This window comes from Amycolatopsis sp. NPDC003865, from assembly GCF_053605345.1.
The window spans coordinates 1-56,010 of the sequence record NZ_JBSGJA010000027.1 but is presented as its reverse complement, the minus strand read 5'-3'; the positions used below and the strand labels follow the sequence as shown (position 1 = coordinate 56,010).

General features: G+C 72.1%; 51 protein-coding genes (1 of these 51 only partly in view). 23 read left to right on the top strand and 28 right to left on the bottom strand.

Going from position 1 to position 56,010, the window contains the following annotated elements:
• Positions 1–995, bottom strand: the 5' portion of a protein-coding gene (locus ACWEVP_RS42585) for a benzoate-CoA ligase family protein (RefSeq protein ID WP_452068272.1). Its footprint begins 508 nt before the window's first position; only the first 995 of its 1,503 coding nucleotides appear in the window; its start codon is at positions 993–995; its stop codon lies beyond the left edge, outside the window.
• On the bottom strand, positions 988–1,740 hold the full coding sequence (locus ACWEVP_RS42580; protein ID WP_452068271.1) for a creatininase family protein: 753 nt from the start codon (positions 1,738–1,740) through the stop codon (positions 988–990). Before ACWEVP_RS42580 ends, ACWEVP_RS42585 begins: the two co-directional genes overlap by 8 nt.
• 48 nt (positions 1,741–1,788) lie before the next feature.
• Here ACWEVP_RS42580 and ACWEVP_RS42575 point away from each other — a divergent pair, with 48 nt between their 5' ends.
• The 5 genes from ACWEVP_RS42575 to ACWEVP_RS42555 all read left to right on the top strand — a co-directional run bounded on the left by ACWEVP_RS42575 (position 1,789) and on the right by ACWEVP_RS42555 (position 6,625).
• Positions 1,789–2,604 (top strand): PaaX family transcriptional regulator, encoded by an 816-nt coding sequence (locus ACWEVP_RS42575; protein WP_452068270.1) that lies wholly within the window; start codon positions 1,789–1,791, stop codon positions 2,602–2,604.
• The gene (locus tag ACWEVP_RS42570; RefSeq protein WP_452068269.1) at positions 2,601–3,395 is read left to right on the top strand and encodes a tryptophan 2,3-dioxygenase; all 795 of its coding nucleotides are present in this window, start codon (positions 2,601–2,603) and stop codon (positions 3,393–3,395) included. Before ACWEVP_RS42575 ends, ACWEVP_RS42570 begins: the two co-directional genes overlap by 4 nt.
• Positions 3,392–4,585 (top strand): kynureninase, encoded by a 1,194-nt coding sequence (locus tag ACWEVP_RS42565; protein WP_452068268.1) that lies wholly within the window; start codon positions 3,392–3,394, stop codon positions 4,583–4,585. Before ACWEVP_RS42570 ends, ACWEVP_RS42565 begins: the two co-directional genes overlap by 4 nt.
• Before the next feature lie 166 nt (positions 4,586–4,751).
• Positions 4,752–5,825: a Glu/Leu/Phe/Val dehydrogenase dimerization domain-containing protein gene (locus ACWEVP_RS42560; RefSeq protein ID WP_452068267.1), complete on the top strand. Its 1,074-nt coding sequence runs from the start codon at positions 4,752–4,754 to the stop codon at positions 5,823–5,825.
• Complete coding sequence (locus ACWEVP_RS42555) at positions 5,822–6,625, top strand: serine hydrolase (protein WP_452068266.1); 804 nt, start codon at positions 5,822–5,824, stop codon at positions 6,623–6,625. The genes ACWEVP_RS42560 and ACWEVP_RS42555 overlap by 4 nt, the downstream gene beginning before the upstream one ends.
• Here the strand turns inward: ACWEVP_RS42555 and ACWEVP_RS42550 are convergent.
• Positions 6,610–7,554, bottom strand: a complete 945-nt coding sequence (locus ACWEVP_RS42550; RefSeq protein ID WP_452068265.1) for a LysR substrate-binding domain-containing protein — start codon at positions 7,552–7,554, stop codon at positions 6,610–6,612. The two genes, ACWEVP_RS42555 and ACWEVP_RS42550, sit on opposite strands and share 16 nt — an antisense overlap.
• Positions 7,555–7,638: 84 nt before the next feature.
• Between ACWEVP_RS42550 and ACWEVP_RS42545 the strand changes: the two genes are divergently transcribed.
• The gene (locus ACWEVP_RS42545; protein ID WP_452068264.1) at positions 7,639–8,550 is read left to right on the top strand and encodes an MBL fold metallo-hydrolase; all 912 of its coding nucleotides are present in this window, start codon (positions 7,639–7,641) and stop codon (positions 8,548–8,550) included.
• A gap of 47 nt (positions 8,551–8,597) precedes the next feature.
• On the opposite strand, the gene ACWEVP_RS42540 is transcribed toward ACWEVP_RS42545, so the two are convergent.
• Together ACWEVP_RS42540 and ACWEVP_RS42535 are read right to left on the bottom strand one after the other, a co-directional pair.
• Positions 8,598–8,783 carry a DUF5302 domain-containing protein gene (locus tag ACWEVP_RS42540; RefSeq protein WP_086858770.1) on the bottom strand — a complete coding sequence of 62 codons (186 nt, stop codon included), beginning with the start codon at positions 8,781–8,783 and terminating at the stop codon, positions 8,598–8,600.
• Between the two features lie 71 nt (positions 8,784–8,854).
• The gene (locus tag ACWEVP_RS42535) at positions 8,855–9,811 is read right to left on the bottom strand and encodes a winged helix-turn-helix transcriptional regulator (protein ID WP_452068342.1); all 957 of its coding nucleotides are present in this window, start codon (positions 9,809–9,811) and stop codon (positions 8,855–8,857) included.
• A 138-nt stretch (positions 9,812–9,949) separates the two neighbouring features.
• Here ACWEVP_RS42535 and ACWEVP_RS42530 point away from each other — a divergent pair, with 138 nt between their 5' ends.
• Genes ACWEVP_RS42530 through ACWEVP_RS42510 form a run of 5 tightly spaced genes read left to right on the top strand, consistent with a single transcriptional unit; the run spans position 9,950 to position 15,806 of the window.
• On the top strand, positions 9,950–11,425 hold the full coding sequence (locus tag ACWEVP_RS42530; protein WP_452068263.1) for a carotenoid oxygenase family protein: 1,476 nt from the start codon (positions 9,950–9,952) through the stop codon (positions 11,423–11,425).
• On the top strand, positions 11,422–13,113 hold the full coding sequence (locus ACWEVP_RS42525; RefSeq protein ID WP_452068262.1) for a class I adenylate-forming enzyme family protein: 1,692 nt from the start codon (positions 11,422–11,424) through the stop codon (positions 13,111–13,113). Before ACWEVP_RS42530 ends, ACWEVP_RS42525 begins: the two co-directional genes overlap by 4 nt.
• 4 nt (positions 13,114–13,117) lie before the next feature.
• Positions 13,118–14,305, top strand: coding sequence for an acetyl-CoA acetyltransferase (locus tag ACWEVP_RS42520; RefSeq protein ID WP_452068261.1), 1,188 nt, complete (start codon positions 13,118–13,120; stop codon positions 14,303–14,305).
• Positions 14,302–15,285 (top strand): LLM class F420-dependent oxidoreductase, encoded by a 984-nt coding sequence (locus tag ACWEVP_RS42515; protein WP_452068260.1) that lies wholly within the window; start codon positions 14,302–14,304, stop codon positions 15,283–15,285. The genes ACWEVP_RS42520 and ACWEVP_RS42515 overlap by 4 nt, the downstream gene beginning before the upstream one ends.
• 2 nt (positions 15,286–15,287) lie before the next feature.
• Complete coding sequence (locus tag ACWEVP_RS42510) at positions 15,288–15,806, top strand: pyridoxamine 5'-phosphate oxidase family protein (RefSeq protein WP_452068259.1); 519 nt, start codon at positions 15,288–15,290, stop codon at positions 15,804–15,806.
• On the opposite strand, the gene ACWEVP_RS42505 is transcribed toward ACWEVP_RS42510, so the two are convergent.
• A complete protein-coding gene (locus tag ACWEVP_RS42505) occupies positions 15,796–16,635 on the bottom strand; it encodes an SGNH/GDSL hydrolase family protein (protein WP_452068341.1) in 840 nt (279 codons plus the stop codon). The two genes, ACWEVP_RS42510 and ACWEVP_RS42505, sit on opposite strands and share 11 nt — an antisense overlap.
• Positions 16,636–16,737: 102 nt before the next feature.
• On the opposite strand from ACWEVP_RS42505, the gene ACWEVP_RS42500 reads away from it, so the two are divergent.
• The gene (locus ACWEVP_RS42500; protein ID WP_452068258.1) at positions 16,738–17,979 is read left to right on the top strand and encodes a PucR family transcriptional regulator; all 1,242 of its coding nucleotides are present in this window, start codon (positions 16,738–16,740) and stop codon (positions 17,977–17,979) included.
• A gap of 82 nt (positions 17,980–18,061) precedes the next feature.
• On the opposite strand, the gene ACWEVP_RS42495 is transcribed toward ACWEVP_RS42500, so the two are convergent.
• Positions 18,062–18,448, bottom strand: coding sequence for a hypothetical protein (locus ACWEVP_RS42495; protein WP_452068257.1), 387 nt, complete (start codon positions 18,446–18,448; stop codon positions 18,062–18,064).
• An 81-nt stretch (positions 18,449–18,529) separates the two neighbouring features.
• Positions 18,530–19,396 (bottom strand): alpha/beta fold hydrolase, encoded by an 867-nt coding sequence (locus ACWEVP_RS42490; protein ID WP_452068256.1) that lies wholly within the window; start codon positions 19,394–19,396, stop codon positions 18,530–18,532.
• A 67-nt stretch (positions 19,397–19,463) separates the two neighbouring features.
• Here ACWEVP_RS42490 and ACWEVP_RS42485 point away from each other — a divergent pair, with 67 nt between their 5' ends.
• Entirely contained in the window at positions 19,464–20,198 is a 735-nt protein-coding gene (locus tag ACWEVP_RS42485; protein WP_452068255.1) for a TetR/AcrR family transcriptional regulator, read from the top strand.
• A 97-nt stretch (positions 20,199–20,295) separates the two neighbouring features.
• Here ACWEVP_RS42485 and ACWEVP_RS42480 read toward each other — a convergent pair whose 3' ends face one another.
• The 10 genes from ACWEVP_RS42480 to ACWEVP_RS42435 all read right to left on the bottom strand — a co-directional run bounded on the left by ACWEVP_RS42480 (position 20,296) and on the right by ACWEVP_RS42435 (position 30,822).
• Positions 20,296–20,940, bottom strand: coding sequence for a TetR/AcrR family transcriptional regulator (locus ACWEVP_RS42480; protein WP_452068254.1), 645 nt, complete (start codon positions 20,938–20,940; stop codon positions 20,296–20,298).
• Positions 20,941–21,020: 80 nt separating this feature from the next.
• Positions 21,021–22,712 (bottom strand): flavin monoamine oxidase family protein, encoded by a 1,692-nt coding sequence (locus tag ACWEVP_RS42475; RefSeq protein ID WP_452068253.1) that lies wholly within the window; start codon positions 22,710–22,712, stop codon positions 21,021–21,023.
• Positions 22,709–23,449: a carbon-nitrogen hydrolase family protein gene (locus ACWEVP_RS42470; RefSeq protein ID WP_452068252.1), complete on the bottom strand. Its 741-nt coding sequence runs from the start codon at positions 23,447–23,449 to the stop codon at positions 22,709–22,711. Before ACWEVP_RS42470 ends, ACWEVP_RS42475 begins: the two co-directional genes overlap by 4 nt.
• A complete protein-coding gene (locus ACWEVP_RS42465; protein WP_452068251.1) occupies positions 23,446–24,837 on the bottom strand; it encodes an amino acid permease in 1,392 nt (463 codons plus the stop codon). The genes ACWEVP_RS42470 and ACWEVP_RS42465 overlap by 4 nt, the downstream gene beginning before the upstream one ends.
• 117 nt (positions 24,838–24,954) lie before the next feature.
• Positions 24,955–26,238, bottom strand: coding sequence for a sensor histidine kinase (locus ACWEVP_RS42460; protein WP_452068250.1), 1,284 nt, complete (start codon positions 26,236–26,238; stop codon positions 24,955–24,957).
• 3 nt (positions 26,239–26,241) lie between these two features.
• Positions 26,242–26,952 (bottom strand): response regulator transcription factor, encoded by a 711-nt coding sequence (locus ACWEVP_RS42455; protein WP_452068249.1) that lies wholly within the window; start codon positions 26,950–26,952, stop codon positions 26,242–26,244.
• Positions 26,953–26,998: 46 nt separating this feature from the next.
• Positions 26,999–27,661: an IclR family transcriptional regulator gene (locus ACWEVP_RS42450; protein ID WP_452068248.1), complete on the bottom strand. Its 663-nt coding sequence runs from the start codon at positions 27,659–27,661 to the stop codon at positions 26,999–27,001.
• A 55-nt stretch (positions 27,662–27,716) separates the two neighbouring features.
• The gene (locus ACWEVP_RS42445; protein ID WP_452068247.1) at positions 27,717–28,529 is read right to left on the bottom strand and encodes a sugar phosphate isomerase/epimerase family protein; all 813 of its coding nucleotides are present in this window, start codon (positions 28,527–28,529) and stop codon (positions 27,717–27,719) included.
• The gene (locus ACWEVP_RS42440) at positions 28,529–29,662 is read right to left on the bottom strand and encodes a DUF993 family protein (protein WP_452068246.1); all 1,134 of its coding nucleotides are present in this window, start codon (positions 29,660–29,662) and stop codon (positions 28,529–28,531) included. Before ACWEVP_RS42440 ends, ACWEVP_RS42445 begins: the two co-directional genes overlap by 1 nt.
• 119 nt (positions 29,663–29,781) lie before the next feature.
• Positions 29,782–30,822, bottom strand: a complete 1,041-nt coding sequence (locus ACWEVP_RS42435) for a LacI family DNA-binding transcriptional regulator (protein WP_452068245.1) — start codon at positions 30,820–30,822, stop codon at positions 29,782–29,784.
• 212 nt (positions 30,823–31,034) lie between these two features.
• Between ACWEVP_RS42435 and ACWEVP_RS42430 the strand changes: the two genes are divergently transcribed.
• The 6 genes from ACWEVP_RS42430 (at position 31,035) to ACWEVP_RS42405 (ending at position 37,330) form a co-directional block, all read left to right on the top strand.
• Positions 31,035–31,439, top strand: coding sequence for a nitroreductase family deazaflavin-dependent oxidoreductase (locus ACWEVP_RS42430; protein WP_452068244.1), 405 nt, complete (start codon positions 31,035–31,037; stop codon positions 31,437–31,439).
• Between the two features lie 63 nt (positions 31,440–31,502).
• Positions 31,503–32,264, top strand: a complete 762-nt coding sequence (locus tag ACWEVP_RS42425; protein ID WP_452068243.1) for a lysophospholipid acyltransferase family protein — start codon at positions 31,503–31,505, stop codon at positions 32,262–32,264.
• A gap of 48 nt (positions 32,265–32,312) precedes the next feature.
• Positions 32,313–33,704: a dihydrolipoyl dehydrogenase gene (gene lpdA / locus ACWEVP_RS42420; protein ID WP_452068242.1), complete on the top strand. Its 1,392-nt coding sequence runs from the start codon at positions 32,313–32,315 to the stop codon at positions 33,702–33,704.
• A gap of 106 nt (positions 33,705–33,810) precedes the next feature.
• Positions 33,811–34,383: a nucleotidyltransferase family protein gene (locus ACWEVP_RS42415; RefSeq protein ID WP_452068241.1), complete on the top strand. Its 573-nt coding sequence runs from the start codon at positions 33,811–33,813 to the stop codon at positions 34,381–34,383.
• Between the two features lie 22 nt (positions 34,384–34,405).
• On the top strand, positions 34,406–35,293 hold the full coding sequence (locus ACWEVP_RS42410) for an NADP-dependent oxidoreductase (protein WP_452068240.1): 888 nt from the start codon (positions 34,406–34,408) through the stop codon (positions 35,291–35,293).
• A 129-nt stretch (positions 35,294–35,422) separates the two neighbouring features.
• Positions 35,423–37,330 carry a S8 family serine peptidase gene (locus ACWEVP_RS42405; RefSeq protein ID WP_452068239.1) on the top strand — a complete coding sequence of 636 codons (1,908 nt, stop codon included), beginning with the start codon at positions 35,423–35,425 and terminating at the stop codon, positions 37,328–37,330.
• Between the two features lie 43 nt (positions 37,331–37,373).
• Here ACWEVP_RS42405 and ACWEVP_RS42400 read toward each other — a convergent pair whose 3' ends face one another.
• Positions 37,374–38,003 (bottom strand): class I SAM-dependent methyltransferase, encoded by a 630-nt coding sequence (locus tag ACWEVP_RS42400; RefSeq protein WP_452068238.1) that lies wholly within the window; start codon positions 38,001–38,003, stop codon positions 37,374–37,376.
• A gap of 21 nt (positions 38,004–38,024) precedes the next feature.
• Between ACWEVP_RS42400 and ACWEVP_RS42395 the strand changes: the two genes are divergently transcribed.
• Together ACWEVP_RS42395 and ACWEVP_RS42390 are read left to right on the top strand one after the other, a co-directional pair.
• Positions 38,025–38,759, top strand: coding sequence for an SDR family oxidoreductase (locus ACWEVP_RS42395; protein ID WP_452068237.1), 735 nt, complete (start codon positions 38,025–38,027; stop codon positions 38,757–38,759).
• Between the two features lie 228 nt (positions 38,760–38,987).
• Positions 38,988–42,137: an arabinosyltransferase domain-containing protein gene (locus ACWEVP_RS42390; RefSeq protein WP_452068236.1), complete on the top strand. Its 3,150-nt coding sequence runs from the start codon at positions 38,988–38,990 to the stop codon at positions 42,135–42,137.
• 80 nt (positions 42,138–42,217) lie between these two features.
• On the opposite strand, the gene ACWEVP_RS42385 is transcribed toward ACWEVP_RS42390, so the two are convergent.
• On the bottom strand, positions 42,218–43,669 hold the full coding sequence (locus tag ACWEVP_RS42385) for a peptide ABC transporter substrate-binding protein (protein WP_452068235.1): 1,452 nt from the start codon (positions 43,667–43,669) through the stop codon (positions 42,218–42,220).
• A 94-nt stretch (positions 43,670–43,763) separates the two neighbouring features.
• Between ACWEVP_RS42385 and ACWEVP_RS42380 the strand changes: the two genes are divergently transcribed.
• Entirely contained in the window at positions 43,764–45,098 is a 1,335-nt protein-coding gene (locus tag ACWEVP_RS42380) for an LVIVD repeat-containing protein (RefSeq protein ID WP_452068234.1), read from the top strand.
• Here ACWEVP_RS42380 and ACWEVP_RS42375 read toward each other — a convergent pair.
• Complete coding sequence (locus ACWEVP_RS42375) at positions 45,088–45,915, bottom strand: helix-turn-helix domain-containing protein (RefSeq protein ID WP_452068233.1); 828 nt, start codon at positions 45,913–45,915, stop codon at positions 45,088–45,090. The two genes, ACWEVP_RS42380 and ACWEVP_RS42375, sit on opposite strands and share 11 nt — an antisense overlap.
• 132 nt (positions 45,916–46,047) lie before the next feature.
• Between ACWEVP_RS42375 and ACWEVP_RS42370 the strand changes: the two genes are divergently transcribed.
• Positions 46,048–46,503 carry a VOC family protein gene (locus ACWEVP_RS42370; RefSeq protein ID WP_452068232.1) on the top strand — a complete coding sequence of 152 codons (456 nt, stop codon included), beginning with the start codon at positions 46,048–46,050 and terminating at the stop codon, positions 46,501–46,503.
• Positions 46,504–46,557: 54 nt separating this feature from the next.
• Here the strand turns inward: ACWEVP_RS42370 and ACWEVP_RS42365 are convergent, their stop codons facing one another.
• The 7 genes from ACWEVP_RS42365 to ACWEVP_RS42335 all read right to left on the bottom strand — a co-directional run bounded on the left by ACWEVP_RS42365 (position 46,558) and on the right by ACWEVP_RS42335 (position 55,801).
• Entirely contained in the window at positions 46,558–48,135 is a 1,578-nt protein-coding gene (locus tag ACWEVP_RS42365; protein WP_452068231.1) for a glycoside hydrolase family 13 protein, read from the bottom strand.
• Positions 48,136–48,170: 35 nt separating this feature from the next.
• The gene (locus ACWEVP_RS42360; RefSeq protein WP_452068230.1) at positions 48,171–49,040 is read right to left on the bottom strand and encodes a carbohydrate ABC transporter permease; all 870 of its coding nucleotides are present in this window, start codon (positions 49,038–49,040) and stop codon (positions 48,171–48,173) included.
• Positions 49,037–50,011, bottom strand: coding sequence for a carbohydrate ABC transporter permease (locus tag ACWEVP_RS42355; RefSeq protein ID WP_452068229.1), 975 nt, complete (start codon positions 50,009–50,011; stop codon positions 49,037–49,039). Before ACWEVP_RS42355 ends, ACWEVP_RS42360 begins: the two co-directional genes overlap by 4 nt.
• Positions 49,989–51,353 carry an ABC transporter substrate-binding protein gene (locus tag ACWEVP_RS42350; protein ID WP_452068228.1) on the bottom strand — a complete coding sequence of 455 codons (1,365 nt, stop codon included), beginning with the start codon at positions 51,351–51,353 and terminating at the stop codon, positions 49,989–49,991. Before ACWEVP_RS42350 ends, ACWEVP_RS42355 begins: the two co-directional genes overlap by 23 nt.
• Before the next feature lie 178 nt (positions 51,354–51,531).
• Positions 51,532–52,539 carry a LacI family DNA-binding transcriptional regulator gene (locus tag ACWEVP_RS42345; RefSeq protein WP_086856081.1) on the bottom strand — a complete coding sequence of 336 codons (1,008 nt, stop codon included), beginning with the start codon at positions 52,537–52,539 and terminating at the stop codon, positions 51,532–51,534.
• Between the two features lie 1,142 nt (positions 52,540–53,681).
• Complete coding sequence (locus ACWEVP_RS42340; RefSeq protein ID WP_452068227.1) at positions 53,682–55,130, bottom strand: sensor histidine kinase; 1,449 nt, start codon at positions 55,128–55,130, stop codon at positions 53,682–53,684.
• Positions 55,127–55,801 carry a winged helix-turn-helix domain-containing protein gene (locus tag ACWEVP_RS42335; RefSeq protein ID WP_452068226.1) on the bottom strand — a complete coding sequence of 225 codons (675 nt, stop codon included), beginning with the start codon at positions 55,799–55,801 and terminating at the stop codon, positions 55,127–55,129. Before ACWEVP_RS42335 ends, ACWEVP_RS42340 begins: the two co-directional genes overlap by 4 nt.
• Between the last annotated feature and the right edge of the window lie 209 nt (positions 55,802–56,010).

Here is a 56,010-nt window from a genome sequence, read left to right as displayed (position 1 = left end):
GTGCCGAGTGTCCCGATCCGCGCCGCGCCCGGCCGGTTCGACAGGTAGATGTGGTAGGCCTCGGACGACCCGATCCCGTCGACGACCGGCACGCCGAACGCCGCGTCCCACCTCCGGTGCAGCTCCGAAGGCAGCGCCTCGCCCGCGGACGTCGTCATCCGCAGGCAGCTGAGGTCCTGCGACGCCGCGTCCGGGTGCGCGACCATCGCGCTCATCATCGTCGGCACGTTCACCAGCACGGTCGGCCGGTAGCGAGCGATCAGTTCGAACATCAGGTCCGCCGTGCTGCGTTCGGGGAACGCGATCCCGGCCGCGCCGACGCCGAACGGGAAGAGCGCCACCAGGTCGCGCGCGTAGCCGAAGAACAGCTTCGGCACGGCGAGCACGCGATCGTCCTCGCGCAGCCCCAGCACCTGCACGGCGTACCGCTCGAAGCTCTCTTTCGCGCTCCGCAACGGATGCACGCACGCCTTGGGTGCGCCGGTGCTGCCGGTGGTGAACTTCCAGATCCCGATGTCGTCCACAGTGGTCGGTGCGGCTGCCAGCGCGGGCGAAGCGGTGTCCAGCAGGGTCCGGAAGGGACGTTCGCCCGGGAGCAACTCGCTTTCCGGGACGCCGAGCACCAGCAGGTTCCGCGCGCCCGCGGAGCGCAGCGCGGGCAGCGTGACGGCGTCCGCGACCACCGCGACGGCCTCGGTGTAGCCGAGGTAGTACGCGTAGTCCTTGGGCTGCAGGAACGGGTAGACCTCGGCAGTGACCGCGCCGATCTTCTGCGCGCCGTACCAGGTCGCGACGAACTCCTCGCCGTCGCTGAGCGCCAGCAGCACGCGCTGTCCCCGCCGGACGCCGGCGTCGCGCAGCACGTTTCCCGCGCGGTTCGCAAGCTCGGCCAGGTCGCCGTAGGAAACCGCTCGATCCCCCACGAACAGGGCGATGCGGCCGGAAGCCGCGTGCCGGTCGAGGAAGTACGTGGCGAGGTTGAACGGCTCACTCACGGGCCAGCTCCCGGATCGCTTCCACCAGCAGGTCGGTCAACGTCGAAAACGTCTCTTCCCCTTCGGCCGCGGTCGCCTCGGCGGGCGCCCCGCAGTACGCCTCGGTCATCCCCATCTCGATGAAGCCACCCTCGGAAGGGGCCGCCGCGAGGCTCACCGGCACGTGCGGCAGCGTCCGCATCAGCGGCTGGTCGACCAGCTCGGGCCGGTCGGCGAGCGCGAGCGACGTCTCGTAGCGGCCCGCGTGGCACTCGCCGGACTTGAACTCCTCGGTCAGCCGCTGCGCGTGCCGCCGCCGGACCAGGTCGAGCAGCGCCACGCGGCCGTCGTAGGCGAAGTTGAGCGTCTCCACCGCCCGCCGCAGCGTGACCAGGTGTGCGGGCTCGAAGTGGTTGTTGACCAGCAGGATCCGCCGGAGCCGCTGGCCGATCAGCGCGGACCCGATGTCGACGAGCAGCGAGTGCAGCGTCTCCTCGCCGATGTGGACGCCGCCGGCGAACCCGGCCGCGAACCGCGTCACGCCGTAGGGCACCTCGGGCAGGACCAGCACGTGGACGTCGTCGTCGGCGGCCAAGCGAGAAGCCGCGCGCTCGCACATCCCGCGCGAGATCAGCGGGTCGGTGCCCAGCGGCGCGTGCGGGCCGTGCGGCTCGATCGCACCCAGCGGAAGCAGCAGCACCGGCGTGCGGTCGCCGTCGGCCAGCGAAGCGACCTGCCGCGAGCTGAGGTCCGCGAAGTACGTCACGCAAATCAAGCTACACCGCAGCGGCCTGAGGTGTATAGAGTTGCGTTCATGCCCGGAGACGCCTTCGAAGCCAGCCCGCAGGAGCTGGTCGTGACGTTGCTGGGTAGCTACGTGCACCCGCGCGAGACCCGGCGGGTGTGGTCGGGCGGCCTGGTCGCGGTGCTCGCCGAGCTGGGCTTCTCCGACGGCGCGGCCCGCATCGCGCTGACCCGCCTGGTGCGCCGCGGCCTGCTCCAGCGCCACCGCGAGGGCCGCACCGTGCACTACTCGCTGACCCGCCGCACCGTCGCCCTGCTCGCCGACGGCGACCACCGGATCTTCTCCCTCGGCCGCCGCGAACGCGCCGCCGGCGAGTGGACGGTGCTCTGGCAGAGCATCCCGGAGAGCCGCCGCCAGGCCAGGGAACGCCTGGTCCGGCGGCTGCGCTTCCTCGGGTTCGGGCCCTACCAGGACGGCACGTGGATCGCCCCGCACGACCGCGAGGCCGAGGTCGTCGCCCTGCTCGGCGAGCTGGACGTCACCGAGCACGCCGGCCTGCTGCTCGGCCGCCCGTCGGCCGCGCTCGACGTCCGCCGCTTCGCCGGCCGGGCCTGGGACCTCGACGACCTCGCCGCGCGCTACACGGCCTTCGTCGAGCAGTTCGGCGGGTACGCGGGGAAGGAGACCGCGGACGCCGAGGCGTTCGAGGTGCACGCGCGGCTGGTGCACACCTTCCGCGCGTTCCCGTCGCTCGACCCGGAACTGCCCGACGGCCTGGTGCCCGCACCGGATCGCCGGGCGGCCGCGGTCGAGCTGTTCCACCATCTGTACACCGCGCTGGCTCCGGCCGCTCAGCGCCATTTCGACGAGGTGACCCAGGGATGACCGACATCGACGCCCAGACCCAAGAAGCCTTGAGCTACACCTCGTACCTCGCGCTGGACGAGGTGCTGAACGCGCAGCGGACGCGTTCGGACGAGCACGACGAACTGCTGTTCATCGTGATCCACCAGGTGTACGAGCTGTGGTTCAAGCAGATCCTGCACGAAGCCGCGTTCCTGCAGCAGAACCTGGAAAAGGGCAACACCGCGCACTCGATCCGGATCCTGCGGCGGATCCTGACGATCCTCAAGGTCGCCGTCGCGCAGATCGACGTGCTGGAAACCATGACCCCCAGCCAGTTCACGAGTTTCCGCGCCCGTTTGGACGCTTCGTCCGGCTTCCAGTCGGCCCAGTTCCGCGAGCTGGAAGCCGTGCTGGGCCGCCGCGACGAGCGCGTGTTCGCGCACTACCCCGAAGGCGGCGAGCAGCGGAAACGCATTGCCGAAGCGATGGCCCGGCCGTCCTTGTTCGACTCTTTTCTCGCGTACCTCAAGGCTTCTGGCTATTCCGTGGAGTGTGACCGAGACGTCACTCGACCGGTGGAGCCGTCTTCCGCCCTGCAGGCGATATTGCTGGACGTGTACAGCGACGACGGCGGACCGTCGGTCGTCGCGGAATGTCTGGTGGATCTCGACGAAGGGATGCAGGAGTGGCGCTACCGGCACGTGAAGATGGTCGAACGCACCATCGGCGACAAGACCGGGACGGGAGGATCATCCGGCGCGACCTACCTGCGTACCACGCTCTTCCAGCCGATGTTCCCGGATCTCTGGGCCGTACGGAGCCGACTGTGACCACTTTGGACGACCTGCGCGCTGACGACAACGCGCTCGCCACGCACTACTCCCGCTTCGGCGTCGCCGAACGCCTGCTGCTGTCCGGGCACTCGCACCAGGCGTGGCCGGACGTCGCGGAGGAGGGGCTGCGGGAGTCCTTCGCGGACGCCGCCCGCGACGTCGACGAGAAGTGGGAGCGCGCGTTCGCGAAGGCCGACGAGCTGCGCGCGGGCTTCCGGGTGCTGCTCGGCGACCCGCACGGCGAGTACGCGCTGGGCGCGAGCACGCACGACCTCGTGCTGCGGTTCCTCTCGGCGATGGAGCTGCCCCGAAGACCGCGGCTGGTCACCACCGACGGCGAGTTCCACACGCTGCGCCGCCAGCTGGCCCGCCTCGAGGAGGAGGGCGTCGAGGTCGTGCGGGTGCCGCTCGACCCGGTGACCACGCTCGCCGAGCGCGTCGCGGCCGAGGTGAACGACGACACCGCCGCCGTGCTGGTGTCGGCGGTGCTCTTCGAGACGTCGAGGCTGGTCCCCGGGCTGGCGCACCTTGCCGACTCGTGCCGCAGCCGGTCGATCGAGCTGGTCGTCGACGCCTACCACGCGCTCGGCGTCGTCCCGTTCCCGCTGCACGACCTCGGGCTCACCAACGCCTGGGTGCTCGGCGGCGGCTACAAGTACCTGCAGCTCGGCGAGGGCAACTGCTTCCTGCGGCTGCCGGCGCACGCCCAGGAGCTGCGGCCGGTGATCACCGGCTGGTACGCCGAGTTCGGCGCGCTCGCCGACGAGCGGGAGCCGGGCAAGGTCGCCTACGCCACCGGTGGCGACCGCTTCGCCGGCGCGACCTACGACCCGGCCAGCCACTACCGCGGCGTCCGGATCCAGCGGTTCTTCGCCGAGCAGGGCCTGACGCCGGAGTTCCTGCGCGAGGTCTCCCAGCACCAGGTGGGCCTGCTCGCGTCGGTGTTCGACTCGCTGAACCTGCCCGCCGACGTCGTCACGCGTGACCGTTCGGTGGAGCTGGACCGCCTCGGCGGGTTCCTGTCGCTGCGCTGCGCCGACGCGGCCGGGCTGCAGGCGGCGCTGGCCGCCGAAGGCGTCCGCACCGACAGCCGGGGGCCGTACCTGCGCTTCGGTCCCGCGCCGTACCTGTCGGACACGCAGCTCGAGACGGCGATGAACACCCTGGGCAAGGTCGCCCGGAGCTGATTACCCGTCCGTATCCCGAGACCTCCACTGGTCTCGCGATCACCGGGGATCTAGGTTGGTGCCGGGCACCCGGCGGGCGGACGACCTCCGCGCGCGGGGCTCCCGCTCACCCCGTGAAGCGCGTCCCGGCCACGAACCGGGCGCGGATGACAAAGGAGTCACCACCGTGACCGAAGGAGTGTTCGCCCGGGGCACCGGGCACGAACAGGTCGTGTACTGCCACGACCAGGCCAGTGGCCTGAAGGCCATCATCGGCATCTACTCCACCGCGCTCGGACCCGCCCTGGGCGGGACGCGCTTCCACCCCTACGCCACCGAATCCGACGCGCTCGACGACGTGCTCGCGCTGTCCAAGGGCATGGCGTACAAGAACGCGCTGGCCGGGCTCGACCTCGGCGGCGGCAAGGCCGTCATCATCGGCGACCCGAGGACGCTCAAGTCCGAAGCGCTGCTGCGCGCGTACGGGCGTTTCGTGCAGTCCCTGGGCGGCCGCTACATCACGGCGTGCGACGTCGGCACCTACGTGCAGGACATGGACGTCGTGGCCCGCGAATCCCGGTACGTGACCGGTCGTTCGCCCGAGGACGGCGGAGCGGGCGACTCGTCCGTGCTGACCGCGTTCGGCGTCTTCCAGGGCATGCGTGCCTCGGCCGAGCACCTCTGGGGCAGCCCGGACCTGGCGGGCAAGCGCGTCGGCGTGGCCGGCGTCGGCAAGGTCGGGCACATCCTCGTCGGGCACCTCGTGGAGGCCGGCGCGCAGGTCACGATCACCGACGTCTACGCCCCGGCCGTCGCGCGCACGCTCGAGATCTACCCGAACGTCCAGGTCGCGTCCGATGTGGACACCCTGCTGCGCGCCGAGCTGGACGTCTTCGCGCCGTGCGCGCTGGGCGGCGTCCTGAACGACGAGACGGTGCCGGTGCTCGGCGCCCGCGTCGTGTGCGGAGCGGCGAACAACCAGCTCGCGCACGCGGGTATCGACAAGCAGCTCGCCGACCGCGGGATCCTGTACGCGCCGGACTACCTGGTCAACGCCGGCGGCGTGATCCAGGTCGACGACGAGCGCCACGGCTTCGACTTCGAGCGCGCCAAGCGCAAGACGACGGCGATCTACGACACGACCAAGGCGGTGTTCGCCCTGGCGGACACCGACGGAGTGCCCCCGGCGACGGCGGCCGACCGGCTGGCGGAGCGCCGGATGGCGGAGGTCGGGCGGCTGCGGTCCATCATGACCGGGTGAGCTCGGCTGACATCCTGGCCGCGGCGGGCGTGCGGGGGTACCTGCACGCCCGCCGTCTCGGTACGGCCGACTGCGTGGGTGTCGACCCCGACGCCCCGGTGGTGCTGGCGTCGGTGGTGAAGGTGCCGCTGGCGTACGAATTCGCCCGCCAGGTCGCGGCCGGGCTGCTGGACCCGACGGACCGGGTGCGCGCGTCGGCGGCGGACCGGCTGGGCGGCAGCGGTTCCGCGGGCTTCGCGGACGACGTCTCCTACAGCCTGCGGGACGCGGCGCTGCTGGCGCTGTCGGTGTCCGACAACACGGCCGCGGACCTGCTGTTCGACCGGGTGGGCGTGGCGAACGTGCGGTCGCTGCTGGCGGAACTGGGCCTGTCGCGGACCTCCGTCATCGGCCCGCCGCGCGAGCTGCTGCGGACGATCATGGCGGACACGTCCGCCGGGGTTCCGCTGCGGGCGCTGGATCCGCTTCGGACGTCGGCCACCACGCCTCGCGAGATGACCGAGCTGCTGTCGGCGATGTGGCGTGACCCGGGCCCGGGCGCCCAGGTGCTGGGGTGGATGTCGGCGCAGGTGAGCTGGCACCGGCTGACGGCGGGGTTCCCGCCGGAGGTGGCGGTGGCGGCCAAGACCGGGACGATGCCGGGGATCCGCAACGAAATCGGCGTCGCGACGTACCCGGACGGCGCGGCCTACGCGGTCGCGGTGTTCACGGTGGGCGGGGCGGAGACGCTGCGCCGGCCGGACATCGACCGCGCCATCGGGGACGCGGCCCGCGCGGCGGTGGATCAGCTGCGCTCGTAGAACACGTCCCACGGCCGGGCGGTGGGCGGCTCCGGGACGATCCGCGAGACGCCGTCGCCTTCGAGCACGCCGGCCGCGATTTCCGCCAGCTTCGCGGCCTGCGGGTGCGGGCTCGACGGGGGCCAGGCGAAGGCCATCCGCGACCGCAGCACCTCGCCGGTCAGCGGCCGCCACACCACGCGCGGCTCCTTGCGCGGGCCGGGTTCGAACGCCACGCCGTGGCCGGCCAGCACCAGGCCCAGCGCGAACTCCGGGTTGCGGGCGTGCCGGACCGCGGCCGGCCGGAAGCCGTGGTCCCAGCAGGTGCGCAGCAGCGTGTCGTAGCTTCCCGGCGCGGCCGCGCGCGGTGCGTGCACCAGGCCTTCGCCCGCCAGGTCGGCGAGCGCCACCTCCGAACGGCGCGCGAGCGGCGAGTCGCGGGGGAGCACCACGCCGAGCGGGGTGTCGATCGTGGGTCCGAGCTCCAGCCCGACGACGTCCACCGGCAGTTGCAGGAGCCCCGCGTCCAGGGAACGGTCGGCCAGCAGGCGCGTCTGCTCGGCGGTGGTCAGTTCCTGCAGATCGAGCCGGACGGCGGGGCACTCTTCGGCGAACTTCGTCAGGATCGCGGCGAGGACCGGGCCGGGCAGTTCCGGCGGGACGCCCGCGCGCAGGGCGTCCAGCTCGCCGCGTTCGGCCTTGGCGACGAGCGCGGTCATGCGGTCCCAGCGGCTCAGGAGGTCGCGGGCTTCGGCGCGCAGCACCTCGCCGGCTTCGGTGAGCGTGACGCGCCGGCCGCGGTCGAACAGCTTCGCGCCCAGCTCGGCTTCGAGCCGTTTCACGCGCTGGCTCAAGGGCGGCTGCGCGATGCCGAGCCGGTCGGCGGCGCGCCCGAAGTGCAGTTCGTCGGCGACGACGAGGAAGTACCGCAGCGAGCGGAGGTGGTCCACGCTGCGACGATACTCGTCCGCATATCGACATGCCGACGTCTCGATCTTGGACAGCGCGGCCGCGTCCGTGGTCTGGTGCCGGGCATGGACTTCAGCAGACGAGGGCTGTTCGGCGCGGGTGCCGCCGCGGCGGCGATCCTGGCGGGCACCCCGGCGGCGGCCGCCGCTTCGACCATGACCCTGCGGTGGTGGGGCAACAACGGCTGGGAGATCCGCGTCGGCGGCAAGACCGTCCTCATCGACCCGTGGCTGACCCGCTTCAAGACGGGGACCTACACCCCGGCGGGCGCGGACCCGAAGACGCCGCTGTCGGTGAACAAGGCGCTGATCGACGGCTACCTGGACCGCGGCGAGCTGCGCGCGGACCACATCCTGGTGACGCACGGCCACTACGACCACCTGACCGACGTTCCCTACCTGGCCAGACGCACCGGCGCGTCGGTCTTCGGCACCGAGACCCATTTGAGTCTCATGGCGGCGCTGGGTGCCCCGGAGGACCAGCTGGCGATCGCGAGCGGCGGCGAGGACCTGACGTTCGGCGGGTACTCGATCCGCATCCTGCGGTCCCTGCACTCGGCGACGGGCGACCGGGCGCGGGTGCCGTTCCCGGGCTCGCGCCCGCTGTCCCGCCGCGACCGCCCGCGGGTGATCGAGGACCTGGTGGAGGGCGGCACGCTGGCTTACGCCGTTTCGGGCGGCGGCGCGACGGTGCTGAACTTCGGCGGCTCGAACTACATCGAATCCGAGCTGGCGGGGCTGCGGCCGGACGTGGTGTGCGTGCCGGTGGGCGGGGCGAAGGTGACGCAGTACGTACCCCGCCTGCTGCGCGCGCTGGGCGACCCGCGGATCGTGGCGGCGACCCACTGGGACGACTTCGACCTGCCGCTGGGCCAGGCCCGCGACCCGAACGGCGGGCTGGAAGTGCTGCGCAAAGCGGTGGCCGCGACGTCGAGCGAGTTCGTGGTCCTGGACCACCTGGGTTCGTTCGTGCCCTGAGCGCGACGAAGGCCCCCACCGCGAGCAGTGGGGGCCTTCGGGAAACCTCAGCCGCTCTTGCGGCGGAACGTCCGCTTGTTGGCCGCCGGGCCGTGGGCGTGCTGGTTCTTGCCCCCGCCGTTCTCGTGCGACGCCCCCGAGCGCGCGTGCGCCTGCTTGCGCTCCAGTGCCTCGCGGAACTTGCGCTTGACGTCGTCCTCCTCGCCGCTGGGCGACGGGGTCGGTTCACTCATGACTACCTCCGAAAACGACGACGTGTGACCACTCCAGCCTGGCAGGGCCCGAACCGCTTGGCGAGTCGATTTCAGCGTTTCGGGGACGGAACTCCGCCGAACTGCACCGACTTGCGCGTCAGGGGGCGCCCGCAGTGGTCGCACAGCAGGATCGGCTGCAGCCGGTTGCCGCACTCCACGTGGTGGAGCGTGATGTCCGGCTCCTGGCCCGTCACCTCGAACCCGCGCGACCACTCCGCGATGAACGCCAGCGCCGGGAAGAACGCCAGCCCCTTCGCCGTCATCCGGTAGTCGCGCGCGTCGGTCCGCGTCGCCGCCGTGCCCGTGCGCAGGACGCCCACCTCGACCAGTTTGCTCAGCCGGGCCGACAGCACGCTCGGCCCGATCCCCAGCTCGCGTTCGAACTCCGAGAAGTGCCGGCAGCCGAGCAGCGCCGACACCAGGAGCCCGGTCGACCAGCGGTCGCCCAGCAGCTCCATCGTGTCGGGGAAGAACATCATCGGGTCGGCGGCCAGGGACTCCGCGTCCTTGCGGCGGAAGCGCTTGGACGCCGTCGCCGCCGCGACTCCGGTGCTGTCCAGCCGCGAAGCCCGCACGTCCCGCGCGTCGACCCGGCGGCCGCACGCCGCGCACCCCAGCGGCGCTGATGTAGCCAGCTCGCAGTCGAGGTGGATCAGCGTCGGCAGCACCTCGCGGCGGCCCTCGACCCACTCGCGCTCCCACGCCCAGATCGAGATCAGCAGCGGCCACAGCTCCAGGCCGCGTTCGGTGAGCCGGTACTCGTGCCGCGTCCGGCGCGCGTCGCGGTACGGCACGCGCGTGAGCATCCCCGCGTCCACCATGTCCCGCAGGCGTCCGGACAACGCCGTCGGCGAGATGCCCAGCCGCAGCCGCAGCTCCTCGTAGCGGCGGAACCGCAGGAACAGGCTCTGCAGGATGAGCAACGTCCACTGGTCGCCGACCAGCTCGAGCGCCCGGCGGAGCGGATCCCCCGCCGGGCGTACGCGCTGTGCAGTCGCCTCGACCAAAACCATCCCCCTCGTTACCGATGGCCTCAGGGTAGCAGCTGACTACACCAAAAGAAGCCTATTGACACCTGGGTACACAAATCATAGTCTCGTCCCCATCAGCCAGCGCGGTGAGCCCGAGAGTCAGGGAGCAGCCCGATGACCAGCACCTCCGAACAGCCGCTGATGGTGGCCAGGGCGGCGGACGCGGCCGAGGAGCCCAACCCCTACCTGCTCGGCGTGTACGCCCCGGTCGGCACCGAGATCGACGCCGAAGACCTGCAGGTCATCGGCGAGATCCCGAAGGACTTGGGCGGCGTCTACCTGCGCAACGGCCCGAACCCGCGGTTCGCCCCGGAAGGCCGCTACCACTGGTTCGACGGCGACGGCATGATCCACGCCGTCCACCTCGAAAACGGCAAGGCGCGCTACCGCAACCGCTGGGTCCGCACGAAGGCCTTCGAAGCCGAGTCCGAGGCCGGCAAGGGCCTCTGGACCGGCGTCATGGAGAACCCGAAGGACAACCCGTTCGGCAACGCGCACGGGCTGGGCCTCAAGGACAACGCCAACACCGACGTGATCTTCCACCGCGGCCGCGTCCTCGCGACCTGGTACCTGTGCGGCTCGCCCTACGCGGTCGACCCGCTCTCGCTGGAGACGCTCGGCGCCGAGGACTTCCTCGGCACGCTGGTCGGCGACATGATGGCCCACCCCAAGGTGGACGAAAAGACCGGCGAGCTGTTCTGGTTCGACTACGGCCCGCGCCCGCCCTACCTGCGCTACGGCGTGATCAGCGCGGACGGCCAGGTCGTCAAGACCACCGAGATCGAGCTGCCCGGCCCGCGCCTGCCGCACGACATGGCCATCACCGAGCACTTCGCGGTGCTGATGGACCTGCCGCTGGTCCAGGACCTGGAAGCGGCGAAGCAGGGCCGGCACAAGCTGCACTTCGACCGCTCGATGCCGAGCCGCTTCGGCGTGATGCCACGCTACGGAGACGGTAGCCAGATCAAGTGGTTCGAAGCCAGCCCGTGCTACATCTACCACGTCGTCAACGCGTGGGAGTCCGGCGAAGAAGTCGTCCTCGACGTCTGCCGCGTGCGCAAGCCGGCCCCGCGGGCCGACGCGCGCACGCCGCTCGCGAAGATGCTCTCCTATCTGCGCCTGGACGCCCAGCTGCACCGCTACCGCTTCAACCTGCGGACCGGCGTGTGCCGCGAGGCCCCGCTCGACGACGACAACACCGAGTTCCCGACCGTCGACTCCCGCGGGGTCGGCTTGCGGAATCGGTACTCCTACGCGGTGCACATCTCGCCCGAGTCGACGCTGAAGTTCGACGGGCTCGTGCGCTACGACAATCTTGCCGGCTCCAAGACCGAATACCGGTTCGGTCCCGGCCGGTGGGGCAGTGAGGCGCCCTTCGCACCCCGCGATGGCGCAGCCGCCGATTCGGCGGACGGTTATCTGGTGACGTTCGTGCAGGACGAGCGTGAGGGACGCTCGGAACTGGACATCTTCGACGCCGCCGATCTCGCTGCCGGACCCGTGGCCAGGGTCCTGCTTCCCCAGCGTGTCCCGCTCGGTTTTCACGCGACCTGGGTCCGGGCGGACCAGCTGGAAAACCTCCGTTCATGAGATGCCATCGAGAGGGTCGCGCCCGGGACTTCCGGGCGCGGGGATGGTGGAGTGCGGAGACGATCGACCAGCTCGTCAAGGAGCGGGTCAGTGCCGACCCGGAGGGTCTCGCGCTGGTCGATCCACCGAACACCGCCGCACTGGTCGGACGCGACCCGGTGCGGTGGACCTGGAACCGGCTCGACGAACGCGTCGACGTCCTGGCCGCGTTCCTGCTCGCCGGAGGGGTGCGAGCAGGCGACGTCGTGGCCGTGCAGCTGCCGAACTGCTCGGCCCTGGCCCAGGCGTTCCTCGCGATCGTGCGGATCGGCGCGATCGTCACCCCGTTCCCGGTGTCCTACCGGGAACACGAACTCGGCCCGATGTGCCGGCGCACCGGTGCCGTCGGGGTGGTGACCGCATCCAGATACGGCGAGCACGAGCTCGCCGGGGCGGCCCTTGGGCTCATCGGCGCTGCGGCGCCGTCGGTCCGGTTCGTCGTCGCCCGGGGGGACGACGAACCGGCCGGCGCCCTGGCCTGGCCCGAAGACCCGCTGTCCGAAGCGGAGAAATCCACTTTGGACTCGTACCTGACCGCAGCCGACGTCAACGACTGCGTCACGATCTGCTGGACGTCCGGCACCGAAGCCGAGCCGAAGGCGGTCCCGCGCTGCCACGGCGACTGGCTCGCGACCGCGCGCGGCTGCGTCCAAGCCGCGGGCCTGACCCGCGACGACGTCCTGCTCTCGCCGTTCCCGATGACGAACATGGCCGGCATCGGCGGGATGTTCCTGCCCTGGCTGCTGACCGGCGCGGTGCTCGTCCCGCACCACCCGTTCGACCTGCCGGTGTTCCTCGGCCAGCTCGCCGCCGAGCGCGTGACGTACACGCTCGCGCCACCGGCGTTGCTGACCATGTTGCTGCACAACGAGAAGATCCTGTCCGGAGTGGACCTCTCGGCGCTGCGCAAGATCGGGTCCGGCTCGGCACCGCTGTCACCGTGGCTCGTGCGCACCTGGGCGCAGCGGTACGGCATCGACATCATCAACTTCTTCGGGTCCAACGAAGGGACCGCGCTGCTGTCCGGTCCGGCCGACATCCCGGACCCGGACCAGCGCGCGAGCTTCTTCCCGAACTACGCCTCGGACGTCACCTGGTCCACGCCGGTCGCCGGCTGGACATCGGTGCGGCTGCACGACCCGGTCACCGGCGAGCACGTGACCGAACCCGGGCGGCCCGGTGAACTGCGCATCGCCGGGCCGACGGTGTTCGCCGGCTACCTCACGTCGATGGGCGACCCGCTGGACACCTCGTCGTTCGACGAGGACGGGCACTTCCGCACCGGGGACGTCTTCGAGGCCGCCGGTGACCGCGGGCAGTTCCTGAAGTACGTGGACCGGATGAAGGACCTGGTCATCCGCGGCGGCATGAACATCTCGCCGGCCGAGGTCGAAGGCCTGCTGGCCGGGCACCCGGACGTCGCCGACGTCGGCGTGATCGGGGTACCCGACGAGGTCATGGGGGAGCGGGTGTGCGCGGTCGTCGTGCCGGGCGCGCGCAAGCCGTCGCTGGACGAGCTGGTCGCGTACCTGCGCGAGAAGAAGGTGGCCGCGTTCAAACTGCCGGAACGGCTCGAGTACGCCGACGCCTTGCCCCGCAACCCGGTGGGGAAGATCCTGAAGCGGCAGCTGCGGGAAAGTCTGGAGTGAGGCCATGACGGTGTTCGTGCTGGGCGGGGCGCAGACCGACTTCGCGCGCAACTACGCGAAGGAGGGACGCGGGATCCTCGAGCTGTTCGCCGAGGTCGTGCCCGCGGCCCTCGCGGACGCCGGAGTCGGCGCCGAAGACGTCGAAGTCGCGCACGTCGGGAATCTCGCGGCCGAGCTGTTCACCGGGCAAGCCCAATTGGGCGGGCTGCTGGTGGCCGCCGTCCCGGAACTCGACGGCGTGCCGTCGGCCCGGCACGAAGCCGCGTGCGCGTCCGGCAGCACCGCCGTCCTCGCCGCGTGCGCGGACATCGAGGCCGGCCGGTACGACCTGGCGCTGGTCGTCGGCGTCGAGCTGATGCGGAACGTCGACGGGCAGCAGGCGGCCGAGCACCTCGGCTCCGCCGCGTGGGCGGGGCACGAGGCCGTGGGCGCGAAGTTCCCGTGGCCAGCGTTGTTCGCCGACGTCGCTTCCGCCTACGACGAGCGGTACGGCCTCGACCCCGAGCACCTCGGGCAGTTCGCGTCGCACGCTTTCGAGCGCGCGGCCAGGAACCCGCTGGCGCAAGCCCGCGACTGGCGCTTCCCGGCGGGCGCCTTCGGGGCCGACGACGAGCTGAACCCGCTGATCGAGGGCCGGCTGCGCAAGCAGGACTGCGGCCGGATCACCGACGGCGCCGCCGCGGTCCTGCTGGCTTCGCCGTCGTTCGCCGAACGCCTCGGCGGTGGCTTCCCGCGCATCGCCGGGTTCGGGCACCGCACGTCCCACATCGGCCTCGCCGAGAAGCTGGCCGCGGACGGCGAGTACCTGTTCCCGCACCTGCGCGGCGCGGTCGTCGACGCCTACGAGCGCGCCGGCGTGCCCGGGCCGGCCGCGCTCGACGTCGTCGAGCTGCACGACTGCTTCACGATCACCGGGCTGGTCGCGCTGGAACATCTCGGCGCCGCGCCACCCGGGGAGGGTGGCCGGTTCATCGCCGGCGGCGGGCTCGGCACCGCCGGGATCAACCCGGGTGGCGGCCTGATCGGGCTGGGCCACCCGGTCGGCGCGACCGGCGTCCGCATGCTGCACGACGTCGCCCGCCAGGTGACCGGGACCGCGGGCGAAACGCAGGTCGAGGGCGCGCGGACGGCGTTGACGCTCAACGTCGGCGGCTCGTTCACCACGGTGGTCACGATGGTGGTCACCGCATGAGGCTTTCGGTGTCGCTGGGGCTCTGGCAGGACCGCCCGCCGGAGGAGGCCCTGGAAACCGCGCGTGCCGCCGAAGCCGCCGGCTACCCCGAACTGTGGATCGGCGAGATGGCGACGTGGGACGCGTTCGCGCTGGGAACCGCGATCGGCGCGGCGACCTCGCGGATCTCGCTGACGTTCGGGCCGCTGGCCGTGACCGTGCGGGACCCGGCGACGATCGCGATGGGTGTCGCGTCGGTCGCGGCCTTGACCGGCCGCACCACCGGGGTCGCGCTGGGCACCTCCAGCGACGTCGTGGTGCGCGGCTGGCACGGCCGGTCCCGTGCTCGTGCCGCGACGGCGCTGGCGGAATCGGCCGTCGCCGTCCGCCAGCTGCTCGACGGCGAGAAGTCCACTGTGGACGGAACGGTGGTCGGCTCGCGGGGCTACCGGTTGCGGCTGGCCGCGCCGAAGTCACCGCTGACGATCGCCGCGTTCGGCCCGCGGGCCCTCGGCGTCGCCGCGCGCCACGCCGACCGGATGGTGGTCAACCTGGTCAGCCCCGCCGCCGCCGCTTCGTTGGTGCGGGGGCTGGGCGAAGCGGCCGCGCGGGCGGAGGTCGCGCCGCCGCCGGTCGCCGCGTGGGTGGTCGGCGCGGTGGATCCGGGCCCCGCGGAGATCGAGCAGCTGCGCCGCGGCGTCGTCGGGTACCTGGCGGCACCCGGCTACGGCGAGATGTTCCGCGAGGCCGGGTTCGGCGACCTGGTCGACTTCGCGCGCACCCGCCCGCACCCGCGCGAGCTGCTGGCCGCGGTGCCGGCCGAGGCGATCGCGACGGTGGGTCTGCTGGGCTCGCGCGAGGACGTCGCCGCGAAGGCGCGCGAGTACGCGGAAGCCGGGATCGACGAGCTCGCGATCGTGCCCGCGACCAGCGAAGACGACCCCGGTGGCGCGAAGACCCTCGCCGCGTGTCGATCCGCGGTCCTCCCGTTCGACGCGTAGGCATGACCGAACCCACGAAGACCAAGAACCTCGACCGGAACGGCGCCCCGGCGCTGCCGTGGAGCCGGGCGCGCGACCTCCTCGCGACCCAGACGCCGAAGGAGGACCTGACGTTCTTCGTCGGGACCGTCCGCCCCGACGGCCGGCCGCACGCCGCCGGCGTCGGCGCGATCTGGGTCGACGACGCCCTCTACTTCGTCAGCGGGGACGGCACGCGCCGGGCCCGCAACCTGGCGGCGAACCCGGCGTGCAGCGTCTCGGTGCGCTTGAAGGGGCTCGACCTCACCCTGGAGGGCGAGGCCGAGCGGATTTCCGATCCCGCCACGCTCGAGCGGGTGGCGGCCGTCTACCGCGAAGGCGGCTGGACCGCGACGGTGTACGAAGGCGGGTTCAACGCGACGTTCATGGCGCCGAGCGCCGGACCCGCGCCGTGGTTCCTTTACCGGCTCGTGCCCACCCGGGCGATCGGCGTCGCCTGCGCCGAGCCCTACGGCGCGTCCCGCTGGGACTTCACCCGCTGATCGACGCCGCGACCAGCGCCCCGATGGCGCGCATGCCCGTGGCGTTGGGGTGCAGCGGCGCCGCGACCGCGGTCGGGATCACGCTCTCGAACCACTTGACGCCGGGCAGCTTGCAGACGTCGTGCCCGATCGACGCCGTCCGGACGTCGACGTACCGCGCGCCGTGCGCGGCGGCCTGCCGGGCCAGGGCGGCGTTCGTCTTGTCGATGCTGCCCTGGATGTAGTTCGCGTCGCGCGGCGTCAGCGGCGCGATCGGCCAGCACCCGTTGCGCGGCAGGTAGGTGCCGTAGCCGGCGACGAAGACGTCCGCGCTGGGCGCCTTCGCGTGGATCGCGTCCAGCAGCGCGCCCCACGTCGGTTCGAACGCGGCGATCTTCTCGGCCAGCTGGTCGTGGCCGCCGGCGGTGTAGCGGTCGACGCAGTCCGGGTTGATGCCGGGCAGCAGGTTGATGCAGCTGGTGGCGGCGCCGACGAGGCCGACGTCGTTGCCGCCGATGGTCACCGTGACGGTTCTCGTGCTCGCGCTCAGCGCGTCGAGCTGCGGCGGGACCGCGCCGGTTTCCGTCGATTGCGGCGCGTACATGTCCGCGGTCGTCGCGCCGGAGCACGTGACGTCCTTCAGCGGGACGCCGAGCCGCTGCGCGGCGACGTGCGGGTAGTCCGCGAGGGACCGCAGGCAGCCCGGGGACGAGAGGTCCGGGGGCGGGATCAGCGGGCCGGCCGCCGCCGAGTCCCCCAGGGCGACGTACTCGCCGGTGGCCGCGGCCGCCGTACCCGCTGTCGTCACCAAAGCCGCGACCAAGATCGTGATGAACGCCGTTGTCCGCACTCGCACGCCGTCCTCCTTGACGTAGTTGGCCTCCGTGACACCATCGGCACCGAGCGTGGCCGGATTGACTGGGAATCCGGGCAGAGAACGAGGGGATCGGTTGTGACGGAGCACAAGACCGGCGGCGACCTGACCCTCGGCGGGCAGCGCGTCCACGAGCGGCTCACCCGGGAGGAGCCGGAGCTGATCGCCCGGGTGCTCACGCGCATCCAGGAGGAGGTCGCCGACTACCGGCGGCTGCCGGTCGAAGAACTGGCCGGCGACATCGCGCGGATCACCCGGCAGGCCGTGCGCGCGTTCGCCCGGAGCCTGCGCGAGGACCGGCAGCTCAACGACGCCGAGCTGCGGCAGATCGGCGCGTCCGCGGTGCGCCGCGCCGAGGAGGGCTTCCCGCTGGAGGCCGTGCTCACCGCCTACCACGTCGGTGCGCGGGAGATCTTCGCCGTCGGCTCGGCGGAATCGGGCAGCGGGGACGTGGCCGACCTGCTCGACGTCGCCGACCGGGTGCTCGCGTTCGTCGGCACCATCACCGGCGCCGTCACGCGGGGCTACCTGGAGGAGCTGCGCACGAAGGTCGGGCAGGAGCACACCGCCCGCCGCACGCTGCTTTCGGTGCTGGCGGACGGCGGCCCGGTCGACGGCGTCGCCCGCAGCGCCGGGATCACGCTGCCGGCGCGCTACCTGGTGCTGAGCGTCGAGCTGGGGCCGCACGCCGACGAGGCCTCGCCGGGCGTCGACGCGGGGATCGCGGTCCGCCGGAAGCTGCGGCGGTTCCTGGCCGCGTTCGAACAGTCCTGCGGCGAGGGCGTCCTGGCGTCGCTGGACGGGCCGGGCGGGCTGGTGCTGCTGCCACTGGCGGGGCGGCTCGCCGACATGGCGGAGTGGCGTTCGCTGCTGGACACGGCCGGGCGCGCGGCGGGGGTCGACGTGCTGGCGGCGGCCGAGACGGCGGCGCCGTCCGAGGTCCGCGACGTGGCCGGGCGGACGGGGGAGGTGCTGGAGGTCCTGCGCTGGTTCGGGCGCCCGCCGGGGCTGTACCGGCTGGACGACGTCCTGGTGGAGTACCAGCTGACCCGCCCGGGCGAGGCCCGCGACCGGCTCGCGGCGGTGCTGGCGCCGCTGGACGCGCACCCGGAGCTGATCGAGACGCTCGAGGCGTACCTGGAGCTCGACACGAACCGCCGCCGCACGGCGGCCCGGTTGCACGTCCACCCCAACACGGTCGACTACCGGTTGCGGAAGGTTCGGGATCTGACGGGGATCGATCCGCTGCACCCGGCGGGGTTGCCGCGGATCATCGCGGCGCTGGCGGCGCGGCGAGCTGCGCAGCCGCGGCGCGGCTGACCGGCCCGGCTTGCCTCGGCGAACCTGCCGATTCCGCCGGGACCGAAGCCGCCTTGCCCGGCCGGCCGTGGCGAAAGCCCCTTCAGCCCACCGTGCTGACCTTGCGCGGCGCGCCGGCCGCGGCCGGCCGGCGCGGAGCGGGGATCCGGACCCGGGCCGGGCGGCGCGAGGCCCGGGCGGCCCACCCGGCCACCAGAGCCGCCGCGAGCACCGCCGCCGTCACCGCCGAAGCCGCGTCGAACCGCAGCTCGCCGGCCCGGCCGAGCACGAACCCCGCGTCCAGCGCCCACGCCACCACCGCGACCCCGATCGCGGCGGCGACCGAGCTCCAGACCCCCGTCAGCAGCACCACCAGCCCGAGCGTGACCAGCGCGTACCACGGGGTCCGCGTCGCACCGGCCACGTCCGCCAGCACCACCGCGACCACCGCCGCCACGCAGCCGAACGGGAACCCGAAGCCACCACTCATGCCGTCCAGCAAAGCCGGGGACCGTCCGGCGAGCATGACCCAGGACACATTCCCTACGCCCGGAGCCCGGATCTTGACGCGCTATTGACCCGTCACGCGCCCGATCGCTTCGACCAGCGTCGGCCACACCGCGCGCGGCAGGTTGTGCCCCATCCCCGGGATCACCAGCAGCTCCGCGCCCGGGATCGCCTCCGCCGTCGCCTTGCCGCCGCTCACGCCGATCAGCGGGTCGGCGTCGCCGTGGATCACCAGGGCGGGCAGCCGCACCTCGCGCAGCGCGGACGTGCGGTCGCCCGAGGCCACCACCGCCGCCGCGTGGCGCAGCGTGCCCACCGGGTGGCGGGCACGGTCGTAGTGCAGGGTCGCCTTGGCCAGCAGGAACGCCTCGTCGTCCGGGTAGCCGGGGGAGCCGAGCCGCCGGTAGCCCTCGACGCTGTCGGCGAGCGCCTGCTCGCGCGTCGATGCCGGCTGGCGCGCCAGCAGCCCCAGTGCCCACGGCTCGGCCTGCCCGACGGCCGGATCGCCGGTGGTCGACATGATCGACGTGACGGACAACAGCCGGTCCGGGTGGTCGATCGCCAGCTGCTGCACGATCATCCCGCCCATCGACGCGCCGACGACGTGCGCTTTCCCGATGCCGAGCGCGTCGAACAGCCCGACGGCGTCGTCGGCCAGGTCCGAGAGCAGGTACGGCGCCGTGGCCAGGTCCCCGGCGGCCAGCGCGGCCAGGTCCGGCGCGGGCAGGTGGTCGAGCCACGTCGAGAGCCCGACGTCCCGGTTGTCGTAGCGGACCACGAAGAGCCCGCGCGCGGCGAGCAGCTCGCAGAAGCCGTCCTCCCAGGTGATCATCTGGGCGCCGAGTCCCATCACCAGCACCAGCGGCGGATTGTCCGGATCGCCGAAGGTGTCGTATTCGAGCTCGAGACCGTTGGCCTGTGCGCGTGCCATGCCCCGATCCTGCCGTACCCCCGCGGCGCTGGCACCGGTCCCACCCGTGCGGTTACCGTTACCTCCCATGCCGACCTCATCCTCGGGCACGGGCCAGCGCCCCCGGTCGCGGGCCGCGGCGGGACTGCCGGCGCTCACCGCCGACCGGATCATCGACGCCGCGACGGCCCTGACCGCCGAACGCGGTCTCGACAACTGGACGCTGCGGGAGCTGGCGCGCGCGGTCGAGGCCTACCCCGCGGTCATCTACCACCACGTCGGCGACCGGGACGCGGTGGTCAACGCCGTCGTCGACCGGGTGGTCGGCCTGCTGGAGCTGCCCGCCGGGGACCTGCCGTGGCAGGACTGGTTCACCGAGCTGCTGGCCTCGCTGCGCGAGCTGCTGAGAACGTACCCGGGCTGCGCGCGGCGGCTCGCGCTGTTCGGCCCGTCCGTCGAGGCGGCGACGCGCAGCATCGACGCGGGTATCGGCGTGCTGCTGAAGGCCGGCTTCGGCCGGGAGAGCCCGATGGCCTACAACCTGCTGCTGATGACCGCGTGCCAGTTCGTCGCGATGGAGGACGACCGCGACGGCGCGCTCGCGCTCCGGATCGACAACACCGAGGAGTACGCGACCTACCGCGAGCGGGCCGACCTGCCGGGGATGGCCGAGCTCGGCGCGGCGATGCACGACCTGATGGGCGATCCCGACCTCGCGGCGGGCTACTACGCGCAGCTGTACGACTACGCGGTCGGCCGGTGCCTCGACGGGCTCGCCTGCCGCCTCGGCGAACTGGGCGGATCGGGGTTGACAGCGACTTGACAGCGCCCCGGCGTACCGTGGATGTGCGTCGGTGGTTCGTCCGCCGACCCGGAGCCCCTGGCGCCCTCCTCCCCCTCGTGGCGCCGGGGGCTTCGGTCTATTCCGGACCGCCGGGCTGCGCCGGTTCCGCTTGGATCGCCGGGAAGATCTCGCCGACGAGCGTGACGAGCGATTTGGACAGCAGCAGGTGCACCTGGGCGCGGGTCAGGGAGCCGCGCACGAGCCATTCCCGGCCGGCGGACTTCACCATCCCGCCGAACGCGCGCACGAGCGCGTTGAGCTCGGGGCCGTGTTCGCTCGCGCTGGACAGGCCGACGGCTTCCAGCACGCGGTCGGCGGATTCGCGGTCGGCTTCTTCGAGGATCCGCTCGACTTCGAGGTCACGCCCGATGCCTTCCGGCGCGATCGCGGCGAGCCACATCCGCTCCTGGCTGGTGACCATGTCGAGGAACCACTCGATGGCGACGTCGGCACGCAGTTCGAGCGGCCCGTCCGGGAGGATTTCCACGGCCAGCCGCGGCACGGTCAGCGCGCGGCGGATGATTTCCAGGTACAGCTCGCGTTTCGTGCCGAAGTAGTGGTTGATCAACCCCCGCGCGACCCCGGCGGCCGCTGCGATGTCCGAAGTGGACACTTCGGAGTAGGGGCGTTCACCGAACAGCCGCGCCGCGCAAGCGTAGATCTGTTCCTTCCGTTCGTCCGGTTCCAGTCTTCGCCATCTCGGCGCCGGCTCGGTGTTCATGGTCCCATCGTCGCACGCGGGCTGGGGCGAGGCAGCTCAGTGCGCACTGTGTCGGAAGCTCGGCCCCGATCGGGGCACGCTCAGTCCGGCAGCGTGATCGGCGCGAGGTCCTCGAACAGGTCCCCGGGGCCCGGGTTCACCGGATCGGTCGCCCCGCCGAAATGGTTCAGCACGCCCCACACCGCGTTCAGCGCCGTCTGGACCGCGCCCTCGGCCCAGCCCGCCGTCCACGACACGTCGTCGCCCGCCAGGAACAGCCCGCGGTACCGCTCCGGCAGCGAGTCCTGCACGAAGTGCGTGAACAGCCGGTGCTGGTAGCGGTAGTGCCCGGGCAGGTTCGCCTTGAACGCGCCCATGAAGTGCGGTTCCGCCTCCCACGACACCGTCACCGGGTCACCGATGATGTGCCGCCGGACGTCCACGCCCGGGTAGATCTCCCGCAACGACTGCAACATCACCTCGACGCGCTCGCCCACCGGCAGCGGCAGCCACTTCAACGAGTCGTCCGCCCACGTGTACGACAAGCAGATCACCGCGGGCTTCGCGGGGTCGTCGCCGAGCAGGTAGGTCCCCCGCGGCATGCGGTCGGTGAGCGTCATGCTCATGGTGTCGCGGCCGGTCACCGGGTCCGGGTCGAGCCAGAAGGGCCGGTCCACCGGCACGAACACCTTCGACGACTCCATGTAGTGCGTGCGCTCGATCGCCGTCCAGTGGTCGATCGGGAACAGGGCTTCGTCGCATTCGATCTTGGACAGCAGCATCCAGCTCTGCGCGGTGAACACCGCCGCCGGGTACGTCCGGACGTGCCCGGACGCGTCGGTCACCGTGATGTTGTTCGGTGCCGTCCGGTGCAGCCTCGTCACGCCCGGCCGCGGCCCGCCCTCGTGCAGCGAGGCCAGCGACGTCCCGGCGGGCCAGAAAGCGGTCTCCGCGGGCGCGTGCTCCCAGAGCCGCAGCGGCAGCTGCCTGCTGCCGCCGGTGATGCTGCGGTGCTCGTCGTCGGCGCCGGTGTAGACGACGCGCAGGATTTCCAGGATGGAGTTGGGGAAGTCGGTGTCCCAGCCACCGGTGCCGAAGCCGACCTGGCCGAAGATCTCGCGGTGGCGGAAGGAGGCGAACGCGGGGGAGTCGCAGAGGAAGCCGTAGAACGTCTGGTTGTCCAGCCGCGGGACGAGCTCGTTCCACAGCCGCTTGATCGTTTTCGCGTCGCGGTCGCGGATCGCCGTCTGCATCTCGGCGAAGGAGGCCTGCTCGGCCAACGTCCGGTCCCACGCCGCGGCGACGTCGCGGAACACCGCGGGCAGGTCCTCGGGCGTGCGCGCGTAGTGGCTCTGCCCCTTGAGGTCGACGACGGTGCTCGGCGTCCCCGGGGCCAGTGGGTTCGGGAACGGCGTGGTCTCCAAGCCGACCTTGTCGATGTAGTGGAACAACGCGGTGGACGCCGGCGGGAAGCGCATCGCGCCCATCTCGGCGACGACGTCGTCCGGGCAGCCGGGGAACCGGACGGTCCGCAGCCGGCCGCCGATTTCGGCGATCTCGTGGACCACCGGGCGCAGCCCCAGCTTCATCAGCTCGTAGGCGGTCACGATGCCGGACAGGCCGCCGCCGATCACCGCGACCTCGGTGCCGTGCCGGTGCGCGGGCACCGAGCCGAGCCCGGCCGGGTGGGCGAGGTAGTCGTCGTAGGCGAACGGGAAGTCGGGGCCGAACATCGTGATCGGGCGGCCCGCCGGCTCGTCGTGGGGTATCGCGGTGGGTACGGCGGAGGTCATGCGGTGGTTCCTCGGTACAGGTCGGGCCGCCGGTCGGCCAGGTGGGTGTTCTCCAGCCGGGACGCGGCGAGCGCGTCCCGGGTCACTTCGGCGGTGATCAGCGCCGGGCCGGAGCCGGCGCGGGCGAGCACCGCGCCCGTCGGGGCGGCCACGCGGGAGCGGCCGCAGTAGGTCAGCTCCTGTTCGACGTCACAACGGTTGGCGTAGGCCACGAACAGCTGGCTTTCGTAGGCCCGCGCGGGAACCAGGGTTTCGGCGACGAGTTCGTACGGGCTCATCAACGCCGTCGGCACGGCCAGCAGCTCCGTGCCCGCCAGCGCGTGCGCGCGGACCAGCTCGGGGAACTCGACGTCGTAGCAGATCAGCAGCCCGACCCGGACCCCGCCGACCTCGGCCTGCACGACCGGCTCGTCGCCCGGGGTGAACCACTTCTTGTCGAGGTCGCCGAACAGGTGCGTCTTGCGGTAGTTCGTCCGTCGCCCCGCCGGATCGACGAGCTGGACGCTGTTGTAGACGTGCTCGCCGTCGGTCTCCGGGTAGCCGTACACGAGCGCGGTCCCGGTTTCCCTTGCCCACGCGGCCATCCGGGCCGCGGTGGGTCCGTCGGCGGGCTCGGCGAGCTCGTGCGTGCGCGCGCCGATGTGGTAGCCGGTCGTGCTCATCTCCGCGGTGACGAGGAGGTCGGCGTCGACGCGGGGCAGCGCGTCGATCGGGCCCTGGTGGATCGCGACCCTCATGCCAGCCTCGACCGCCGGATCCCGTAGCCGAAGTAGACGAGCAGGCCCAGCGCCATCCAGCCGCCGAAGACGACCCAGGTGGCGCCGTCGAGGCTGACCATCATGTAGCCGCAGCACAGGACGCCGAGCAGCGGCGTCACCGGCGAGAACGGCACGCGGAACGAGCGCGCCCGGTCGGGCTGGCGGCGCCGCAGCAGCAGGACGGCGATGTTGACCAGCAGGAACGCGAACAGCGTCCCGATGCTGGTCGCGTCGGCCAGCTTGCCCAGCGGGACGAACGCGGCCAGGACGGCGACGAACGCCGAGACGACGAGGGTGTTGATCCGCGGCGAGCCGGACTTCTCGTCCACTTTGGACAGCGACGGCGGAACGAGACCGTCGCGGGACATCGCGAACAGGATGCGCGTCTGTCCGTAGAGGACGGTCAGCACGACGCTGGAGATCGCCACGATCGCGCCGACGGCGAGCAGGCCGGCCCAGAACGGGTTGCCCGACACGACGGAGAGCACGTGCGACAGCGCGGCTTCCTGGCCGTCGAAGTCCTGCCACGGCAGGGCGCCGACGGCCGCCACGGCGACGAGGCAGTAGAGCACGGTGACGATGCCGAGCGAGAGCAGGATCGCGCGCGGCAGGTCGCGCTGCGGGTTCTTCGCCTCCTCTCCCGCGGTCGACGCGGCGTCGAACCCGATGTAGGAGAAGAACAGCTTGGCCCCGCCGGCGCTCATCCCCGCCAGGCCGAGCGGCAGGAACGGCGTGAAGTTCTGCGCCTTCACCGCGGTGAACGCGATCGCGCAGAACAGCACCAGCGTGCCGACCTTGACCGCGACCATGACGGTGTTGGCCCGCGCGCTCTCCTTCGCGCCGGACAGCAGCAGGAACATCGCCAGAACCACGACGACGATCGCGGGCACGTTGACGATTCCGCCGGAGCCGGGCGGCCCGCTCAGCGCGTCCGGGATGGCGACGCCGAAGGCCAGCCGCAGCAGCTCGTTGAGGTACTGCCCCCACCCGACGGCGACCGAAGCGACCGAGACGCCGTATTCGAGCACCAGGCACCAGCCGCAGACCCAGGCGACCAGCTCGCCGAGCGTGGCGTACGCGTACGAGTAGGACGAACCGGACAGCGGGATCATGCCGGCGAGCTCGGCGTAGGAGAGCGCGGAGAACAGCGCGGTGACGCCGGCGAGCACGAACGACAGGACCACCGCCGGCCCGGCCACCGGGACGGCTTCACCGAGGACGACGAAGATGCCGCTGCCCAGCGTCGCGCCGATGCTGAGCGTGGTGAGCTGCCCGAGCCCGAGCGACCGCTTCAACGTGCCATGATCACTTTCGGCGACCAGATCGGCGACCGGTTTCCGCCGCACCGTCGCGGCCCGCAGATTCATGCCGCCGACGGTATCTGCCGCCCTGGACCCACAAAACAGGGCAACGTTGTGCGTACAGATGAATCACACGTGATTCGTTGCACAACGCGCATGAATCGTGGCGAATCGTTCCGCGAGCTACTCGGCGGCGGGCAGCAGCAGGGTGAACGTCGGCGGCTCCGGCTTGCTCAGCCGCAGCCGGCCGCCCTCGGCTTCGGCGAGGCCGCGCGCGAGGCGGAGGCCGATGCCGTTCCCGCCGGTCGTGGCGGTGAACGGGTCGGTCTCGCCGAGGTCGGGGCCCTCGTCGGCGACGTCGATGGCGAGCGTGTCCCCGGCGTCGCGGGCGACCACCGTGACGGTGCCCCGCCCGTGGGTCACCGCGTTGTCCAGCAGCACGCCGAGCACCTGCCGGACGGCCGCGGCCGCCACCCGGGCCGGCGGCGGGTCCTGCCGGACGATCCGCAGCGCCCGCCCGCGCGGGGCCAGCAGGGCGTCGCCGGACTGCCGGAGTTCGTCGAGGAGGGCGTCGAGGTCGAGCTCCGCCCGGGGCGCCCGGCGCTCCCGGCCCAGTGCCAGCAGGTCGTCGATCGTGCGTTCCAGCCGGTCGGCGGACGCGATCCCGGCGCGGATCGCCGTGTACGGGTCGGCGGACGGCGTCTGCAGCGCGGCTTCGAGCTGCAGGCGCAACCCGGTGAGCGGCGTCCGCAGCTGGTGTGATGCCTCGGCGGAGAACGCGCGCTCGCGTTCCAGCGTCTCGCCGATCCGGGCGGCCGTGGTGTCGAGCGCCTCGCCGACCTGGTCGATCTCGGCGATGCCCGCCCGGGGCGACCGCGCGGTGAAGTCGCCGTCGCCGAGCCGCTCGGCCGCGGCGGCGAGCTCCTCCATGGGGCGCACCAGCCGCTTGGTGGACCGCCGGGCCATCAGCCAGCTCACGCCGGTCGTCGCGGCCGCCAGCCCGGCCATGCCGAGCCAGGTCAGGATGATCCGCACGCGCAGCTCGGACAGCGGCGTCGCGGCGCGCACGACGCCCGTCACCCGGGGGCCGCTGACCACCGGCACGGCCAGCGCGAGCTCCGCGCCTTCGCGGCCGATGACGACGTCGACCGTGGCCTTGGCCGCCTGTCGCTCGACCGGGCCGGCGACGGCGGGGCCGTGCCCGGCGAGCAGCCGTCCGTCCGGGGCGTAGACGCCGACTTCGCCGCCGGCTTCGTCGTTCTCATCGTCGATCGGCGGCACGATCGGCGGGCGGCCGGCGTTCAGGTCTTCCGACACGGAGAGCGCGGTGGTGTCCGCGGCCCGCTCGAGGTCGCCCTTCGCGTCGTCGTGGTAGTACTGCCAGACCGCGAAGCCCAGCGGCAGCGCGAACAGCACGGTGGCGACGAGTGCGGCCAGCACCGTCAGCGAGGCGATCCGGCGGCGCACGCCTCACCCCTCGGCGACGGTGCGGGCCGGGTCCTCCAGCCGGTACCCGTGGCCGCGCAGGGTGGCGATCCGGGGCACCTCGACTTCGGGCCCGGCCGCCGACGCGAGCTTGCGGCGCACCGCGGCGATGTGCACGTCCAGGGTCTTCGTCGAGCCGTACCAGTGCGCGTCCCAGACCTCGGACATCAGCGTCTCGCGGCTGACGGCGACGCCGGGCTGCTCGGCCAGCCGCGCCAGCAGGTCGAACTCCTTCGCCCGCAGCACGACCTCGCTGCCGCCGACGGTGGCGCGGCGGCCGGCGATGTCGACGGTCAGCTCGCCGACGGTCACCGGCGGCCGGGCGCCCGCCGGCGCGCCGCGGCGCAGGTGCGCGCGCACCCGGGCCAGCAGCTCGCCCAGCCGGATCGGCTTGGTGAGGTAGTCGTCGGCACCGGCGTCGAGACCGACGACGACGTCCATCTCCTCCTGCCGGGCGGTGAGGATGACCAGCACGGTGGCGGGCAGGGCGGTCCGGAGGCGGCGGCAGACCTCGACGCCGTCGAGGTCGGGCAGGCCCAGGTCGAGCAGCACGAGGTCGAATTCGCCGGCTTCGGCGGCCTGCAGGGCGCTGCGGCCGTCGCGGCGCCAGCACACCTGGTAACCGTGCAGTCGCAGAGTCGATTCGAGCACGCTGCCGATCGCCGCGTCGTCTTCCACCACCAGCAGGTTCGGCATGCGGGGAGCCTAACCAACGCTCCCCCGGATTCCCGACGACTGTGGCCTATTCCGCCCGTGTCCCGAGGCCGATCTGCGATATCCGCAGCGAAGCCCCGACGACGGCTTCGGTAAACGCAGCGACTTCGGCGGGCCCGAACCGGCTGCTCGGACCGGTGACGGCGAGGGCCGCCAGCACCCGCCCGTCGCCGTCGTGCACGGGTGCGGCGACGCTGGAGGCGCCCGCTTCCGGCTCGCCGTGGCTGACCGCCGCCCCTTCGGCGCCGTCGAGGACGCGCCCGGCGGCCCCGAAGCCGAGCGGCAGCTCGTCGCCGACCCGCCCGACGTGCCGGATGGCCAGCGGTCCCTCCTGCTGCGCCACGCAGACCAGCACGGACGTGCTGCGGACGTAGAGGTTGACCGTCTCGCGGCACTCCCGGGCCAGTTCGCGCAGCACCTGGCGGACGGGCTCGGGCAGCTGCCAGGCGGTGTTCGCCAGCTGCGCCCACCGGAGCATCCCGGGCCCGACGGTGATCCGCCCGTCCGGCCGGGTCCAGAGCAGGCCGCGCTGTTCGCAGGTGGCGACCAGCCGCAGCACGGTCGTCTTCGCCAGGCCGCTGGCGGTGGTGAGGTCCTTGACCGCCCAGGTCCGCCGGTGTTCGGTGAAGAGGGCGAGCAGGTCGAAGGCGCGCAGCACACTCCGGACCGAACCGTCGTCGTGGTGGGTCATCGCGCGACCTCCCCAGTCCGCTAGACGGACCGAGCGTACCGCACTGTGGACCGGATCAGGCGACGTGTCGCTCGAATGCCGCAACGGTCTCGGCCAGCACCTCCGCTCCCGGCCGCGCCCACAGGTCCGCGTTGAAGACCTCCACCTCGATCGGGCCCGTGTACCCCGCCGCCTCGACCGCCGCGCGCAGGTGGCGGTGGTCGATCGGCCCGTCGCCCGGCAGCGCGCGGCCCAGCAGCGGGTCCGGCAGCGGCACCAGCACGTCGCACACGTGGAACCCCGCGATCCGGCCGGCCGCCGCGGCGATCGACGCCTCGATCCGCGGGTCCCACCACACGTGGAACTCGTCGACGACCACCCCCACCTGCTCGGCCGGGTGCTCGGCCGCGATCGCCAGCGCCTGGTCCACAGTGGACAGCACCGACCGCTCCGCGCACTGCATCGGGTGCAGCGGCTCCAGGCCGAGCCGGACGCCGCGTTCCCCGGCGTACGAGGCCAGCTCGCCCACGGCGTCCGCGACCCGCTGCCGGGACGCGGCGAGGTCGTTGCCCGCGATCCCGCCCACGACCAGCACCAGCACCCCGGCGCCCAGCGCGGCCGCCTCGTCGATCGCCTCGCGCGTCCGCGCCACACCGTCCACAGGGGACCCTTCCGGGGTCACGCCGGTGAAGAACCCGCCGCGGCACAACGACGACACCCGCACCCCGTGGTCCTTCAGCAGGCGGGCGGCCTTCTCCACGCCGGTTTCGGCGACCTTGTCCCGCCACAGCCCGATCCAGCCCACGCCGGCCGCGGCGCACCCCGCCACCGCCTCCGGCAGCGACCAGGCCTTGGTGGTGATCTGGTTGAGGCTGAACCGCGGGTCCATCACGCGACCCCCGCGACCCGCAGCAGCGGCCGCATCCGGGCGACGGCCAGGTCGGGGTCGGCGAGCACGCCCGCCGCGTCGGCCAGCCGCAGCAGCGTGGCCAGGTGCGTGATCGTGCGCGCGGACTCGCTCCCGGCGAGCATCCGGAAGTGCTCTTGATGACCGTTCAACCAGGCCAGGAAGACGACGCCGGTCTTGTAGTGCCGGGTCGGGGCGCGGAAGATCTCGCGCGCCAGCGGCACGGTCGGGTCGAGCAGGGCCGCGAACCCGGCGCGGTCGCCGTCGTCGAGGCGGGCCAGCGCCGCCGCGGCCACCGGGGCGATCGGGTCGAAGATCCCCAGCAGCGCTTCGCTGTGGCCCTGCTCGTCGCCCGCGATGAGCCGCGGGTAGTGGAAGTCGTCCCCGGTGTAGCAGGCGACGCCGGGCGGCAGCGCGCGCCGGAACTCGGTCTCGACCTCGGCGTCGAGCACCGAGATCTTCACCCCGGCGACCGTGCCCGCGTGCTCGGCGCAGAGCGCGGCCAGCTCCCGGGCCGCGGCGCGGACGTCGTGGTGGCCCCAGTAGCCGGCCAGCGCCGGGTCGAACTGCTCGCCGAGCCAGTGCAGCAGGACCGGGCCGCTCGCCTCGGACAGCACCTTCCCGTAGGCCGCGTGGTAGTCGTCCGGGCCCCGCGCCGCCGCGGCCAGCGCCCGGCTCGCCATCACGACCGGGACCGCGCCCGCGCCGCCGACCAGGTCCAGCTGCGCGCGCCACGCGTCCACAATGGACGCGGAGGTGGCCGGCCCCGCGGGCAGCTGGTCGGTGCCGACGCCGGCGCACCACCGGCGGCCGGCGGCGACGGCCCCGGTGCGCGTCACCAGCTCTTGGGTGGTCGCCCAGTCGAGGCCCATGCCGCGCTGCGCGGTGTCCATCGCCTCCGCGACGCCGAGTCCGCACGCCCAGAGGTGCTCGCGGAAGGCCAGGGTGGTGTCCCAGTCGAGCACGCCGGGTTCGTCGGCGAGCGTGTCCACGACGACGTGCGCGGCGGCGTAGGCGATCCGCGCCGACGGCGGGGTTGCCGGCGGCGCGGGCCGCGGCGGGCCGGACGGCGACCAGTTCACGAGCCCGCCGCCGGAAACCGGGAGCCGGAGCATCGGGGTGACCTCCGCGAGAGTCAGAAAGCGCTTTCTTAATTCCACGGTAGGGCCTGTGCGAGAGCGCGACAAGGCCCGACCGGGTAAGGGCGCGGGTATCCGTGGGGGTGCGGCCGGCGTCAGCGCTTGGGGCGCGCGGTGCTGTCCCGCAGGACGACTTCGCCCGACAGCCGCACGGTCCGCGGCCGGGCGCCCGCCGATCCCTTGACCGCAAGGTCCATCGCCCGCTCGCCGAGCTCCTCCAGCGGCAGCCGGACCGTGGTCAGCGCCGGGGCGAGGTCCCGGACGACCGGGATGTCGTCGAAGCCGGCGACCGAGACGTCCCCGGGTACGGAGAGGCCTTCCTCGCGCAACGCCGTCATCGCGCCGATCGCCATCACGTCGGTGACGGCGAAGACGCAGGTCGGCAGCTTGCGCCTGCGGCCGGCGAGCAGCCGCTTCGTCGCCTCGTAGCCGCCGTCGCGGGTGAACGCGCCTTCGATGACGTCGTCCTCGCGCAGGGTGATGCCGTGCTCGGCGAGCGCGTCGGTGAACCCGGCGAGCCGGTCGATGACGGTGCTCAGCTTCCGCGGTCCGGCCAGCACGGCGAACCGCTTGTGGCCGAGCCCGACGAGCGCCTTCGCCAGTGCCGCGGCGCCGCCCTTGTTGTCCGGCTGCACGGTGTCGATCTTGAGCCCGCGGTGCCTGCTGACCGCCGCGACCTGCCCGCCGCCGCGGCGGTAGGGCTCGAGCTCGGCGGCCATCGCGCGTTCCCACGCGCGGTCCTCGAACGCCGAGCCGATCAGCAGGATCGCCGCGGCCCGCTGCGCCCGCAGCGTCGAGACGTAGGCGACCTCGCGGTCCGGGTCGCGGAAGGTGCCCGCCAGCATGACGAGCAGCCCGTTGTCGGTCGCCACCCGCATCACCCCGCCGGCGATCGCCGCGAAGTAGGGGTCGCTGACGTCGTGGCAGATCACGCCGACCGTGCGGTGGGTGCCCCCGGCGAGCGCCTGCGCGTGCGCGTTGGGGGCGTAGGCCAGTTCGGCCGCGGCGGTGGAAACGCGCTCCCTCAGGTCGGCGCGGACGGACGCGGTGCCGTTGAGCACCCGCGACGCCGTCGCGAGCGAGACGTTCGCGCTGCGTGCCACGTCTTCGAGTGTCACGTGCGGCCGGGCCTTCATGGCTGGCTCCTCCAAGATCGGTCTCGAGTGTCTCGGCGTGCTCGGTCGGTGCAATCTACTGGGAGGGGGGTGGGCCGGGAGAAGCCGCTGGCCGGGGGACCTGACCCGTTCGAGTGAATCGCGCGGGAAGATCGGGCGGCGCGGGTGTGTTGGAAACAAGGAAAACCTTCAAGTGGTTTGTACGCCACTGCACGATCGGGAAAGGAACACGCATGCTGTTCGGTGACGAGCACGTCCGCCGCTACGAGGAGACCGACGGCGAGGTCGGCCACGACTGGAAGGACGGCGTCCCGACGCTGGTGCTGACCACCACGGGCCGCAAGACGGGGCAGGAGCGCAAGTTCGCCCTCATCTACCAGGAGGTCGACGGCAACCCGGTGATCGTGGCCTCCAAGGGCGGCGCGCCGAACCACCCCGGCTGGTACCTCAACCTCGTCGAGCACCCCGAGGTCGGCGTGCAGGTGAAGGCGGACAAGTTCCGGGCCCGCGCCCGCACCGCCGAGGGCGAAGAGCGCGCGAAGCTGTGGGAGAAACTGGCCGCCGTCTGGCCGGACTACAACGAATACGCGAAGAAGACGGACCGCGAGATTCCTGTCGTGGTTCTCGAGCGCGTGTGATCTGCGCCGCGTTCGGCGTGCGCACGGGCCGATCCGGCCGGTCGTGGGCTACGAATGACAACCATGGACCGCTGGACCGCCCTGGACACCGAAGGTGAGCTGCTCACCCGACGCCAGATGATCGCCTACGGCCGGCGCTTCGCCCGCGCCGGCCGGGGCGCCTGGTACAGCTTCGCGATCGAGGTCGTCTGGCAGTTCCTCGTGCAGACGACCCGGTTCCGCGTGCGGGGCTCGCACCACATCCCGAAGACCGGCGGCGTGCTGGTGGCGTCGAACCACTTGTCGTTCGCCGACCCGACGACGCTGACGGCATTCTGCCTCGCCGCCGGCCGCGTGCCCCGCTACCTGGCGAAGGCGTCGCTGTGGAAGCTGCCGGTCGTCGGCCGCGTGATGCGCTCGGGACGGCACATCCCGGTGTACCGCGGGGCCGCGACGGCCGCCGAGGCCTACCGCGACCTGGTCGCGTCCGTGCGGGACGGCGAGTGCGTCGCGGTCTTCCCGGAAGGCACGTTCTCGAAGGACCCCGGCGGCTGGCCGATGCGCGGCAAGACGGGCATCGTGCGCGCGGCGCTCGAGACCGGCGCGCCGGTGGTCCCGGTGGCCAACTGGGGCACCCACCACCTGCTGCCGTCCACGGCGTGGTTCCCGCGCGGGCTGCCCCGCAAGACCGTCGAGCTGGTCGCCGGGCCCCCGGTCGACCTGTCCGACCTGCGTGACCGCCCGCTCACCCGCGAGGTGCTGGAGGAGGCGACGGCCCGGATCATGGGCGAGGTGACGTCGCTTTTGGAGACGATCCGCGGCGAGGAGCGTCCCGCCGCGGCGTGAGGTCCGCGTCACCCCGCCCGGGCGGTGCGGAAGGGGTAGTTTCGGCTCATGAGTGCACAACACTTTGATGTCGTCGTGCTGGGAGCCGGGGTGGGCGGCTACGTCGCGGCGATCCGCGCGTCCCAGCTGGGGCTGAGCGCCGCGGTGGTCGAGGAGAAGTACTGGGGTGGCGTGTGCCTGAACGTCGGGTGCATCCCGTCGAAGGCACTGCTGCGCAACGCCGAGCTGGCGCACGTCGTGACGCAGGAGGCGGCGGCGTTCGGCATCTCCTCCGACAGCCCGATCCGCGTCGACTACACGGCGGCTTACGAGCGGAGCCGGAAGGTCGCCGACGGGCGCGTCAAGGGCGTGCACTTCCTGATGAAGAAGAACAAGATCACCGAGTTCGACGGGCACGGCACCTTCGTCGACGACCACACCCTCGAGGTGAACGGCTCGCGGATCACCTTCGGTCACTGCATCATCGCCACGGGGGCCACCACCCGGCTGCTGCCCGGGACCGCGCGCAGTGCGCGGGTCGTCACCTACGAAGAGCAGATCCTGTCCGGCGAGCTGCCGTCGAGCATCGTGATCGCCGGCGCCGGTGCCATCGGGGTCGAATTCGCTTACGTGCTGCACAACTACGGCGTCGACGTCACGATCGTCGAGTTCCTCGACCGGATGGTGCCGTTGGAGGACGCCGAGGTTTCGGCCGAGCTCGCGCGGCGGTACCGCAAGCTGGGGATCAAGGTGCTGACCTCGACCCGGGTCGAGTCCATCGACGAGTCCGGGTCGTCGGTGCGTGTGACGGTTTCCTCGGAGAAGAACGGGAAGCAGGTCCTCGAAGCGGAGAAGGTCCTGCAGGCCATCGGGTTCCAGCCCCGGGTCGAGGGGTACGGGCTGGAGAAGACCGGCGTCGCGCTGACCGAGCGCGGAGCCATCGCGGTCGACGGCCGCGGGCGCACGAACGTCGACCACATCTTCGCGATCGGCGACGTGACGGCGAAGCTGATGCTGGCCCACGCGTCGGAGTCGATGGGTGTGGTGGCGGCGGAGACCATCGCCGGGGCCGAGACCATGGAGCTCGACTTCCCGATGATCCCGCGGGCGACCTACTGCCAGCCGCAGATCGCCAGCTTCGGGTGGACCGAGGAGCAGGCCCGCGAGAAGGGCTTCGACGTGAAGGTGGCCAAGTTCCCCTTCACGGCCAACGGAAAGGCCCAGGGTCTCGGCGACGCGGGCGGCTTCGTGAAGCTGATCAGCGACGCGAAGTACGGGGAGCTGATCGGCGGGCACCTGATCGGGCCGGACGTCACCGAGCTGCTGCCGGAGCTGACGCTGGCCCAACAGTGGGATCTGACGGTGCACGAGGTGTCGCGCAACGTCCACGCGCACCCGACGCTGGGTGAGGCGGTCAAGGAAGCGGTGCACGGCCTCGCGGGTCACATGATCAACATGTAGGGCGCCGGAGCGCCGGCACGTTCCCCTCGGACCTTCGGCGGTCTCGGTGGGAACGTGCCGGTGCGACAACGCCGACGCTGCCCGTCCGCGCGCCTACGATGGCGTCGTGACGGACCTCGACCGGCTCCGCGGTTTCCTGGTGCGCAACGAAATCCTCGGCACCGTGCTGGAGCGCGCGCGAGCCTTCGACCTGCCGCACTGGTACCTCACCGCGGGGTGCGTCGCGCAGACCGTGTGGAACGTCCTCACCGGGCGGGACGCCGCGCACGGCATCGAAGACTACGACCTCTTCTACCGCGATCCCGCCGATCTCGGCTGGGCTGCCGAAGACCGGGTCATCCGGGTGGTCGCCGACGCGTGCCGTGACCTCGCGGTCGACGTCGAGGTGCGCAACGAGGCCCGCGTGCACCTCTGGTACGAAGCCAAGTTCGGCGTTGCCTGCCCGCCCTTCGCGAGCACCGAGGCGGCGATCGACGCCTTCCCCGCCGTCTGCTCGTGCGTCGGGGTGCGGATCGAGCCGGACGGCTCGTGGCACCTCCACGCCCCGCACGGCCTCGACGACCTCTTCGGCCTGATCGTCCGGCCCAACCCCGTGCTCGCGCCGCGGGAGGTCTTCGAACGCAAGGCCGCTCGCTGGAAGGCGCGCTGGCCCGAACTGACCGTGTTGACTTCAAGGTAACTCGAAGTATCAGACTGGCGGCATGAAAGCCGTTGCGTTCACCGGGTTCGGTGGCCCCGAAGTGCTCCGCGTTCTCGACCTGCCCGAACCGCACGCCGGGCCGGGGGAGGTCCGCGTGCGCGTGAAAGCCGCCGGGGTGCAGCCCTTCGACGCCGCCGTCCGTGCCGGGTGGGAGCCGCCGCACCTCGTGCTCGGCTGGCCGCGCGTTCCCGGCAACGAGTTCGCCGGCGTCGTCGACGAGGGCGATCTCGAGCCCGGCACCGAGGTGCTCGGCTTCACCGCCGTTCAGGCCGCCGCCGAATACGTCGTCGTGCCCGTCACCGACGTCACGCCGAAGCCGCCCGGAATGCCGTGGGAGGTGGCCGGCGGGTTCACCGCCGGCACGCAGACCGCGTCGATCGCGCTGGAGGCGCTCCGGCTCCGGGAAGGCGAGACGCTGCTCGTGCACGCGGCCGCCGGGTCCGTCGGCACCGCCGCGGTTCAGCTCGCGAAGCTCAAGGGCGCCACCGTCGTCGGCACGGCGAGCGAGGCGAACCAGGACTACCTCCGCGAGCTGGGTGCCACGCCGGTCGTCTACGGCCCGGGCTTGCGGGAACGCCTCGCGCCGCTGGGAATCGAGGTCGTGCTCGACGGCGCCGGCGGCGAAGCGCTCGACATTTCACTCGAACTGGTGGGGGACCGGACCCGGATCCTCACCCTCGTCGACCACCACCGGGCCGCCGGCCTCGGCGTGCTCGTCTCGAAGTCCGGACGCTCCGCCGAACGCCTTGCCGCGCTGGCGGCGCTCTACGCGAAGGGGGACTTGCGGTTCCACGTCCGCCGCGCGTACCCGTACACCGAGGCAGTGGCCGCGCACCGGGAAATCGAGACCGGGCACGGCCGGGGAAAAATCGTTCTCACGTTTCCCTGATCGTTCCAGCATGTGGGCAGGCGGACGTTCCCGACTTTGGTCGGTGGACCACCGGGCGGTCACTCCTTAGATTTTTCCCATTACACCCGGTTGGGTGTCATACGGCCGAGTGCCTTCAGGGAGAAATCGATGGTGAGATTCAGCCGGGTCGCCGCGCACGCGGTTCCGCTGACGGTCGGCGCGTTGCTGCTGACCACGGGGGTTTCCGCGGCGCAGCCGTCCACCGTGGACGCGGCGGCCGCGCGCACCGAGGCGGGCATCAACGCGCTGCAGGGCATCAAGAAGAGCCTGACCCCCGCCGAGCGCAAGCAATCGAGCCAGCTCGTCGTCGAGAAGCGGTTGCGGGCCGACCGGTCCCTGGCCGCGAAGCTGCCCGACTACCGCTCCGGTGTCGGCGTCAGCAGCGCCGGCACCGTCGCGGTCGACATCGCCGCCGGCCGCGACGAGGGTGTCGTCGCGAACGTGGTCAAGGCCGCGGGCGGCACCGTCCGCTACGCCGCGGGTGGCGCCGTCCGCGCCGACCTGCCGCTGTCCGCTGTGGACGGCATCGCCGGCCGCGCCGACGTCGCCGAGGTCCACCCCGCGGCGCAGGCGACCACCTGGAGCGAGTCCGGCAACCGGGACTTCGGCCGCGCCGCCGCCGCGCAGGCCGCCGCGGCCACGCAGGTGTCCGAGGGCGACAAGGCGCACGGCGCCGACACCGCCCGCACGACCTACGGCGTCAGCGGCTCGGGGGTCAAGGTCTGCGTCCTCTCCGACGGCGTCGACTCGCTGGCGAAGTCGCAGAGCGCCGGTGAGCTGCCGGCCGTGGACGTCCTGTCCGGCCAGAAGGGCAGCGGCGACGAGGGCACCGCGATGCTGGAGATCATCCACGACCTCGCGCCCGACGCCGCCCTCGGCTTCGCGACCGCGTTCACCAGCGAGGCCAGCTTCGCCGCGAACATCCGCGCGCTGCGCACGACCGGCCACTGCACGATCATCGTCGACGACGTCTCCTACTTCGACGAGTCGCCGTTCCAGGACACGCAGGTCGCGCAGGCGGTCAACGACGTCACCGCGGCCGGTGTCCTGTACTTCTCCTCGGCCGGCAACTCGGGCAACGCGACCGACGGCACGAGCGGCTACTACGAAGGCGACTTCCGCGCGTCGTCGTCGAAGATCAGCGGCGTCACCGGCACCCCGCACGACTTCGACCCGAGCAGCACGACGCAGAACTTCGACGCGCTTTCGGCGGGCTCGCTCGGCCGCCCGGTGACGCTGTTCTGGTCCGACCCGTGGGGCAAGTCCGCCAACGACTACGACCTGTTCATCCTGAACTCCTCGGGCAGCGTCGTGGCCTCCAGCGAGAACGGCCAGTCCGGCTCGCAGAACCCGTACGAGATCGCTTCGGTGCCGACCTCGGGCTCCGGCTACAAGGTCGCGGTGGTCAAGTACAGCGGTGCCGACCGGTTCATCGCGCTGAACGTCATCCGCGGCCGGTTCGTGGCCTCGGGCTCGCTCAAGGCGTTCAGCACCAACGGTGTCACGAACGGCCACTCGGCGGCCGCGAACGCGTTCAGCGTGGCGGCGGCCCCGGCGGCGGGCGCGTTCACCCGGCCGCTGGAGACCGGTGACCCGGCCAACCCGGCCGGCCCGTACCCGGGCCAGTTCAGCGCGTCGAGCAAGTGGGAGCGCTTCTCCTCCGACGGCAAGCGCCACCTGTTCTACAACGCGGACGGCACGGCGATCACGCCGGGCAACGTGTCCTCGACGGGCGGCACGACCCGCGCCAAGCCGGACATCACCGCGGCGGACGGCGTGGCGACGTCGGTGACCGGCTTCCAGCCGTTCTTCGGCACCTCGGCGGCGGCTCCGCACGCGGCGGCGATCGCGGCCCTGCTGCTGTCGGGCAAGCCGACGGCGACGCCGGCGCAGATCCGCAGCGCGCTGGTGTCGAGCGCGATCGACCTGGGCGCGTCCGGCTTCGACACGGTGACCGGCAACGGCGTGATCATGGCCGGCCCGGCCCTGGCCGCGCTGGGTGTCCAGCCGAAGTAGTTCTCCGCGGCGGGGGGTCGGCGCGAGCCGGGCCCCCGCCGCGTCACTTTCCGGCGACCAGCAGGTGGAAGCCGACCCGGCCGACGCCGAGCCGGTCGTGGCGGCGCAGGTCCAGCCCGGCGCGGGCGAGCGCGGCCTCGACGTCGGCCACCGGGCGGATGCGGAAGCCGTGCTCGGTGAACAGCGGCGCCCGGCTCATCGTCTCCGGGTCGCCGATGCCGAGCACGAACGTGCCACCCGGCTTCAGTACCCGCGCCACTTCGGCGAACGCCCCGTCGAGGTCGTCGACGAAGTACACGGTGTTCGTGGTCATGACCGCCCCGGCCGCGCCGTCTTCGAGGGGCAGCGCGGTGATCGGCCCCTCGTGCAGCCGCAGCCGGTTCGCCGCGAGCTCGCGGCGGAACGTGCGGCGGGCCCGGTCGAGCATCGTCGCCGAGACCTCCACGCCGTGCACCGTGCCGGCCTTCCGCAGCAGCAGCGCGAGGCCCAGGCCGCCGCCGAACCCGATGTCGAGCGCCGTTTCCCCGCCCGCGAGACCGAGCGCCGCGACGGCCGCGACGATCGGTTCGCGGTTGCCGCGGTTGAGCATCGTGCCCACGACCCGGCCGCGCAGGTCGCTAGGGTGGCCGAGTTGCCGGGCGAGACCGGCCTGGAAACGGTCGCGAAGTCCCATGGACGCAGTCTAGGAGGCGGAATGGCGAAGACCGCGGTGGTCACCGGGGCCGGGTCGGGGATCGGGCGGGCCGTGGCCCGGGCGCTGCTGGCCGACGGCTGGTCCGTCGCGCTGGCCGGGCGGCGCGCTTCCGCTCTCGAGGAAACCGCGGCCGGCTTCGACAGCACCCTCGTCGTCCCCACCGACGTCTCGGACGAAGCTTCCGTGGCCGCCCTCTTCGACGCCGTTCGCGCCGGATGGGGCCGGCTCGACCTGCTCTTCAACAACGCCGGCGTCGGGACCGCCGGGACCGTCGCCGATCTGTCCGTCGAGGACTGGAAGCGGACCGTCGACGTCAACCTCACCGGGATGTTCCTCTGCGCCCGCCAGGCGGTCCGGCTCATGCGGGACCAGGACCCGCGCGGCGGCCGGATCGTCAACAACGGTTCCATCTCCGCGCACGTCCCGCGTCCGGCGAGCGTCGCCTACACCGCGACCAAGCACGCCGTCACCGGCCTCACCCGCTCGATCTCCCTGGACGGCCGCGCGTGGAACGTCGCGTGCGGCCAGATCGACATCGGCAACGCCGCCACGGAGATGACCGAGCGGATGGCGGCGGGCATCCCGCAGGCGGACGGCCGGGTCGTCGCCGAGCCGACGTTCGACGTCCGGCACGTCGCCGACGCCGTGCTGTCCATGGCGGCGCTGCCGTTGAGCGCCAATGTGCAGTTCCTCACCATCACCGCGACGACGATGCCGTTCATCGGCCGCGGTTAGCGTTCCCGAATTCCGAATCCCGGATGCTCCGGACATTCCGAAACGCGCCGTTCACAAAACTCCGGCGCGGCCGCCGGAAGTTGGCACGGATTTAACCGGCGGGCCGGGCGGCCGAGATTGTAAGGTGCCGCAAGGGAAATCGCAGTGCGGCCGGCGCGGACCCAGTCGATCGGGACGGGTTCGGAGGGGTCCCGATCCGGCTCTGAACAGCGTGATAGCGTCCGCCCGATGCAGACGGCCGGCGGAATTCCCACGGTCATCTCGGATGAGGTGACCCATTCAGGGCGACCCGACACCGGCGCCGCGGAACGAGTGAACACCGGGCTGTGGCGCCGGCTGGTGATCGTGCTGGGAATCCTCGCCGCGGGCTGCGCGCTCGCTTCGCCGTTGCTGCCGGTGGTGCAGGACACCGCCGAGATCACCTGGCCCGCCGGCACCGACACGCGCCCGGTGAACGCTCCGCTCACCGGCTACTGGGCGCAGGACATGCGGGTCGACCTGCCGTGCGCGACGATCCAGTCGGTCGGTGCGCGAAAACCGGGCGGTGCCACCCTGTTCTCCACCGTTCCCGGGGCGCGCACGGGCGACGGTGCCGGGATGTTCCTGCGGGCCGAGCGGGGAACGCTGACCGCGTTCAGCCGGGGCAGGCAGGTCGCCGGCCTGCCGCTGCCCGCGACCGGGTGCGACGTCCGGTTCTCCTCTTCGGCGACGCGCACCACGCTGACCGTCGGCGGCGCCGTCGTGTACGACGCGGGCGGTGACGTGCGCCCGCGCGTGGTCGGGATCTACACCGACATCACGTCGGCGAGCGATCCGATCGCCGGGCTGCGCGTGTCGATCACCCCGGACACCCGCTACCAGTCCACGCCGACCGCCCTCAAGACCGGTGTCGGCGTCATCGGCGTGCTCGCGCTGATCGGCTGCCTGATCGCGGTGAACCGGCTCGACCGCGGCGGCGCGCGGCGGGCGCCCCGCTGGGCGCCGGTCGGCTGGTGGAAGCTCACCAAACGCGACTTCACGGTCTTCGGGGTGCTCGGCGCCTGGGTCTTCATCGGGCCGGTGACCTCCGACGACGGCTACATCCTGACCATGGCCAGAGTGGCGTCGCAGGTCGGCTACCTGACCAACTACCACCGGTGGTTCGGGGTCGCCGAGGCGCCGTTCGGCTGGAACGACCACATCTACGAGCTGATGACGGCGGTCTCCACGGTGCCGCCGTGGATCCGGCTGCCGTCGTTCCTCATCGGCGTGGTCTGCTGGCTGCTGATCAGCCGCGAGGTGATGCCGCGGCTGGGCAACCAGGTGCGCCGGAGCCCGGCGGCGAGCTGGGCCGCGGCGATGGTGTTCCTGGTCTGGTGGCTGCCGTTCAACAACGGGGTGCGCCCCGAGCCGTGGGCCGCGCTGGGCTCGCTGCTCGCGCTGTGCGCGGTGGAGCGCGCGCTCGTCACGCGCCGCCTGCTGCCGCTCTGCCTCGGCCTGCTGTCCGCCGCGTTCGCGCTCGCCGCGACGCCGACGGCCCTGATCGCCGTGGCGCCCTTCCTGGTGGCCGCGCGCCCGCTGGTCCAGCTGCTGCGCTCCCGGGTGCGGGAAGCGGGCTGGACGGCGGTCCTCGCGCCGATCGCGGCGGCCGGGTTGATCGTGCTCGTCGTCGTGTTCGCCGACCAGACGTTCGCCAGCGTGGCGGAGGCGACCCGGCTGCGCGGCAAGGTCGGCCCGAGCGAACCCTGGTACAACGAGCTTTCGCGGTACCAGCTGCTGTTCTCCGACAACGCCGACGGGTCGCTCACCCGGCGGTTCCCGGTGCTGCTGCTCATGTTGTGCACCGGCACCTGCCTGGTGGTGCTGCTGCGCCGCGGCCGGATCCAGGGCGCCGCGCTCGGCCCGGCGCGGCGGCTGATCGGTACCACCGCGCTGTTCTTCCTGCTGCTGGCGCTGACGCCGACCAAGTGGACGCACCACTTCGGCGCGTTCGCGGCGGTCGGCTCGGCGATGGCCGCCCTCACCGCGCTCGCCACGAGCTCGGCGGTGCTGCGCTCGAAGCGCAACCGGGCCGCGTTCACGGCCGGGCTGCTGGTGGTGGCCGCGCTCGCGGCGACCGGGCCGAACGCGTACTGGTTCGTCTCGAGCATCGGCGTGCCGTGGTTCGACAAGGCGCCGTCGCTGCACGGCTACCACCTGTCGACCCTGCTGCTGCTCGCCGCGGCGGTCGCGGCGGTGATCGCGTTCGTGGAGAACGTGCAGGCGCAGCGACCCGGGCCGCTGCCGCCACCGACACAGGAACGGCGGCTGCGCGCGCTGAAGCTCGGTTCGCTTTCGCTCGTCGTGGTCTGCGGCGTGGTCGTCGCGTTCGAGTTCGTCGGTATGGGCAAAGCGATCCAGAAGCAGTGGCACAGCTACAGCCTCGGTGCCGCGAACGTGGCGCACCTGTTCACCAGCAGCGGCAACCTTTCCGACCACGTCATGGTCGAGACCGACCCGGCGTCGAGCGTGCTCAAGCCGGGGCTGCCGGCGGACGGCGACACCGCTGCCGCCGGGTTCCACACCAAGGCCGAGTCCGGCGACGACCCGCTGGACAGCCCGCCGAACGGGTTGAGCGCGAGCACCCTGCCGGCGTGGAGCAGCTACGGCGCCGTCGAGCGGACCGCCCGCCTGCGCACTTCCTGGTACCGGCTGCCGGGCAGCCGGGCGGACGCGCAGCTCGCGGTCGCGGTGGCGGCCAAGGCCGGCAAGGCGGCGGGCGTCTGGTTCGAGTTCGGCAGGCGGACGCCAGCGGGAGTCGAGGTCGTCAAGTCGGACCAGGTGCACGCGCCGGGCTCGGACACCGACTCGAGCGGTGACCCGGCGAGCACCGGCAAGTGGGCCGACGAGCGGATCGGGATCGGTGACCTGCCGCAGGACGTCACGCTGGTCCGCGTGGTCGCGAAGGACGACGACGTGACCCCGGACGGCTGGGTCGCCGTGACGGCACCGCGCATCCCGACGTTCACGACGCTGACCCAGCGGGTCGGCGGCGCGCCGGTGTACCTGGACTGGCCGGCGGCGTTCGTGTACCCGCGCATGAACCCGGTGGTGTCGCACGACGGGATCTCCGAGGTGCCGGCGTACCGGATCACCGCGGGCACGCTCCAGTCGGAGGCGAACTGGGCGAGCAACGCCCACGGCGGCCCGCTCGGCTGGCTCGAAGAGGTCGCCGACCAGCCCGAAGTGCCGAGCTACCTGGAGGGAGCGCCGGGGCAGCCGTGGGGCAAGCTGATGCGCGTCCAGCCGTACGCCGCCGGGCAGGCACCCCACGTCGAGCACGGCGAGAAGACCGTGTGGGGCTGGTGGTCACCGGGGCCGGGACCCATGCAGCCCAACGGAACCACGGCCACGCGCTAGCCGCGGAGGCGGTCCAGCCAGCGGCGCCGGGCGCCGACGCCGACGGCCGGCACCAGACGTCGTCGACGCCGGGTCCCAGGTCACGAAACCCCGATCCCCGCGAGCACCGGGCCGGTGAACAGCGTCGTCGTGACGTCGTGGGCGCGTGCCGACCACACCGCGTGGCCGTGGCCCGACCACAGCGGGGCCACCGGGAGGTCGCGCAGCAGCTGGTTCTCCGCCAGCCGGTAGAGCTCACCCGCCTCCTGCGGCGTCGCCGCCGCGTCCGCCAGCGCGAGGTTCTGGCGGAACACCTCGTCGGGGTACCCGGACGTCGAAGCCAGCCGGGACAGCAGCTCGTACGGGCTCGCCGTGGTCAGCGTGACGTCCAGTGTGGACGGTCCGTCCGCCGCGCCGGGTGCGGGCTGGGCGGTCACCGAGACGTCCAGGGACTTGTGCAGCCCGACCACCAGCGTCCGGGTCCACTCCTCGGTGCTCGGTCCGAAGTAGACAGTCGCGCCGCCCGGGAAGGAAGCCTGCTGCAGCAGAGCTTTCCCGGCCGCCGCGTCGAAGCTGCACGGACGGCACGTGCCCGAGCGCTCGCCGGGCGCGTCCGCCGGGGGCAGGAGTGCCTTGGCCGGGTCGGCCTGGTGGGCGAGCGGGCCCGCTTCGAGGGCCGCGCGGTCGATGCCGAGCGCGAAGCCGTGGCGGACCGTCGCGTCGGCGAACCGGGGGTTCGTCACGGGGAACGCGAGGTAGCCCGCCCTCGGCAGCGCCCAGGTCGCGTGGTGGTCTTCGCCGAAGTCGGCGTGCATCGCGTCGTGCTTCTCGCCCGGGACCTCGGTGGCGAGGTCGAGCGTGCCCGCCTTGACCGCGTCGTACTGGGCCACCGGATCGCCGACGCGCAGGTCGATCTCCTCGGCCTTGCCGGGGCCGACGCGCTTCAGCGTGCCGCCCGAGCCGGGCCGCCACGGGCCGTCGAGCCGGTACGGGCCGTTGCCGACCGGTGCCTTCGCGAAGCCGGCCCAGTCGCGGGAGGCGAGCACCGACGCGGGCAGCGGCACCAGGCCCGGTGCCGCCAGCAACGCGGGCACCTGACCCGACGGCCGGTCCAGGACGAGTGTGATCGTGTCCGGAGCGGACGCCGTGATCTCACGGGCGCGCAGCAGCTTCGTCAGCACCGTCGCCGAAGCCCACCGCGAAGCAGCGACCGCCCGCCAGGTGTCCACGTAGGACTGAGCGGTGACCGGTGTGCCGTCGTGGAACCGCGCGGGCCGCAGCTTCACCGTCCAGTGCACCCGGTCGGCGCTCTCGATCGACGCCGCGGCCCGCGGCGTGACCTTCCCGGTCGCCGCGTCGTAGTCGGCCAGCGGCGTCCACAGCGCACCGGTCACCAGCCGGCCGGCCTGGTCGGTGACGTCGGCCGGGAGGAGCGTCGCCGGCTCCCGGAGGCCGGCGGACAGGACACCGGGCCGGGCCGGGTCGGGATCGGAACAGCCCGTGACGGCGAGGGCCGCTGTGGCGAGCGAGGCGAGCAGGGCGAGCAGGCGCATGGGCCAGTCCTACCAGTCAGGAGGCAACCAAAGGTGGTTGTGTCCGGTTGATCTCCGTCGTACCGTTCGCTGGACACGCGTTCTGGGAGGTTTCGTGCGCACCTGGCTCCGGTCGTGCTTCGCCGCCGTCACCGTCAGCGCCACGCTCGTCGCGACCGGGCTCCCGGCCGCCGCCTGCGGCGAGGACGACAAGCCCGCGGTCCCGGCCGCGCGCACCCTGGGTGACCCGGGGGCGATCAAGAACGTCAAGGCCGTCGGCAGCGTCCCGGACGCCGCCGGGGCCATCTCGGTCAACTTCCTCGACTACGGCCGCCGCGACGTCATGGTCGTGTCCGGCGAGTTCGGGCTCAAGGTCTACGACCTGACGAAGGACCCGGCCGCGCCGAAGCTCGTCGGGCAGGTCAGCCTGCCGGGGCTGTGGGAGACCGAGGACACCGAGGTCGACCAGAACCGCAAGCTGGTGTTTCTCTCCCGCGACCCGCGCGCGTACGGCGGCACGACGCACACCGGCGAGTCCGGCATCTACGTCGTCGACGTCTCGAAGCCGGAGGCGCCGGCGATCCTCAGCTACACGAAGGTCCCGGCCGGGCACACGACCAGCTGCGTCGCGGGCTGCCGCTACCTGTGGACCGGCGGCCCGGCGAAGGCCGACGACCAGCCCGCCGACTGGGGCGGCCGGCCGATCTGGGTCACCGACATCCGCGACCCGCGGCACCCGAAGGTGAACCCGCAGCCCATCGAGCTGGCCCGCAACGACGGCAAGACCGACTACGTGCACGACGTCCAGGTGGACGCCGACGGCGTGGCCTGGGTGTCCGGCCGCGGCGGCGTCCGCGGGTACTGGACCGACGGCGTGCACCGCGACCCGCTGTCGGGGAAGGTCCGGCGCGCGACGGCGCACGAGCCGATCCCGTACGCGGGCGGCGGCATCGCCGAGACGGCGGCGCCCTCGCGGTTCATGCACAACAGCTTCCACCCGGCGGGCCACCGCATCGGCGACGGCGCGTGGCGCGGCCAGGACCTGATCTACGCGACGGAGGAGAACTTCGTCGACGGCTGCGCGGGCGACGGCGTCCTGACCATTTCGTCGTTGAAGGGCTCCTACCGCGGCGAAGGCTGGCGTTCGACGCCTTCGCAGCCGTTCCGCCTGGAGAGCGTGGGCACGTGGAGCGTCAACGGCCAGGAGGGCAGCGACCCGGCGTCGGACGACTGTTCGGCGCACTACTTCGACGTCCGCGGCAAGGTCCTGGTGCAGTCGTTCTACTCGCAGGGCACGAGGTTCCTGGACGTGAGCGACCCGACGAACCCGCGCCAGATCGCGTACTACCGTCCGGGCGACGCGAGCGCGTGGGCGCCGTACTGGCACGGGAAGTACGTGTACGTGGCGGACAACGCCCGCGGCATCGACATCCTGCAGCTCACGAAGTGACCGGGGCGGGGGCCGCCGTCCAGCTGGCCAGCAGGCGCAGCTTCTCTTCCGACGGTGACCCCGTGTCCGCGCTGTAGACGATGACGCTCTGCCCCTGGCTGTCCGGCAGGTGCAGGGTCTGCCAGTTGAGCGTCAGGTCGCCGACGGCCTCGTGGAAGAACCGCTTCACGCCGTGCTGGTGCTCGGCCACGCGGTGGTCGGCCCAGAGCGCGGCGAACTCCGCGGACCGGGTGCTCAGGTCGCCGACGATCCGCGACAGCGCGTCGTCGGCCGGTCCTGCCCGCAGCACGGCGACGACGTCCGCGGCGATCCTCGCCCAGTCGCGGTAGACGACGCGGGCGCGCGGGTTGAGGAACATCCACTTCGCGGTGTTGCGCTCCGCCGCCGGCATCGCCTCGAAGTCGTCGAGCAGCGCCTTGCCCGCGTGGTTGATGCCGAGCACCTCCAGGTGCGGGCCGTGGATGACGGCCGGCACGTCCAGCGCGCCGATCATCGACCGTAGCGCGGGCCGGGCCCGCGGCGGAGCGGGCGCCGGGTGGCGGCCCGGCTGCAGCAGCGAGCGGAGGTAGCGGGTCTCGACGTCGTCGAGCCGCAGCGCCCGCGCGATCGCGGCCAGCACCTGCCCGGAGACATTGCCGGCGCGGCCCTGTTCGAGCTTGACGTAGTAGTGGACGCTCACCCCGGCGAGACTGGCGACCTCTTCCCGGCGCAGCCCCCGCACGCGCCGGGCCGTGGTGGGACTGGGCAGGCCGACCTCCTCGGGGGTCAGCGCCGCGCGCCGCGAGGTGAGGAAGCCGCGCAGGGCGTCACCGCTCATACCCGGAGTATGACCGCCCTGGCGGGGCGGCGCCCATGCCCAGGGTGGTACCGGCAGGGCCACTCACCCCCTTCGCCCCGGCGTGCGGAAGGACCGTAATGGACACCATCCGCTCGACCGATGGAGTTGACCATGCCCTTGCCCGCCACCCCGCCCCAGGACCCCACGTCGCCCTTCGCGTCCATGCGCGGGCACCACACCGGGATCCGGTACCCCGACTTCGAGGCGGCCCGCGCGTTCTGGGTCGACACGATGGGCTGGCGTGTCCTGCAGACCTGGCCGTACGGCGACCTGACCCTGGCCTACGTCCTGCCGCCTGCCCAGGACGACTTCCACCTGGAGATCCTCGGCGGTCCCGGTGCCGCCGCCCAGCCGCGGTTCGGCGACGTCGACGCGAGCCTGGCCGTCAACGGCTACAACCACGTCTGCCTGTCGGTCGAGAACGTCGACGAAACCCTTGCCGAGCTGCGCAGGCGCGGGGTGGAGATCGTCAACGCGCCGTTCGAGATCGACGACATCAGCGCGCGGCTCGCATTCTTCCGTGACCCGTGGGGCAACATGTTCGAGCTGTCCGAGCGTGTCGGCTGATCCACCGGAGGCCGCCGCCGGGCCGGACCCGGGCGACGGCCTCCGGTGCGTCTGTCAGCCGCGCAGCCAGACCGCCGTGTCGGTCGGCAGCGACTCCGCCACCGGGCCGCTGGCCAGCAGGACCTCGCCGGCCGGCAGCGGCACCGGCGCGGCCGAGAAGTTCAGCGCGAACGTGAACTCCGGCCCGGTCCGGAACGCCAGCACCCCGTCGCCGAGCGACAGCCACTCCAGCTCGCCGGCCGGCAGGTCACGCCGGATGCGGAGCCCGGACCGGTAGAGCGACAGCATCGAGTCCGGGTCCGCCGCTTCCGCCGCGGCCGTGTACGCCTTCCACTCCTCCGGCTGCGGGAGCCACGCTCCGCCGGAACCGAAGCCGAACGGCGGCTCGTCGCCCGACCACGGGATCGGGACGCGGCAGCCGTCGCGGCCCGGGTCGGCGCCGTTCGTGCGGGCCCACACCGGGTCCTGGCGCAGCTCGTCGGCGATGTCCAGGACCTCCCACAACCCCAGCTCTTCGCCCTGGTAGACGTACAGGCCGCCGGGCAGCGCCAGGGTCAGCAGCGCCGCGGCCCGTGCTCGCCGGGTGCCGAGCGCGCGGTCCACCGGCAGCTCGTGCAACCGGTTCGCGAACGAGAAACCCGTGTCGCCCTGCCTGCCGTAGCGCGTCACGTGCCGCGTGACGTCGTGGTTCGACAGCACCCACGCCGCCGGCGCGCCGACCTCGTCGTGCGCCCGCAGCGTCCGGTCGATGACGTCCCGGAAGCGTCCCGCGTCCCACGGGCAGACCAGGAAGTCGAAGTTGAACGCCGAGTGCAGCTCGTCGCGGCGCAGGTAGCGTGCCGCCCGGGACATGTCCGGCAGCCACATCTCGCCGACCAGCACGCGCTCGCCCGGGTAGCTGTCGACGATCTTGCGCCACGAGCGGTAGATCTCGTGCAGGCCCTCCTGGTCGGAGAACGGGGTCTCGTCGCCGTCTTCGACGTCGGGCAGCGCCGGGTCCTTCACCAGGCCGTCGGCGACGTCGATGCGGAAGCCGTCGACGCCGCGGTCGAACCAGAACCGCAGCACGTCCTCGAACTCGGTGCGGATTTCGGGGTTGTCCCAGTTGAAGTCGGGCTGGCGGGAGCTGTAGAGGTGCAGGTACCACTCGCCGTCTTCCACGCGCGTCCACGCGGACCCGCCGAAGCGCGACTTCCAGTTGTTCGGCGGCTCGCTGCCGTCCGCGCCGCGGCCCGGGCGGAACCAGAACCGCTGCCGTTCCGGCGATCCCGGGCCGGCGGCCAGCGCGGCCTGGAACCAGCGGTGCTCGTCGGAGCAGTGGTTGGGCACGATGTCGATGATCACGCGGATGTTCCGCGCGTGGGCCTCGGCGATCAGCTCTTCGGCTTCGGCGAGCGTGCCGAAGAGCGGTTCGATGTCGCGGAAGTCGGCGACGTCGTAGCCGCCGTCGTCCATCGGGGACGGGTACCACGGGGTGAACCAGATCGCGTCGATCCCCAGGTCGGCCAGGTGGTCCAGCCGGGCGCGGACGCCGGCGAGGTCGCCGACGCCGTCGCCGTTGCCGTCCGCGAAGCTGCGGATGTACACCTGGTAGATCGCCGCGCTCCGCCACCAGCCGGTCTTGTCGGTCACGAAAGTGCCCCTCCTAGTCGTTGTGAGAACCCGGCTCAGCCCTTGATGCTGCCGGCGGTCAGCCCGGCGAGGATCTGCCGCTGGAAGGCCAGGAACAGCGCCACCATCGGCAGGCTGGCCAGCACCATCCCGGCGACGAGCACGTTGAGCGGCATGTCGATCGCCACCCGCTGCAGCATCACCGAGAGCGTCTGCTTTTCGGTGTCCGGGAACACCAGCAGCGGCCAGATGAAGTCCTTCCACGCGGTGACCACCGCGAGGATCGACACCACGGCCAGGATCGGCCGCGAGATCGGCAGGATGATCCGCCAGAGCGTGCGCACCGGCCCGGCGCCGTCGATGCGCGCGGCTTCGATGAGCTCGTCCGGGATCTGGTCGAAGAACCGCTTCAGCAGGTAGATGTTGAACGCGTTCGCGGCCGCCGGCAGCCAGACCGCGGTCGGCGAGTTGATCAGGTTGAGGTGCAGCAGCGGCAGGTCCGTCACCGTCACGTACGTCGGCACCAGCAATGCCGTCGCGGGCAGCATCAACGTCGCCAGCATCAGGCCGAGCACGACGTTGCCGAACTTCGGGCGCAGCTTGGACAGCGCGAACGCGGCCGGGACGTCGATGGCCAGCTGCGCCAGCCACGCACCGCCGGCGACGACGAGGGTGTTGAGGAAGTACTTGCCCAGGCTCAGCTGGTTCCACGCGTCGGCGAAGGTTTCCGGGTGCCACTCGTGCGGGACGAGCGTCGCCGGCGTCGCGGCCAGTTCCTGCGGTGACTTCAGCGCGCCGGTGACCGCCCAGTAGAGCGGGAACATGAAGGCCAGGACGAAAACCAGCAGCGTGCAGGCGAAGACGACGCCGTAGACGACCTTGCCGCGCGGGCTGCGCAGCGCGCCGGGCGAGACGAGGGTCCTCATGTCTGGTCCGCCTTCCGCGTCAGCCGGACGTACCACGCCGAGAACACGCCGAGCGCCACGAACAGCAGCAGGCTCATCGCGCTCGCCGAGCCGAAGTCGTTGTAGACGAAGGCGTAGCGGTACAGGAGCAGGAGCACGGTGACCGTCGAGTCGTCCGGGCCGCCGCCGGTCATCACGTACGGCTCGGTGAACACCTGCATGGTCGCGACGATCTGCAGCAGGAGCAGCACCAGCAGGACGAACCGCGTCTGCGGGAACGTCACGTGCCGCAGGCGTTTCCACAGCCCGGCGCCGTCGAGCTCCGCGGCTTCGTAGAGCTCGCCGGGGATCGTGCCGAGCGCGGCCAGGTAGATCAGCGTGGTGCTGCCCATGTTGGCCCACGTCGAGACGAACACCAACGACAGCATCGCCGTGCCGCTCGAGTCGAGCCATTGACCGCCGGGCAGGCCGATCGCGCCGAGCGCGGAGTTGAACAGGCCGGGTCCCGGGTCGTAGAACCACTTCCACATCAGCGCCGTCACGACCGGCGGCAGCATCACCGGCAGGTAGACGGCGAGCCGGAAGAACGCCTTCGCGTGCCGGATCTCGTTGAGCAGCACGGCGGTCAGGAACGGGACGGCGAAGCCGAAGACCAGCGCGAGCCCGGTGAACAGCAGCGTGTTGCGCCAGGCGACGCCGAACAGCGGGTCTTCGACGAGCTTCTCGAAGTTGTCGAGGCCGACCCACGTCGGCGGGTTGACGAAGTCGACCTGCTGGAAGCTCAGCAGGACACCACGCACGATCGGGTACCACGAGAACAGGGCGAACACCACGAGCGCGGCGCAGAGCAGGCCGTACGCGGTGAGGTTTTCCCGGAGCTTGCGCTTGAGCCGGGTCCGGCGGCGTTCTTCCGGGGAGGCGACCGGCCGCCTGGCCCGCGACGAGGACGTCGCGGGCCAGGCGAGCAGGCTACTTGACCTGGGCGAGGACACTGTTGACCTTCGACGACGCGGACGACAGCTGCTGGTCGAGGTTCGCGTTCTGGTCAGTCAGCACGGCCTGCATCACGCTGTCCAGCGCGGCGTAGATCTGCTGCGCGCCCGGCGGCTCGATGCTGCCCTTGATCTTGCTGGTGGTGTCCACGTAGGACTGGAAGTTCTTCGCGGGCACGTTGGCGTACTTGGCCTTCAGGGCCAGCTGCTGCTCGCGCACCGAGCCCGTCCAGACGTCCGGGGTCGGCTCGGCGGGCAGGCCGACCGGCTGCTTGCCGTCGACGTACTGCTGGATGTGCTTCTCGAAGCGGTCGGGGTTGAGGTACTTCCACTGGATCCACTCGAGGCCGGCCTTGACCTTCTCCGGCGACGCCTTCGGGTTGATCATGTAGCCCTCGCCGCCGAGCAGCGTGCCCTGACCGCCGGGCATGCCCGCGACGCCGTAGTCCTCGTACTTGCCGTTGAACTGCTTGACCAGCACGGGAACGTTGTCCGGGGCGGCCATGTACATGCCGAGCTGGCCGGCGCCCATCATGCGCTGCACGTCGGTGGCTTCGAGGAGCTGCTTGGCGCCCATCGAGTTGTCGGTCCAGCGCATGTCGTGCAGGTACTGCAGGGCCTGCTTGCCCTTTTCGTTGGCGAAGTCGGCGACCCACTTGTCGCCGTCCTTGCGGGCGATGTCGCCGCCGAGGGAGTACAGCCAGCTGGTCAGGTGCCAGCCACCCTGGTTGTTCTTGCTGTAGTCGGCGTACCCGACGACGCCGTTGCCCAGCGCGGCGATCTTCTTCGCGTCTTCGCGGACCTCGTCCCAGGTCGCCGGCGGCTTGTCGGGGTCGAGCCCGGCCTTCTGGAACAGCGGGCGGCTGTAGATCAGGCCCATCGTGTAGTTCATCGTCGGCAGGCCGTAGAGCTTGCCACCGGCGTCCCGGAAGTTGTCCAGCAGTTCCGGCTTGATGTCGTTGACGTGCGGAACGCTCTTGGCGGCTTCGGTGATGTCGGCGGCCTGGTGCCGCGCGATGATCTGCGCCGGGTCGGTGAAGTAGACGTAGTAGACGTCCTCGAGCTGCCCGCCGGCGAGCTTCGCGGAGAACGTCTTCGGGTCCATGAACCCTTCGTGCGGATCGATGTCGATGTTCGGGTGAGCGGCTTCGAACTCCTTGACGTCGGCGTCGAACACGCTGCGCTCGAACGGCTGGCTGGTCGGCGGCTGGCCGGTGACCGTGATCTTCACCTTCCCGCCGGTCTGGGCGGCGGTGTCCCCGTCGCCGCAGGCGGCGAGGGAGAGTGCGAGCCCGCCGGCGGCGATCAGGCACAACGTACGGCGGGACCAGGGACTGCTCATCTCAAGCCTCTTCTCGGGGTCGCGACGGCTGTCACGTGATTGCGGTCACTCTAAAGTGTGAGAGCAGATCGACGCAATAAGACGACGAGAAGTTGCAAGTTACGAACAGGCTGCACCCGCTCGAGTCCGGGCATGAAAAAGGCGCGACGGCCGGCAAGCCGTCGCGCCTGGGTGGGTGTTACGCCGTGCGGCGAGCCGTGGACCCCCGCACCACCAGCTCCGGGGCGAACAGCAGCTCCTCCGCCGCCACTTCGCCCCCGTTGATCCGCTTCACCAGCAGCTCCACCACCGCCCGCCCCATGGCCTCGATCGGCTGGCGGGTCGTCGTCAGGGGCGGGTCCGTGCAGTTCATCAGCGCCGAGTCGTCGTAGCCGACCACCGAGATGTCCTCCGGCACCGAAAGCCCCTGCCGGCGGGCCGCGCGGACCGCGCCCAGGGCCAGCAGGTCGCTCGCGCACAGCACCGCCGTCGCGCCGCGGGGGTACAGCCTGGCCGCCGCCGCGTGGCCGCCCTCGATCGAGAACATCCCGTGCTCGACCAGCTCGTCCAGGACCGGCAGCCCCAGCTTCGCCGCGTACGCCTGGAACGCCGCCAGCTTGCGCTGCGACGGCACGTGGTCCGACGGGCCCAGGACCAGCCCGATCTTCTCGTGCCCGAGTGAGCTCAGGTGCCCGACGACCTGCTCGACCGCCACCGCGTCGTCGCACGAGACCTGGGGCAGGCCGAGGTGCTCGACCGCCGCGTTGATCAGCACCGTCGGCAGCCGCCGCTCGACGAGGTGGTGGTAGTGCGAGTGGACCGCGTCCGCCTGCGCGTACAGCCCGCCGGCGAACACCACGCCCGACACCTGCTGCTGCAGGAGCAGCTCGACGTACTCCGCCTCGGACACCCCGCCCGCGGTCCGCGTGCACAGCACCGGGGTGAACCCCTGCTGCGCGAGGGCGTTGCCCATGATCTCGGCCAGCGCGGGGAAGATGGGGTTCTGCAGCTCCGGCAGCACCAGCCCGACCAGGCGGGCCCGCTCGCCGCGCAGCTGGGTGGGGCGTTCGTAGCCCATCACGTCCAGCGCGGTGAGCACGGCGGCCCGGGTGCTGGCGGACACCCCGGACCGGCCGTTGAGCACCCGGCTGACCGTGGCTTCACTGACCCCGACCTGGCGGGCGACTTCGGCAAGACGACGCGTCATGGCTGAAACTTTACAGCAACCGAGTGAAAAAGTACGACGTGCGAAACCGCGCCGAACTGGTGATCAACGGTCATGGAGCGCGCACATCCCGTTCCTAGCTTGGCGGTCGTGACCAGCACCCTCGATCGCACCACCACGTCTCGCGGCCTGACCGCGCTCGGCGCGCTCTCGCTCCTGCTCGCCGCCTACCGCGGGTTCCGCATGCCGGGCGACTGGGCGGTGACGCTCGAGGCCGTCTCGGTGACCGACGGCTTCCACCGCCGGTTCCTCGTCGGCACCCTGCTCCACCCGCTCGCGCTCGCGACCGGGTACGCGTACTGGGTGTTCGCGGCCGCCGCGTTCGCCGTCCTCGCCGCGCTGCTCGGGGTGGTGGCCGCCGCCTTCTTCCGCGCCCGGCACCCGGCCCGGAAGCTCCTGGTCGCCGCCTGGCTGCTGCTGCCGTCCGGCGGGTTCCTCTTCCACGAGGCCGGCTACTTCGACCAGGTGCTGTACCTGCTGCTGTTCGCCGCGTTGTGGCAGCTGCCGCGCCGGCCCGCGGTGGCGTCCGGGCTGCTGACCGCCGCCGTGTTCACCCACGAGATCGCGGCGCTCACCGTCCTCCCGGTCTTCGCGCTCGTGCTGGCGCGGCGGTGCTCGGTGCGGATCACGGCGATGCTGCTCGTGACGCCGGTGGCCGCGGAACTCGCGGTGCTCACGCTCCCGGCGTCGAGCCCCGGCGCGGCGGCCCGGCTGCGGACCGCGATGGCCGGCGCGGACTTCACCCCGCGGGCCGACGCGCTGGCCTTGTTCGAACGCACCCAGAGCGAAAGCTGGCGGCTGTATTCGATCACCGAGGTCCTGCTGCTCGTGGCCCCGATCCTGCTCGTCGTGGTGCTCGGCGTCCTGGCGCAACGACGTGACGTGCTCGCCGCCGCGGCCGTCGCGGCTCCGGCGTTGCTCGCCTTCGCGGGCTGGGATTGGGCGCGCTGGGGATTCCTGCTGGTCACCAACTTCGCCGTGGTCCTGTGGCTGGGCCCGGCGAGGGAGTTCCGCCCGCTCCCGCTGATCGCCGCCGCGGTGCTGCTCGCGTACCTGCCGCTGCCGTACTTCGACGGGCAGCACCCGCGCGAACTGAACTGGCGGGCGGTCACCGCGTTCGCCGATCAGCCCCGGGGCCACCGCACGGTGAACACGGCACCACCGTCATTGTGCACAGCGAGCGATCCGCCGTGCGCCAGCACGTTCTCCCGGGCGATCGCCAGCCCGAGCCCGCTGCCCTCGGTCGCCTGACGCGCGTGGTCGCCGCGCGCGAACCGGTCGAACAGGATCGGCAGCAGGTCCTCCGGCACCCCGGGACCGGCGTCGGCGACGCGCACGACGACGTCTTCGCCGGTGCCGTCGACGGTGACCGTGACCGGCGCGGCGCCGTGCCGGCCGGCGTTGCTCAGCAGGTTCGCCACCACGGTGTGCACCCGCCGCGGGTCGGCGACGACCGTGACGTCCCCGCTCGCGGTCACCGCGGCCGCGACGCCGGTGACCTCGGCGGCGTCCGCGACCAGGTCGGCGAGGTCGACGGGCGCCACCCGCAGGTCGGCCTTCCCGGCGTCGAAGCGGGCGATCTCGAGGAGGTCTTCGACGAGCTTCGCCAGCCGCCGCGCCTGGGCGCCCAGGATTTCGGTGGCGCGGGTGCGGGTGGCGGGCTCGGCGTCGTCGAGGCTGTCGACGGTGGCGATCATCGAGGCGAGCGGCGTTCGCAGGTCGTGGGCGACGTCGGCGACGAACCGCCGTTGCTGGCGGTCCTTCGCGTGCAGCTCCTCGATGGACTCGCCGAGCCGGGCGGCCATGGCGTTGAAGGAGGCGGCCAGTGCGGCGACCTCGTCCCGGCCCTTGACCGGCACGCGGGTGTCGAGTGCGCCCGCACCCAGCTCGTCGGCGGCCGCGGACAAGGCCTTGATCGGACGGCGGATCCGGCGCCCGATCAGGACCGCCACGCCAACCCCGAACACGCTCACCCCGAGCGCGATCAACCCCAGGTTGCGGCGCAGCGCGCCGAGGTCGGTTTCGAGCACGCCGAGATCGAAGAACTCGATCAGCAGGTAGTCGGAGTTGCCGAAGTTGCGGCTCACGACCAGCACCGGGCGGCCGGTTTCCGGGTTCGTGGTGACCGCGGTCTTCAGGTCGATCCCGCCGAACGGGCGGGGAAGTACTTCGGCTTCGACCGGTCTCAGCAGCTCCTCCGGGGTTTCCGTGGCGACCATCTGGGGTGGGCCGAGGGACTCGACCCGGTGCCCGTCGAGTTGCAGGGGTGCGCGGGCGACCGTGACGAACGGCTTGCCGGGTGATCTGGTCACGAGCAGCCAGCCGACAGGCAGGAACTTGAGGTTGTCCACGATGAGACCGACCCGTTCCTCGGGCCGGGCCGCATCGAGCTTCTTCTGCACGTCGATGTTGTCGCTGATCATGCGCGACTGGGCGGAGATGGTGAACGCCTGCACCACGTCCTCGGACTGCACCTGGTACGCGAAAAAGGCCACGACCGCCGTCGCCGTGGTGGTCACGCCGACGATCGCCGCCACGATCCGGGTCCGCAGGCTGACCGCGGGGAGCCTCACTTGGTCACCAGGCGGTAGCCGAGACCGCGGACCGTGCGCAGCAGCACCGGGTTCGCCGGGTCGTCCTCCACCTTCGCCCGCAGCCGCGCGACCGCCGCGTCGACGATCCGCGAGTCACCGACGTAGCCGTAGTCCCAAACCCGCTTGAGCAGCACCTGACGGCTCAGCACCTGGTTCGGGTGCTCGGCGAACTCGACGAGCAGCCGGATCTCCGTGGCGGTCAGGGCCAGTTCCTCGCCGCCGCGGGTGACGCCCATCGCGGCCGCGTCGATCTCCAGCTCGCCCACGCGCAGCAGGCCGGCTTCCGGCACGGCAGGCTGCGCGCGGCGGCCGATCGCCTTGATCCGCGCGTCGAGCACGCGCGGCTCCGCCGGCTTGACCACGTAGTCGTCGGCACCGCACTCCAGCCCGGCGACGACGTCGATCGGGTCGCCGCGCGCGGTCAGCAGCACGATCGGCAGCCGGCTGCGGGCGCGGATGCGGCGGCAGACCTCGAAGCCGTCGATGCCGGGCAGCATGACGTCGAGCAGGACGAACTCGGCGTCGCCCAGCGAGGTCAGCGCGTGCTCGCCGGTGGGGGCGTGCACTACGTCGTGCCCCAGCGCGCGCAACGCCAGCGAAAGGGCTTCGGCCAGCGCTTCGTCGTCCTCGACGAGCAGCAGACGCGGCACTGGTCCTCCCCGGGATGATCTCCGGGGCGATGCTAATGCAGGGCACGGCGGCCCGGCGGATCCGTGCGGAACCGTCGAGCCGCCGTGCGGTTTCGTCACACTGGGCCGGCCGGACTAGAGCCTGTTTCAATGGCGTAGCCACTCGTTGATCGCCGCGATGTGCACGGTCGCCTCGTAGCGAACCGCGAGTTTGTCGAACCGTGTGGCCA

Excerpts from the sequence above, each read along its gene's own strand:
- ACWEVP_RS42575 (WP_452068270.1), top strand. The coding sequence starts at position 1,789 with ATGCCCGGAGACGCCTTCGAAGCCAGCCCGCAGGAGCTGGTCGTGACG.
- ACWEVP_RS42570 (WP_452068269.1), top strand. The coding sequence starts at position 2,601 with ATGACCGACATCGACGCCCAGACCCAAGAAGCCTTGAGCTACACCTCG.
- ACWEVP_RS42545 (WP_452068264.1), top strand. The coding sequence starts at position 7,639 with ATGGACTTCAGCAGACGAGGGCTGTTCGGCGCGGGTGCCGCCGCGGCG.
- ACWEVP_RS42540 (WP_086858770.1), bottom strand. The coding sequence starts at position 8,783 with ATGAGTGAACCGACCCCGTCGCCCAGCGGCGAGGAGGACGACGTCAAG.
- ACWEVP_RS42530 (WP_452068263.1), top strand. The coding sequence starts at position 9,950 with ATGACCAGCACCTCCGAACAGCCGCTGATGGTGGCCAGGGCGGCGGAC.
- ACWEVP_RS42525 (WP_452068262.1), top strand. The coding sequence starts at position 11,422 with ATGAGATGCCATCGAGAGGGTCGCGCCCGGGACTTCCGGGCGCGGGGA.
- ACWEVP_RS42520 (WP_452068261.1), top strand. The coding sequence starts at position 13,118 with ATGACGGTGTTCGTGCTGGGCGGGGCGCAGACCGACTTCGCGCGCAAC.
- ACWEVP_RS42515 (WP_452068260.1), top strand. The coding sequence starts at position 14,302 with ATGAGGCTTTCGGTGTCGCTGGGGCTCTGGCAGGACCGCCCGCCGGAG.
- ACWEVP_RS42510 (WP_452068259.1), top strand. The coding sequence starts at position 15,288 with ATGACCGAACCCACGAAGACCAAGAACCTCGACCGGAACGGCGCCCCG.
- ACWEVP_RS42495 (WP_452068257.1), bottom strand. The coding sequence starts at position 18,448 with ATGAGTGGTGGCTTCGGGTTCCCGTTCGGCTGCGTGGCGGCGGTGGTC.
- ACWEVP_RS42490 (WP_452068256.1), bottom strand. The coding sequence starts at position 19,396 with ATGGCACGCGCACAGGCCAACGGTCTCGAGCTCGAATACGACACCTTC.
- ACWEVP_RS42485 (WP_452068255.1), top strand. The coding sequence starts at position 19,464 with ATGCCGACCTCATCCTCGGGCACGGGCCAGCGCCCCCGGTCGCGGGCC.
- ACWEVP_RS42480 (WP_452068254.1), bottom strand. The coding sequence starts at position 20,940 with ATGAACACCGAGCCGGCGCCGAGATGGCGAAGACTGGAACCGGACGAA.
- ACWEVP_RS42475 (WP_452068253.1), bottom strand. The coding sequence starts at position 22,712 with ATGACCTCCGCCGTACCCACCGCGATACCCCACGACGAGCCGGCGGGC.
- ACWEVP_RS42470 (WP_452068252.1), bottom strand. The coding sequence starts at position 23,449 with ATGAGGGTCGCGATCCACCAGGGCCCGATCGACGCGCTGCCCCGCGTC.
- ACWEVP_RS42465 (WP_452068251.1), bottom strand. The coding sequence starts at position 24,837 with ATGAATCTGCGGGCCGCGACGGTGCGGCGGAAACCGGTCGCCGATCTG.
- ACWEVP_RS42455 (WP_452068249.1), bottom strand. The coding sequence starts at position 26,952 with ATGCCGAACCTGCTGGTGGTGGAAGACGACGCGGCGATCGGCAGCGTG.
- ACWEVP_RS42450 (WP_452068248.1), bottom strand. The coding sequence starts at position 27,661 with ATGACCCACCACGACGACGGTTCGGTCCGGAGTGTGCTGCGCGCCTTC.
- ACWEVP_RS42445 (WP_452068247.1), bottom strand. The coding sequence starts at position 28,529 with ATGGACCCGCGGTTCAGCCTCAACCAGATCACCACCAAGGCCTGGTCG.
- ACWEVP_RS42440 (WP_452068246.1), bottom strand. The coding sequence starts at position 29,662 with ATGCTCCGGCTCCCGGTTTCCGGCGGCGGGCTCGTGAACTGGTCGCCG.
- ACWEVP_RS42435 (WP_452068245.1), bottom strand. The coding sequence starts at position 30,822 with ATGAAGGCCCGGCCGCACGTGACACTCGAAGACGTGGCACGCAGCGCG.
- ACWEVP_RS42430 (WP_452068244.1), top strand. The coding sequence starts at position 31,035 with ATGCTGTTCGGTGACGAGCACGTCCGCCGCTACGAGGAGACCGACGGC.
- ACWEVP_RS42425 (WP_452068243.1), top strand. The coding sequence starts at position 31,503 with ATGGACCGCTGGACCGCCCTGGACACCGAAGGTGAGCTGCTCACCCGA.
- lpdA (WP_452068242.1), top strand. The coding sequence starts at position 32,313 with ATGAGTGCACAACACTTTGATGTCGTCGTGCTGGGAGCCGGGGTGGGC.
- ACWEVP_RS42410 (WP_452068240.1), top strand. The coding sequence starts at position 34,406 with ATGAAAGCCGTTGCGTTCACCGGGTTCGGTGGCCCCGAAGTGCTCCGC.
- ACWEVP_RS42405 (WP_452068239.1), top strand. The coding sequence starts at position 35,423 with ATGGTGAGATTCAGCCGGGTCGCCGCGCACGCGGTTCCGCTGACGGTC.
- ACWEVP_RS42400 (WP_452068238.1), bottom strand. The coding sequence starts at position 38,003 with ATGGGACTTCGCGACCGTTTCCAGGCCGGTCTCGCCCGGCAACTCGGC.
- ACWEVP_RS42395 (WP_452068237.1), top strand. The coding sequence starts at position 38,025 with ATGGCGAAGACCGCGGTGGTCACCGGGGCCGGGTCGGGGATCGGGCGG.
- ACWEVP_RS42390 (WP_452068236.1), top strand. The coding sequence starts at position 38,988 with ATGCAGACGGCCGGCGGAATTCCCACGGTCATCTCGGATGAGGTGACC.
- ACWEVP_RS42385 (WP_452068235.1), bottom strand. The coding sequence starts at position 43,669 with ATGCGCCTGCTCGCCCTGCTCGCCTCGCTCGCCACAGCGGCCCTCGCC.
- ACWEVP_RS42375 (WP_452068233.1), bottom strand. The coding sequence starts at position 45,915 with ATGAGCGGTGACGCCCTGCGCGGCTTCCTCACCTCGCGGCGCGCGGCG.
- ACWEVP_RS42370 (WP_452068232.1), top strand. The coding sequence starts at position 46,048 with ATGCCCTTGCCCGCCACCCCGCCCCAGGACCCCACGTCGCCCTTCGCG.
- ACWEVP_RS42360 (WP_452068230.1), bottom strand. The coding sequence starts at position 49,040 with ATGAGGACCCTCGTCTCGCCCGGCGCGCTGCGCAGCCCGCGCGGCAAG.
- ACWEVP_RS42350 (WP_452068228.1), bottom strand. The coding sequence starts at position 51,353 with ATGAGCAGTCCCTGGTCCCGCCGTACGTTGTGCCTGATCGCCGCCGGC.
- ACWEVP_RS42345 (WP_086856081.1), bottom strand. The coding sequence starts at position 52,539 with ATGACGCGTCGTCTTGCCGAAGTCGCCCGCCAGGTCGGGGTCAGTGAA.